The 57142-nt window shown below is 67.2% G+C and carries 58 protein-coding genes (2 of these 58 cut by a window edge); 33 read left to right on the top strand and 25 right to left on the bottom strand.

From position 1 onward, the window contains the following. A protein-coding gene (locus tag ACIRVK_RS03045) for a hypothetical protein (protein ID WP_404243368.1) crosses the window boundary here: on the bottom strand, positions 1-45 show its 5' portion. The gene continues 1299 nt to the left of window position 1, outside the view; only the first 45 of its 1344 coding nucleotides appear in the window; its start codon is at positions 43-45; the stop codon falls past the left edge of the window. After that, the gene (locus ACIRVK_RS03050; protein ID WP_404243370.1) at positions 42-359 is read right to left on the bottom strand and encodes a type VII secretion target; all 318 of its coding nucleotides are present in this window, start codon (positions 357-359) and stop codon (positions 42-44) included. Before ACIRVK_RS03050 ends, ACIRVK_RS03045 begins: the two co-directional genes overlap by 4 nt. A 627-nt stretch (positions 360-986) precedes the next feature. Here ACIRVK_RS03050 and ACIRVK_RS03055 point away from each other — a divergent pair. Both ACIRVK_RS03055 and ACIRVK_RS03060 read left to right on the top strand, forming a co-directional pair. Continuing rightward, complete coding sequence (locus ACIRVK_RS03055) at positions 987-1523, top strand: GNAT family N-acetyltransferase (RefSeq protein ID WP_404243372.1); 537 nt, start codon at positions 987-989, stop codon at positions 1521-1523. A 344-nt stretch (positions 1524-1867) separates the two neighbouring features. Then, a complete protein-coding gene (locus tag ACIRVK_RS03060; protein ID WP_404243374.1) occupies positions 1868-2500 on the top strand; it encodes a hypothetical protein in 633 nt (210 codons plus the stop codon). 256 nt (positions 2501-2756) lie between these two features. On the opposite strand, the gene ACIRVK_RS03065 is transcribed toward ACIRVK_RS03060, so the two are convergent. The 10 genes from ACIRVK_RS03065 to ACIRVK_RS03110 all read right to left on the bottom strand — a co-directional run bounded on the left by ACIRVK_RS03065 (position 2757) and on the right by ACIRVK_RS03110 (position 10313). Next, entirely contained in the window at positions 2757-3647 is an 891-nt protein-coding gene (locus ACIRVK_RS03065) for a hypothetical protein (protein WP_404243376.1), read from the bottom strand. Positions 3648-3653: 6 nt separating this feature from the next. After that, a complete protein-coding gene (locus tag ACIRVK_RS03070) occupies positions 3654-4319 on the bottom strand; it encodes a hypothetical protein (RefSeq protein WP_404243378.1) in 666 nt (221 codons plus the stop codon). A gap of 22 nt (positions 4320-4341) precedes the next feature. Continuing rightward, on the bottom strand, positions 4342-5235 hold the full coding sequence (locus tag ACIRVK_RS03075; RefSeq protein ID WP_404243380.1) for a hypothetical protein: 894 nt from the start codon (positions 5233-5235) through the stop codon (positions 4342-4344). A gap of 9 nt (positions 5236-5244) precedes the next feature. Then, complete coding sequence (locus tag ACIRVK_RS03080) at positions 5245-6462, bottom strand: enoyl-CoA hydratase/isomerase family protein (RefSeq protein ID WP_404243382.1); 1218 nt, start codon at positions 6460-6462, stop codon at positions 5245-5247. A 58-nt stretch (positions 6463-6520) separates the two neighbouring features. Next, a complete protein-coding gene (locus tag ACIRVK_RS03085; RefSeq protein WP_404243383.1) occupies positions 6521-6823 on the bottom strand; it encodes a hypothetical protein in 303 nt (100 codons plus the stop codon). Between the two features lie 40 nt (positions 6824-6863). Then, entirely contained in the window at positions 6864-7598 is a 735-nt protein-coding gene (locus tag ACIRVK_RS03090) for a hypothetical protein (protein ID WP_404243385.1), read from the bottom strand. 170 nt (positions 7599-7768) lie between these two features. Further along, positions 7769-8812 carry a hypothetical protein gene (locus ACIRVK_RS03095; protein WP_404243386.1) on the bottom strand — a complete coding sequence of 348 codons (1044 nt, stop codon included), beginning with the start codon at positions 8810-8812 and terminating at the stop codon, positions 7769-7771. After that, a complete protein-coding gene (locus tag ACIRVK_RS03100; RefSeq protein ID WP_404243388.1) occupies positions 8800-9453 on the bottom strand; it encodes a hypothetical protein in 654 nt (217 codons plus the stop codon). The genes ACIRVK_RS03095 and ACIRVK_RS03100 overlap by 13 nt, the downstream gene beginning before the upstream one ends. A 222-nt stretch (positions 9454-9675) precedes the next feature. Then, positions 9676-10017, bottom strand: a complete 342-nt coding sequence (locus tag ACIRVK_RS03105) for a hypothetical protein (protein ID WP_404243390.1) — start codon at positions 10015-10017, stop codon at positions 9676-9678. Then, positions 10014-10313: a hypothetical protein gene (locus ACIRVK_RS03110; protein WP_404243392.1), complete on the bottom strand. Its 300-nt coding sequence runs from the start codon at positions 10311-10313 to the stop codon at positions 10014-10016. The genes ACIRVK_RS03105 and ACIRVK_RS03110 overlap by 4 nt, the downstream gene beginning before the upstream one ends. A gap of 219 nt (positions 10314-10532) precedes the next feature. Between ACIRVK_RS03110 and ACIRVK_RS03115 the strand changes: the two genes are divergently transcribed. Continuing rightward, on the top strand, positions 10533-10751 hold the full coding sequence (locus tag ACIRVK_RS03115; protein WP_404243898.1) for a winged helix-turn-helix domain-containing protein: 219 nt from the start codon (positions 10533-10535) through the stop codon (positions 10749-10751). A 117-nt stretch (positions 10752-10868) separates the two neighbouring features. Then, complete coding sequence (locus tag ACIRVK_RS03120) at positions 10869-12134, top strand: MFS transporter (protein ID WP_404243394.1); 1266 nt, start codon at positions 10869-10871, stop codon at positions 12132-12134. Between the two features lie 104 nt (positions 12135-12238). On the opposite strand, the gene ACIRVK_RS03125 is transcribed toward ACIRVK_RS03120, so the two are convergent. The 5 genes from ACIRVK_RS03125 to ACIRVK_RS03145 form a co-directional block, all read right to left on the bottom strand. Next, positions 12239-12547 (bottom strand): helix-turn-helix domain-containing protein, encoded by a 309-nt coding sequence (locus tag ACIRVK_RS03125; RefSeq protein ID WP_404243396.1) that lies wholly within the window; start codon positions 12545-12547, stop codon positions 12239-12241. A 160-nt stretch (positions 12548-12707) separates the two neighbouring features. Further along, entirely contained in the window at positions 12708-13229 is a 522-nt protein-coding gene (locus ACIRVK_RS03130; protein WP_404243398.1) for an SMI1/KNR4 family protein, read from the bottom strand. Positions 13230-13278: 49 nt separating this feature from the next. Continuing rightward, positions 13279-13821 carry an SMI1/KNR4 family protein gene (locus ACIRVK_RS03135; protein ID WP_404243400.1) on the bottom strand — a complete coding sequence of 181 codons (543 nt, stop codon included), beginning with the start codon at positions 13819-13821 and terminating at the stop codon, positions 13279-13281. 59 nt (positions 13822-13880) lie between these two features. Continuing rightward, positions 13881-17795 (bottom strand): DUF6531 domain-containing protein, encoded by a 3915-nt coding sequence (locus ACIRVK_RS03140; protein WP_404243402.1) that lies wholly within the window; start codon positions 17793-17795, stop codon positions 13881-13883. A 10-nt stretch (positions 17796-17805) separates the two neighbouring features. Then, the gene (locus ACIRVK_RS03145) at positions 17806-18531 is read right to left on the bottom strand and encodes a hypothetical protein (RefSeq protein ID WP_404243404.1); all 726 of its coding nucleotides are present in this window, start codon (positions 18529-18531) and stop codon (positions 17806-17808) included. 331 nt (positions 18532-18862) lie between these two features. Between ACIRVK_RS03145 and ACIRVK_RS03150 the strand changes: the two genes are divergently transcribed. The 19 genes from ACIRVK_RS03150 to ACIRVK_RS03240 all read left to right on the top strand — a co-directional run bounded on the left by ACIRVK_RS03150 (position 18863) and on the right by ACIRVK_RS03240 (position 38086). Next, a complete protein-coding gene (locus ACIRVK_RS03150; protein ID WP_404243406.1) occupies positions 18863-19165 on the top strand; it encodes a type VII secretion target in 303 nt (100 codons plus the stop codon). Beyond that, complete coding sequence (locus ACIRVK_RS03155) at positions 19162-20565, top strand: hypothetical protein (protein ID WP_404243408.1); 1404 nt, start codon at positions 19162-19164, stop codon at positions 20563-20565. Before ACIRVK_RS03150 ends, ACIRVK_RS03155 begins: the two co-directional genes overlap by 4 nt. 47 nt (positions 20566-20612) lie before the next feature. After that, positions 20613-21404, top strand: a complete 792-nt coding sequence (locus tag ACIRVK_RS03160) for a hypothetical protein (RefSeq protein WP_404243410.1) — start codon at positions 20613-20615, stop codon at positions 21402-21404. Then, positions 21401-22204, top strand: coding sequence for a hypothetical protein (locus ACIRVK_RS03165; protein ID WP_404243412.1), 804 nt, complete (start codon positions 21401-21403; stop codon positions 22202-22204). The genes ACIRVK_RS03160 and ACIRVK_RS03165 overlap by 4 nt, the downstream gene beginning before the upstream one ends. 56 nt (positions 22205-22260) lie before the next feature. Next, positions 22261-22878 (top strand): hypothetical protein, encoded by a 618-nt coding sequence (locus ACIRVK_RS03170; protein WP_404243414.1) that lies wholly within the window; start codon positions 22261-22263, stop codon positions 22876-22878. After that, positions 22878-23468 carry a hypothetical protein gene (locus tag ACIRVK_RS03175; RefSeq protein ID WP_404243416.1) on the top strand — a complete coding sequence of 197 codons (591 nt, stop codon included), beginning with the start codon at positions 22878-22880 and terminating at the stop codon, positions 23466-23468. Before ACIRVK_RS03170 ends, ACIRVK_RS03175 begins: the two co-directional genes overlap by 1 nt. Before the next feature lie 692 nt (positions 23469-24160). Beyond that, on the top strand, positions 24161-28837 hold the full coding sequence (locus ACIRVK_RS03180; protein ID WP_404243418.1) for a DUF6531 domain-containing protein: 4677 nt from the start codon (positions 24161-24163) through the stop codon (positions 28835-28837). After that, positions 28834-29181, top strand: a complete 348-nt coding sequence (locus ACIRVK_RS03185; RefSeq protein ID WP_404243420.1) for a hypothetical protein — start codon at positions 28834-28836, stop codon at positions 29179-29181. Before ACIRVK_RS03180 ends, ACIRVK_RS03185 begins: the two co-directional genes overlap by 4 nt. 656 nt (positions 29182-29837) lie before the next feature. Continuing rightward, a complete protein-coding gene (locus ACIRVK_RS03190) occupies positions 29838-30233 on the top strand; it encodes a hypothetical protein (protein ID WP_404243422.1) in 396 nt (131 codons plus the stop codon). Between the two features lie 58 nt (positions 30234-30291). Further along, a complete protein-coding gene (locus tag ACIRVK_RS03195; RefSeq protein WP_404243424.1) occupies positions 30292-31170 on the top strand; it encodes a hypothetical protein in 879 nt (292 codons plus the stop codon). A 438-nt stretch (positions 31171-31608) separates the two neighbouring features. After that, positions 31609-32334, top strand: coding sequence for a hypothetical protein (locus ACIRVK_RS03200; RefSeq protein WP_404243426.1), 726 nt, complete (start codon positions 31609-31611; stop codon positions 32332-32334). Between the two features lie 17 nt (positions 32335-32351). Next, complete coding sequence (locus tag ACIRVK_RS03205) at positions 32352-33200, top strand: hypothetical protein (RefSeq protein WP_404243428.1); 849 nt, start codon at positions 32352-32354, stop codon at positions 33198-33200. Continuing rightward, a complete protein-coding gene (locus ACIRVK_RS03210; protein WP_404243430.1) occupies positions 33197-34504 on the top strand; it encodes a CpaF family protein in 1308 nt (435 codons plus the stop codon). Before ACIRVK_RS03205 ends, ACIRVK_RS03210 begins: the two co-directional genes overlap by 4 nt. 38 nt (positions 34505-34542) lie before the next feature. Further along, positions 34543-35472: a type II secretion system F family protein gene (locus tag ACIRVK_RS03215; protein ID WP_404243900.1), complete on the top strand. Its 930-nt coding sequence runs from the start codon at positions 34543-34545 to the stop codon at positions 35470-35472. Beyond that, on the top strand, positions 35469-36392 hold the full coding sequence (locus tag ACIRVK_RS03220; RefSeq protein WP_404243432.1) for a type II secretion system F family protein: 924 nt from the start codon (positions 35469-35471) through the stop codon (positions 36390-36392). Before ACIRVK_RS03215 ends, ACIRVK_RS03220 begins: the two co-directional genes overlap by 4 nt. Positions 36393-36453: 61 nt before the next feature. Beyond that, on the top strand, positions 36454-36705 hold the full coding sequence (locus tag ACIRVK_RS03225; protein ID WP_404243434.1) for a hypothetical protein: 252 nt from the start codon (positions 36454-36456) through the stop codon (positions 36703-36705). Between the two features lie 33 nt (positions 36706-36738). Continuing rightward, complete coding sequence (locus tag ACIRVK_RS03230) at positions 36739-37203, top strand: TadE family protein (RefSeq protein ID WP_404243436.1); 465 nt, start codon at positions 36739-36741, stop codon at positions 37201-37203. Next, positions 37203-37628, top strand: a complete 426-nt coding sequence (locus ACIRVK_RS03235) for a TadE/TadG family type IV pilus assembly protein (RefSeq protein WP_404243438.1) — start codon at positions 37203-37205, stop codon at positions 37626-37628. Before ACIRVK_RS03230 ends, ACIRVK_RS03235 begins: the two co-directional genes overlap by 1 nt. After that, a complete protein-coding gene (locus ACIRVK_RS03240; protein ID WP_404243440.1) occupies positions 37625-38086 on the top strand; it encodes a TadE/TadG family type IV pilus assembly protein in 462 nt (153 codons plus the stop codon). Before ACIRVK_RS03235 ends, ACIRVK_RS03240 begins: the two co-directional genes overlap by 4 nt. A gap of 14 nt (positions 38087-38100) precedes the next feature. Here the strand turns inward: ACIRVK_RS03240 and ACIRVK_RS03245 are convergent, their stop codons facing one another. Then, the gene (locus tag ACIRVK_RS03245) at positions 38101-39501 is read right to left on the bottom strand and encodes a sigma-70 family RNA polymerase sigma factor (protein ID WP_404243442.1); all 1401 of its coding nucleotides are present in this window, start codon (positions 39499-39501) and stop codon (positions 38101-38103) included. 224 nt (positions 39502-39725) lie between these two features. Between ACIRVK_RS03245 and ACIRVK_RS03250 the strand changes: the two genes are divergently transcribed. Beyond that, positions 39726-40139: an SsgA family sporulation/cell division regulator gene (locus tag ACIRVK_RS03250; RefSeq protein WP_404243444.1), complete on the top strand. Its 414-nt coding sequence runs from the start codon at positions 39726-39728 to the stop codon at positions 40137-40139. On the opposite strand, the gene ACIRVK_RS03255 is transcribed toward ACIRVK_RS03250, so the two are convergent. Beyond that, positions 40140-40460 carry a hypothetical protein gene (locus ACIRVK_RS03255; protein WP_404243446.1) on the bottom strand — a complete coding sequence of 107 codons (321 nt, stop codon included), beginning with the start codon at positions 40458-40460 and terminating at the stop codon, positions 40140-40142. Positions 40461-40589: 129 nt separating this feature from the next. On the opposite strand from ACIRVK_RS03255, the gene ACIRVK_RS03260 reads away from it, so the two are divergent. The 3 genes from ACIRVK_RS03260 to ACIRVK_RS03270 all read left to right on the top strand — a co-directional run bounded on the left by ACIRVK_RS03260 (position 40590) and on the right by ACIRVK_RS03270 (position 46556). Next, on the top strand, positions 40590-41237 hold the full coding sequence (locus tag ACIRVK_RS03260) for a hypothetical protein (RefSeq protein ID WP_404243449.1): 648 nt from the start codon (positions 40590-40592) through the stop codon (positions 41235-41237). 137 nt (positions 41238-41374) lie between these two features. Next, positions 41375-45922, top strand: coding sequence for a DUF6531 domain-containing protein (locus tag ACIRVK_RS03265; protein ID WP_404243451.1), 4548 nt, complete (start codon positions 41375-41377; stop codon positions 45920-45922). Positions 45923-45959: 37 nt separating this feature from the next. Further along, entirely contained in the window at positions 45960-46556 is a 597-nt protein-coding gene (locus ACIRVK_RS03270; protein WP_404243453.1) for a hypothetical protein, read from the top strand. Here the strand turns inward: ACIRVK_RS03270 and ACIRVK_RS03275 are convergent. Then, the gene (locus ACIRVK_RS03275) at positions 46532-47053 is read right to left on the bottom strand and encodes an NUDIX hydrolase (RefSeq protein ID WP_404243455.1); all 522 of its coding nucleotides are present in this window, start codon (positions 47051-47053) and stop codon (positions 46532-46534) included. The genes ACIRVK_RS03270 and ACIRVK_RS03275 overlap by 25 nt on opposite strands. 189 nt (positions 47054-47242) lie before the next feature. Between ACIRVK_RS03275 and ACIRVK_RS03280 the strand changes: the two genes are divergently transcribed. After that, positions 47243-47920, top strand: a complete 678-nt coding sequence (locus tag ACIRVK_RS03280; protein ID WP_404243457.1) for an alpha/beta fold hydrolase — start codon at positions 47243-47245, stop codon at positions 47918-47920. Between the two features lie 56 nt (positions 47921-47976). On the opposite strand, the gene ACIRVK_RS03285 is transcribed toward ACIRVK_RS03280, so the two are convergent. Continuing rightward, positions 47977-48555: a hypothetical protein gene (locus ACIRVK_RS03285; RefSeq protein WP_404243459.1), complete on the bottom strand. Its 579-nt coding sequence runs from the start codon at positions 48553-48555 to the stop codon at positions 47977-47979. Positions 48556-48840: 285 nt separating this feature from the next. Next, positions 48841-50265: a polysaccharide deacetylase family protein gene (locus ACIRVK_RS03290; RefSeq protein WP_404243461.1), complete on the bottom strand. Its 1425-nt coding sequence runs from the start codon at positions 50263-50265 to the stop codon at positions 48841-48843. 770 nt (positions 50266-51035) lie between these two features. Between ACIRVK_RS03290 and ACIRVK_RS03295 the strand changes: the two genes are divergently transcribed. The 3 genes from ACIRVK_RS03295 (at position 51036) to ACIRVK_RS03305 (ending at position 53936) form a co-directional block, all read left to right on the top strand. Then, complete coding sequence (locus tag ACIRVK_RS03295; protein ID WP_404243901.1) at positions 51036-52295, top strand: nucleotide sugar dehydrogenase; 1260 nt, start codon at positions 51036-51038, stop codon at positions 52293-52295. Between the two features lie 151 nt (positions 52296-52446). Further along, positions 52447-52620, top strand: a complete 174-nt coding sequence (locus ACIRVK_RS03300; RefSeq protein ID WP_404243463.1) for a hypothetical protein — start codon at positions 52447-52449, stop codon at positions 52618-52620. 29 nt (positions 52621-52649) lie between these two features. Further along, positions 52650-53936 (top strand): glycosyltransferase, encoded by a 1287-nt coding sequence (locus tag ACIRVK_RS03305; RefSeq protein ID WP_404243465.1) that lies wholly within the window; start codon positions 52650-52652, stop codon positions 53934-53936. A 151-nt stretch (positions 53937-54087) separates the two neighbouring features. Here the strand turns inward: ACIRVK_RS03305 and ACIRVK_RS03310 are convergent, their stop codons facing one another. Together ACIRVK_RS03310 and ACIRVK_RS03315 are read right to left on the bottom strand one after the other, a co-directional pair. Continuing rightward, a complete protein-coding gene (locus tag ACIRVK_RS03310) occupies positions 54088-54321 on the bottom strand; it encodes a DUF397 domain-containing protein (protein ID WP_404243467.1) in 234 nt (77 codons plus the stop codon). A gap of 10 nt (positions 54322-54331) precedes the next feature. Further along, positions 54332-55183, bottom strand: coding sequence for a helix-turn-helix domain-containing protein (locus ACIRVK_RS03315; RefSeq protein ID WP_404243469.1), 852 nt, complete (start codon positions 55181-55183; stop codon positions 54332-54334). Positions 55184-55421: 238 nt separating this feature from the next. On the opposite strand from ACIRVK_RS03315, the gene ACIRVK_RS03320 reads away from it, so the two are divergent. Then, the gene (locus tag ACIRVK_RS03320; RefSeq protein ID WP_404243471.1) at positions 55422-55829 is read left to right on the top strand and encodes an ATP-binding protein; all 408 of its coding nucleotides are present in this window, start codon (positions 55422-55424) and stop codon (positions 55827-55829) included. Positions 55830-55862: 33 nt separating this feature from the next. Beyond that, on the top strand, positions 55863-56171 hold the full coding sequence (locus tag ACIRVK_RS03325) for a hypothetical protein (protein ID WP_404243473.1): 309 nt from the start codon (positions 55863-55865) through the stop codon (positions 56169-56171). A gap of 34 nt (positions 56172-56205) precedes the next feature. Here ACIRVK_RS03325 and ACIRVK_RS03330 read toward each other — a convergent pair whose 3' ends face one another. Beyond that, positions 56206-57142: the 3' portion of a hypothetical protein gene (locus tag ACIRVK_RS03330; protein ID WP_404243475.1), read on the bottom strand. Its footprint extends 125 nt past the window's final position; only the last 937 of its 1062 coding nucleotides appear in the window; its start codon lies beyond the right edge, outside the window — the gene reads right to left on this strand; its stop codon occupies positions 56206-56208.

A 57142-nucleotide genomic window follows, 5' to 3' on the forward strand; every position in this document is an offset into this window, starting at 1 on the left:
GGAGTTGGCGTACGGAGGCTGCTCGAGCCCGGGTGTGTACGTCACTTCTTGACCTTCGCGCCGCCGTGCTTCGACTTCATCAGGGCTTCTTCCAATGCCTGGTCGACCTCTTCATAACTGGCCTTGCTCTGACCAATGATCTTGGCGAGATCCTCGGTCTGCTTACCGATCTCCTCGGCTCCGTACTTCCAGTCGTCCTGGAAGTCCTCGCACGCCGAGTCCAGGTCGTCCGTACCCAGGCCGGTGACCGTCGCATCGTTCAGCGCCTTGCGTAGACCTTTCAAGGAGGCGCTCGATTTGTCCAAAAGCTTCATGAAGTGCGCGAGTTCGCCGCCGTCCACGGCGAGTCGGTCAGCCATGTGCCGGTGCCCTCTCCCCCGCTCAGAGTTCGTTCATCGGGCGATGTTCTACCCCGCTCAACCTTCACCGCCGCGTGTTGTCGGGCTTGACAGTACGCACGCTCACGGGCGTCTTGGTCGCGTCGGCTCCGACACGACTGTGCTGTCGGCCTAGGGAGCGGGACAAGATCATGCAAAGTATGCTCCATGATGAAACCCAAGGAAGGCCAAGTTTTGGCCAGGTATGCAGACCGTACCCTTGGCCTTCTCCGTTTCGTCAGCGCGAACTTACTGGTAAACAGGGGCAATTCGGATTATCCGGACGGGTGTGTGAAGACGATGGTCGGGTGCGAACGGCGGGTCCGATGGCCAGGCCGACGACTCTGCAGCAAGGGGGCGCCTACTGGCGCCCATGACGTTGGTGGGGTTCGTCGGTCGCTGCTGCCGCCCTCAAATTCACACCACGGAGTGAATCCCAATGGTGAAGGCGCTGCGGGCACTCCATCGGCGGGTTGCCATGGCGCTGCCGCTGTGCAGCGGTGCCCCTGCGACCGCTCACACTCCTCGGACGCGCCTGACTGCCACCTGCATGGATCAGGAGGGGGAAATCGGGTTGATCGGCTACTGCCCCTCCTATAGCAATGCCCTGTGATACGCGGCGAAAAGACCGGGCTGCGAGCCCGGCACGAGAGCGACGTCCCCGTTCTCCATTCCGAGCTGTACGACGATGTGGCCACCCGGTCTGGCGCTGACTCTCGTCCCTGGCAGCCCATCCCCCCAGGTTCGGATCACTCACCCTTCACCGTGACCGGACCGTCGGACGAGGCGGCGTGCTTCTCCGTTGTCGAGCTGGAGTCGCAGGAGCTGGCCGGCGAGGCTCTGCTGTGGGGCATCGACACACACAACCGGACGGCGCACATCGGGATTGCCCTGCGCCCCGCATTCCGCGGCCGCGGGCTCAGCGCCGACGTCCTGCACACGCTCTGCGAGTACGGGTTCGCCGTACGCGGACTACAGCGCCTGCAGATCGATACCCTTACGGAGAACGCCCCGATGCTCGCGGCGGCGGCCAGGGTCGGGTTCATACGCGAGGGCACACTGCGGCGCTCCGCCTGGGTGTACGGCGCATACAAAGACGAGGCCATCCTCGGCCTCCTCGCGATCGAATGGACGCCCCGGAGGTGAACAACAGGAGCCCACTATCACCTCACTCTCCTCCACAGGAGGAGGACAGTTGCTGGTGGGCCTTTGAGTGAAAGGGAACCAGCGACCCCTTCGCTACCGCGTGTGTGAGGGAGCCGGATAACCGGCACGTGAGCTCAGTGAAGAACACGAGCAGTGCGACCTGCAGTGGCGCGCGACCGCACCAGCATCCTCTCTTCCACTCTCCGACAACCACACGCTGAGGACAAGACTGCAATTTTTTCGGTCCACCCCAGACACTTATGGGGCGCGGTGACCTGCGCCGCTCTCCAAGGGGGAGGACCTTCATGCCAGAGATCTGTGACCCGCACGGCAGCCTGCACCGCATGCTGTGGATCGGCGGCGCACAGTGGGCCGGGAAGACCACCGTCTCCGAAGTCATTGCTGAGCAACATGGACTGACCGTTTATCACTACGACTACCACGACGCGCGCGGCCACCAGGATCGCCGGATCGCGCGTCGGATCGCGCTGTGCGAGCCGGTGACGGACCCGACCCCGGATCAGGTCTGGTTGGACCGGAGCCCGGAGGAAATGGCCGCCGAGACGCTGGCGGGCTTCCCGATCCGCTTCGAGTGGGCGTTGGACGACCTGCGCGCATTGTTCACCAGTCGGCCGGCGATCGCCGAGGGTTGGGGGCTGCGACCGGAGCTGGTCGCACCGATGGTCGACTCACCGCGGCGGATGGTCGTCCTCGTCCCCACCGAGGAATTCCGGCAACACCAACTGCGCACCCTCCCGCGCGCGGGTGCTCTCCGCGTACCTGTCAGCAACCCGGCCCGCGCCCAGGCCAATCGCATCGCCCGTGACCGTCTGGTCGCTGAGGACGCGGCGCAGAACGCCCGCCGTCTCGGCATCCGTGTCATTGAGGTCGACGGCACGCTCGACGCGGCTGCGGTGGCGGAGGCAGTCACCGAGCAGTTCGCTCCTTACCTGGGCACGTCGACGGGAGCTGCGTAGCCGGTCGACGCCATCGGCACTGCACGCGAGGGGAAAAGCGGCGGGTTGACGAGACTCGGGCACCGCGCCGCGGGGAGTGACACCGGGACCAGAGGCCCCAGCCGCACAATTCCGCTCGACTGCCGTGCCGTTGAGTGTCACCGACCGAGAGCAGTCCAGCCATCCGAGACGCCAATCCGGTGGCGAAAACGACATTGGTTCCCGCACGCAGGCCTTGCAACCTGAAGAGCCTCAGGCATTCCGCTCATCCACGCCGTTACAGGTCTCCCGGCTGTGGTTTGGCCGCTTCTCCAGAGGGTCCCATCAGGATCGAGTGGGTCTCGTGGACGTCCCTCGCCGCCTTCGAGGGAACGCGGACCTCGACCATGACGATGCCGCTCGTGAGACGGGTGAGGAGTGGAGGTTGGGCGTTGGTCGGGAGGTCGGCGAGGAAGCGGGTCAGACGGTCGCGTTGGCCGCTGGAGAGTTCGCTTTCGGGGACGGTACGGACCGTCCCGGCGAGCAGTTGACTCAGACGCTGGGCGCTGTCGGGGTTGCCGGTGAACAGGCGGACCCAGGACTGGTCGGCAAAGGTCAGCCGCACGTCCGCTTCGACCTCGCTGTACGTCATCTGCCGGGCACCGGCGATGGTGTCGCGGGGGTATTCGGCCAGCACGTCGGCCTTGTCCAACGTGCCGGATCGGGTGCCGAGGAAGAGCAGGCGCCGGCTGGTGAGGACGAGGTCGGTGGCGTAGCCCGCGGGGCGGCGGGCGGGGTCGAGTTGCCAGGGGACGGTACGTGCGAGCGTGCCGGGGGCGGCCCACATGACGGGGAAGTCCTGGACCTCGTTCTCCGGCTCCTCCGGCTTGCCGCGCAAGGGTGCGTCGCCGAACGGCGAGCCGGCGGCTCCGCCGATGTTCGCGATGATGTTCGCGATCACCGGTATGCCGACCAGGAAGGCACGGCCGGTACGGCGAGCGACGCGGTCTCCGGTCGTGCGCAGGGAGTAGACCGGCCCCTCGGGCCAGCCGGGCAGTTCGTCTTGGATGTCATTGCGAGCGGGATCTCTGAACCACCGGCACCCTGCGACGGCCGGAGCGAAACCCGTGGAGAACTTGGCGGCGTTGCGGAGGAGTAGATCCTCCTCGTGATCGGGATACCAGTCCACGTGCCGTCAGTCTTCTTCGGCCGAGCCACCCGAGAAGGTGTCGATCACAGGGTCGGCGAATGACAGCGTCCGGAGAATCGACACGATCATGTCGCAGAATTCGTTCCAGTACTCGGTGGATGCGGTGTGGAGAGTAAATATAGCTGTGTAAGGGCCGTTCGGGAACGGAACATGCACCTGAATCTGTCCCGTGAGGAGCTGTTTCTCCTCCTGGTCCGCAGTGAGCTCTGGCGAGATCGTCACCTCGCGCATGGTCACGCAGGAAACCGCCGGGCCGCAGGGCAGGTCCATCCAGCGTGCGTCATGCTGCGGATCGCGGCTCAGAACGGCGAGGATGCCTTGGGCTGCGACGTCCGGCTCGGTCTGGTCGGTCTGCACGGCCGCCGCGGTGAAGGCGCACTGAACCACACCGCCGTCGTCGGTCGAGAAGAGACCCAGAGCCGAATACGAAAGGCCGCTGAGCGCGAGCTGCTCTGCCAAGGCTGCGTAGAACGGCGCCGCCGGGGTCCACAGGGATTCGTCTCCGCGGGAGTAGAGCTCTCTCACGAATGCGTCGGACAGTTCGGCTCGTTCCTGGGACGCGGCTGCCAAGGGCAGAGTGAAGAATCCCTCGGGGACGGTGAACGAGAGCGGAGGTATGTCCTCGTCGACAGTGATGAGAGGCGTGGGCACGGGTATTCGGGTTCCAATCTGGTCAGACGTCGCCTTGCTCGTATGCGACGGGTTCGCCATCGGCGCCCATCAGACAGACGTCGCTCCCGATTCCGTAGTCGGGATCGATCGAGCTGGTCCGCAAGTATTCGGCACGGAGATGGCCGCTCGGCCGACAGGTGATCAAGAGGTCGCCCGGACTGTCCTGGCGCTTGAGGAATTTCGCGACTGTCTGGTGCTGTCCTGGTGTCAGCGCCTCGTCGGTCACCAGTGCCGGAGTGTCGGCTAGGAATCGCGTGACGTCGTCACGGCAGTTCGTGTTCCACCCCGCGAGACGGCTCCAGGATCCGTCGGTGAACACGATCTTGAAATCCACGGCGCTTTGGCTGAACTTCATCCGCTGTGCCGTAGCGATGTTGACCCGAGGGATCTCCCACAGCACCTCGTCGTGAGGTAGGTCCTTGGCGTCGAGAAGGCCAAGGACCAATGCTCGCCGATCAGTTACCACAAGGTGCGTCCGATCGAGGTCCGAACGGCGTCCGGGATCGAGCTGCCAGGGGAGGGTGCGCGCCAGCGTTCCGGGTGCGGCCCATAGGACGGGGAAGTCCTCGACCTCGTTCTCCGGCTCCTCCGGTTGTCCGAGACTGGCCACCGTACCCGTACTGCCCGAACCGGCCAGTGATTCCAGCACGCCGAGGGTCGCCACGAGCAGGAAACGTGCACCGAATTTTCTTCCTTCGCGTAGGCGGCCTTCCGTTTTGGTACGCGGGGTGTATCGGGGGCCCTCGGGCCAGCCAGGTAGCTCGTCCTGGATGTCACGTCGATCGGTGTCACGGAACCAGCGCATGCCGGCTACGGGAGTGGCGACACCTGTGGCGAAGCTCACTCCGCAGCGAGCAAGCAGGGTCTCGTCAGGGTCAGGCTGCCATGTCGTCATGTTCGCGCCTCAATGTGCGGTTGCGGACTGATGAAGACTGTCCCCCGGATTGGTCGAGTCGCCGCTGTGCAGGCCGATGCTGATTCCCTTGGGAAGGACCTTGCCCGCGACGTCGATGCCTCTGCCCAGTTTGCTCAACGGATCGACGGTGAACTTTTCACCCAGAAGGGCGGCTCCCTTGGTGCCCAGCCACTGGCCCTGGTGATATCCGGCCTCGGCGAGTCCGGCGAGCCGGTTCATCGCTCCGCTCTCGTGGCTCAGGAGGCCGAGGTTCTTGCCGGTGCCGCCCAGGACGATCTTTCTGCCCAGGAGGCCGATACCGCCCTCGACGGATTTCGCCATGTCGCCGGTGGCGATCACATTGAAGGCCTTCCCGATACGGGATACCTCGAAGCCCTTGCCGAATTCTGCGATTCGGGCGCCCGCGGCTGCCTCGCTGGCCACCTTCGCACCCTTTCCGAAGAGGCCGATGCCGGGCAGGAGCCCGAGGGCATCCGTTCCCATTGTCATCCAGCTGACGTCCGCGCCACCCGCCATCGCAACGCTGTGCGCGACGAGGGCCAGACCGCTCGTGAGTACTGCCGCGGCACCGAATATGGCTCCGAGCGGCTCGAAGGGCAGAGTAATGATGGCCAGTACGCCGAGAACCGTGGTGATGTCGCTGAGGATGTCGCCGATCTCTTTGATCAAGTCGGCGTGGTCCTCGATCCAGGTACCGGTGGCATCCCAGGCGCTCGCAATCCCGTGACCGAGCTTGTCCCAGAATCCGGGTTCGGCGGGCGCGATGTCGCCGGCCTTGTCCAGTTCCTTGCTTATCTGCCGGGCGGCATGGCGGTACTCGTCCTCGAGTTCGTGGACTTTCTGGATGACGCCGTCGACGGCGCTGGAGGCCTTGGCCAGGTCGTCGCTGCCTTTGCCGTCGGCTTTGGCTTGGGCCTTGGACTTGGCGTCGAGTTTTTCGCCGGCGGTCTTCTCGAGCCTGTCGGCCCGGTCCTGGAAGTCCTGGAGTTCGTTGGCCCAGCGGTGCAGTGCGCGGGAGGCCTTGTCGAAGGAGTCGTGGCTCTTGCGTATGAGAGGGGTGACGTCCTTGCCTATGTACTCGGAGAACGCGAGGGCAGTCTTGCCCTTCCAGGCACCGCACTCGATGCGCTCCAACTCACCCAGCGCTGTGCCGAGTTCTCCTGCCAGCTTGCCGATCTGTTTGGCAAGGTCCCGGGTGTCCTCCACGTTTCCCGGTGTGGGGTCCCAGCCTATGTGGGGGAATGCAGGCCGCTGCCCTGCCACGTCACTTGCCCTTCTTCTGTGGGGCCTTGAGGGATTCGGCCAGGTCCAGGTCGAGTTTGCCGAAGCTCTCCCCGATCTTGTTGATCATCTTGACGGCGCCCTGGGTGTGCTTGCCGAGTTGCTTGATGCCGTAGGCCCAGTCGTCGGCGAAGCCGTGGACGTCGTCCACGAGGTTGCTCTCGCCGACGGCCGAGGCGTCCGTGTTCTTGAGCGTGCGGCGGGTGGCTTCCATGCGGTCGCTTATGGAGGAGAACGTCTTCTTCAGATCCTCGAAGACGGTGTCTTCGAGACGCAGGTCACTCATATCCCACTCGATTTCTTCCAGCGCACGACCAAGTGCTTTCCTACGTACGGCATTTGGTGGCCCCCCTCGCGGAGATGATCTGGGACGTTTGCCATACCCCGTCCGAGTTTTTGTCCAGGCTAGTTTCGTAGAGGACGTAGCTGTTCTTGGTGACCGGCGTCCTCGCGATCTTGTTTGTTTTCTTGTCTTTGCTGAAACCCTTGCTCTCGTCGGCGCAGAACGAGAGGGTGGCCGCTGTCTTGCTCGTCAAGGTCACGGTGCGGTCGTAATAGCGAGCCACGCCCGTGAGCGTGGCTCCCGCCTGCTCGAACCCGGCGACCCAGGACTGTGCGGCCTCAAGTGCCTTGCCTGTGTTGTAGAAGGCGATGCCCCGGCCTTGGGGATCCGTACCCGTGATAGCGGCATCCACAGCCCGCATACGCTCCGCGTTGTCAGCCAACACGGCGTCCTTCGTGGAATTCCCCGTCCTCGTATCCACGAAGACCAGGGTCAGGTCGGAAGGCAATACAATCTTTGGCCTGCCGGCCTTGCCGGACGCTGAAACGCTGGGTGAGGCCGCCGTCGGCCTCGTTGTGTCCGCTCCCACGATCCTGCCGTCGCTTCCGGAGCTGTCCTTTCCGCCTCCGCAGGCTGTCAGCAGCAGCGTTGCAGTCGCGGTGAGTACGGCGGCAGAGGGCGCAGCGCGGCGCTTCACAGTTGGCTCCCCGTAGGTCTGAAGTTCCTTCAAGAGCACAAACGCTATCGGTGAGGCTCTGGCTTTCGCCAGAGCGAACATCAATGCAAATGTGCCCAATTGGGATTTTCTGGTCTCGTGTGAGTGTTTGATGTTTCCGGATGGTGCTCAGGCGAGTGGAGGCCGGGGACCTCGCCGCATGGGGAACCCGGGCCGTTGTTCTTTCTCCGACTGGCGAACAGCCCAGAGCTTCGGGGGGCGCCCATGGTTCATCAGCGGTTGACTGCTTGGATCTCCTGCACGATGACGGCCTGGGTGGCGCCGAAAGTGCCGTCGGGGAGGTCGTCGCCGGTGCCGCCGGAGCCGGTCCAGTGGATCTTCCAGGTGATGGTGGCCTTGAGCGGATAGGAGCCGTTCCCGGAAGAACGGAGGTATTTCACGCCGCATGGCGGGGTCTCGTCCGCCTTGCCCTTGGCGTACGGCTCCCCGATCTGGCCCTTCTTGATGGTGCAGACGCCGGAGGCTGGGTACGTTTCGGCGTCTGATGTGCCCGGGTCGATCTTGAGAGATACCGGCTCAGCGGTCGTTGTCGCGGAGATCCCCAGGACCGGCACGGAGGCGGTGACGGAGACCGGCTTGAAGTCGGCAGCGTCAAGCCAGGCCCAAGTGGGGAGGTTGACCTTGGTCGTGCCGGCCGGCGCTAGGGTCACTTTGGTGCTGGGGACGCGGACCTCGTTGTAGGCGAGTTCGGCGAGGACCTTCGGGGTGACCGCTTGGGGGACGTCGGCCGGAGGACTGGTGTCGGCGTCCACCCAGAAGATGGGCTTGGTGCAGTCGAGGGCGGCCGGGTCTCCTTCGCGGCCCGGCGTGACGTAGAAGTCCCACCAGTAGCCCTTACCAGTTTTGTCCTTGTTGAAGTCCTTGTACGGGTGGCCGTTGACGTAGCGGTCACGCTGCTGGGCGTCCCACTCGTAACCGGTGGAATCAACTGCCCAGATCGGCTCCAGATATGCCTTGAGCTGCGCTGGGGTGTACTTCGGCGCGTAGTAGCACGCCGGTGGTGTCCAGGTCGTCGTGGAGGTGACCGGGCCGACAGACTGGCCGGAGCCGTTGTTGGAGCGGTCGTAGACGACGACTCCCGCAGTTGCGGAGATGTTGCCCCTGCCGTCCGAGTTGCCAGATGTATCGGGGGGCTGCTGGGCGCCCTGTCCCTGACCTGGCCCATATGCTGAGGCCGTCCCTGGCAGCCCCAGTCCACACAAGGTCACGAACACGCTGAGTGTCAGGATGCGCCTCCGACCGGTCACCCGGCGCATGACTTGTCTCCTCGCTTCGAAATCAGAGCGCTGGTCTGCCACACACCCTGCTTGCTCTTCTGGAGGCGGGTGTTGTACAGCACGTACGGGCTCTCACCCGAAGGGGTCTTGTCGACCTTGTTGGTCTTGCGGTTCTTGTTGAAACCCCTGCTCTCGTCGGAGCAGTAGGCGACGGAGGCCGTGCTACTGCCGCTGAGCGTCACCTTCGGCGCGTAGTAACGGGTCGTGCCGGTGAAGGAGAGATTGGCCTTCACATATGCCTGCACCCAGGCCACCGCATCGGTCAATGCCTTGTCCCGGTAGTAGAACGGGAGGCCGGGCGCCCCCGCGTCGCCGCGCAGGATGGCGTCGTTCGTCGCGTCGATGCGTCGGGCAGTGTCGGCCAGAACCGTGTCCTCGGTCGTATCGCCGGTCTTCCAGTCCTCGTACTTGTCCCTTACGTCCGAGGGCAGCTTGATCTGCGGACGGCCTGGCACGGTGGAGGCTGGCCCACTCGGCGAAGCCGCCGTCGGGCTCCCGGTGTCAGCCCCCGCGATCTTGTCGTTGGCCTTGGAGTTACTGCCCCCGCCCCCGCAGGCCGTCAGCAGCAGGGCTGCGGCTGCGGTGAGCGCGGCGGCAGCGGGCAAAGTGCGGCGCTTCACTGTGGTGGACTCCCCGTGAGACTGAAGTACGTCAAGGGCACAAACGGTATCGGTGGGGTTCCTGGTTTCGCCAGAGCGAACTTCCCTGCGAACTTGGGTAATTGGGGGCGTAACGGTCGGGCTGGGGTGTCTGCCGTGTCCTGATCGTGCTCCAACGGGCGGCGGCTCCGGACCTGTGGAAGTGAGGTCTCCGGAGCCGCCGTTGGTGGGAGTTCCGTTTCGCTATCGCGGCCCGCCGCACCTCGCGCAGGCGCAGGGCGGGTACGCCGACGTGCGCGGCACTGGTTCGGCGCGGCCGCCGGCGACGACCTCCAGCTTGCCGCTGTCGGCCGTCACGGTGCCGCATGCGTCGATTTTGTAGACGCGGATGGTGAGGCGGGAGCGGCGGTGGGCGGATTCCAGGAGTTCGAGCGCGTCGCGTGGGGGCGGGTAGTGGGTGGCGCACTCCGGGCACGCGTACACGTTGAAGCCGGGGCCCGTGGCGGCGTGGACCTCGTGGACCAGGACCGGCTCGTCCGTGATGCGCTCGCAGCGGGTGCACATCCGCGTCGCGGGGCGGGTCACCGGGTGGCCGCCGGAACGCGGACACCGTGGATGCGCTTCGGGCCTACGTCGATGCCGAGCGTCGCGAGACCGGCGGCCCGACGGCGTTCGCGTTGGCGGCGATGTTCGGCCTGGTCCAGGACGTACGGGCGGACGAGACGAGACGCGTTGCCGTCCAGGAATTCGGTGAAGCGGGGAGGCGGTGCGAGTGGGGCGAGTCGTAGCGGTGGGAGAGCGCCGAGGCGGTGACGGCCGCGTGGGCGTGGGGTGCAGAGAGTCAGCATCCAGGCGAGGGTGCGGACGATAAGGTCCAGCATGTCGACGCTCCTTCGTAGCGTGGGCCATGCCCCGGGACGGCTTGCCTCCGTCGCCGGGGTCTTTCGGTAACAAGCACGCTACAGGGTGCAGCTGGGAGGTGTATAGCGGTTAGCCGCACTCCACTGAGACGGGGCGCTCAGTGCTGTCGTACGTTGTTCGATATGACGGCGGAATCAGGGCAGTCGCCAATCGACCCACGCAAGATCGCGTACGTCTACATGCAGGTGGCCGATCACATCGCTGGACGCATTGCCAAGGGTGAGCTTCGGCCTGGGGCCCGCCTCCCAGGGGAACGCGATCTCGCGGCGGAGTACGGGGTCGCGCATCTGACGGCGCGTCGTGCCACGCGTGAGCTCCGCGAGCGCGGCCTGGTCGTAACTCTTCCCGCGAAGGGGACCTTTGTCGCCTATCCCACGGCGGACGACAGCCAGGACTAGCGTCACCGCGTCAGCGGTCTGTGAACGCGATCATGGAGTCGCAGCCTTCGACGTTCCCTCGGCTTCTGTCCAATAGTCGACGCCTGGGTGACGGCCTCGGCGCATATCGTGGCGCGGGTGAGCGATGCCAGCGGAGCCGGGGTCGAGATAGCCGCCGATGTGCCACGACAGGTTCCGCTCCGGCGCAACACGGGCTTCCGGATGCTGTGGATCGGCCAGTTGTTGTCCGATACCGGCACACAGATCAGCGGGATCGCCTACCCGCTGCTCATCCTGGTCCTGACCCACTCCGTGGTGCTCGCCGGTGTGGTGGGTACGGTGCGGGCCATCGCGGTGCTCTGCCTGCAACTGCCCGCCGGGGCGCTGTCGGACCGGTTCGACCGGCGGCTGACGATGGTCATCTGTGACGTCGTGCGCGCTGTCATGTTGGCGCTGCTCGGCACCCTGATCATGCTGGATCTCGCGTCCTGGCCGGTGGTGTTGGCCGTGAGCCTGGTCGAGGGGGCTGCCGGGGCCGTCTTCGACCCGTCCGCCGCCGCCGCGCTGCCGGGAATCGTGGCGGACGGGCAGCTCGAGCAGGCGTGGGCGGCCACCGAAGCCCGGACGTACGGGGCGAGCCTGGCCGGGCCGGCGCTCGGTGGTGTGCTGTTCGGGGTGGGTCGGGCCGTCCCGTTCCTGGCCGACGCCGTCTCCTACGTGGTTTCGTTCTGCACGGTGAGCCGGATCCGGGGGCGGTTCCGACCGGAGAACGCGGGTGAGCGCAAGGCGTTGTGGCGCGAGGTGACCGATGGGCTGCGGGTCGTCTGGCGGGTGCCGATTCTGCGCGCGGCGGTGATCCAGACACCTCTGCTGAACTTCGCCTTCACCGGCGTGATCTTCAGCGTCACCGTCGCGATGCGACAGCACGGGACCTCCACCGCGGTGATCGGCCTGGTGCAGGCAGCCATCGCGGGCGGCGGGCTGCTCGGCGCCGTGGTCGCACCCCGCCTGCAACGGCGCATGCGCCTCGCAACCCTGGTCACCACGATCGCCCTCGCAGGGGCCCTGCTCTTCGGGGTTGCGGCCCTGCTCATCCCGTCACCCCTGCTGGCGGCGCCGGTCGCCCTGGCGCTGCTGCTCGCGCCGGCCGCGAACGCCGCGCTGATTGCCGTGGTGCTTCGCAGCGCGCCGGAGGACATGCGTGGCCGGGTCATCAGCACCGTGGTGATGGCGGCCACCGCTCTCGCCACGCTGGCACCACTGATCGCCGGCCTGATCATCCAGCACGCGTCCGGCGCCTGGGCGGTAGGCGCCTTCGCCGCCACGACCGCCGTCGCGGCCGTGCTGTCCCTGACCCTGCCGGGCTTTCGGCACGCGGAGTCCCCGGCGGCCCCAGCGGGCTGAGTGGCTGAACGAACAGGACGCGCGGGGCGGTGCCGAGCTTTCGGGCAAACGCGCTGGAAAGAAGCAGAGGCTGGTCGCTCGCCTGAGTCGGCGTCCCCGCCGACTCAGGCGGCGTGACCCTCGAAACGGAACTCAGGGCTGGTGCGCGGGTCGATGTGGGCGCCGGCTTCCAAGGCGGTGGCCAGGTGCTCGATCAGTTCCAACGTCGGGTCCACGCCGCTCTCCTCGATGGCCTCGATGTCCTCTTCGGACAGGCCGGCGCGGCGGGCCAGTTCCGCGATGCTCCAGCCGAGGGCAGACCGGCGGTCGTGGACTGCCTGGGCGAAGTCCATGCGGCGGCCCGCAGCACGGTACGCAGGGTCCTCGCGGTGCTTGGCCGGGACCTTCCAGCTGGTGTGGTATCCGCTGCTCATCGGGCCTCCTCCTCCCTACCGTAGACGTCGTGCTCACCGGCTGGCGGGTGCTCGGCCTCGCACAGCTTCCTTGCTCGGTGCGCTCTCAGGATTTCGTCGGTCTCGCGCATCTTCGACTTCCCCCGCAGTCCTGGACCAGGGCCTCCACGTCTGCCCTCCGTCACAGGTCGAGAGACCTGAACTCAGGTACCGAATTGTCGGGCAACCGGACCACGTTCGATTCGAGGTGCCCCGTCAGAATTCCGTACATGAAGTCGATGCAGGACATCTGGTGGTGTTCCCAGCGGAGTGCGTCCGAAGTGATCGCCATGACGGGCCAGGTTTCGGGATCCTGGTCCGGCCGCACGAGCCAGGTCAGATGATCACCGTCGTCGGTGTCGGCCCAGATGACGAGTTCGTTCTCGGACCCCTCGAAGATTTCCTCGGGAGCATCCGGCTCGCCGTCCCACAGGTCCTCCATGGCGCCTGTGAATTCCTCGTTGTTGGTGACGATGCCGAAGTCCTCGACGCCTCGTCGAGGGGTGAACAGGCGGATGTGGTTGCCGAACCTTCCGCAGCCGTAGCGCTCCACGAGCAGTTTGTACGTCGAGGGGAGCGGCGAGCCCAGAGCCTGTTCGGTCCGGGGCCAGTCCGGATGTTCGACGGCGGCCGGGGGAGGGGCGATTTCCATCAAGTCGGCCAAGGGGTACCTTTCCCACACGCGACGCGACTGAAGGGTGAGCCGGGCCCCCTCAGCCCCCATCCGCCGGGTAGCTCGTGAAGCTCGGTTCGTCGATGTCCGGGGTGATGATGTCGGACTCGATGTCTCCCGTGAGGAGCCCCAGGAGGACCGCCGTGGCCGGCGCGTCGTGGTGTTCCCAGGCCTCGGCGATGTCGCGCGAGACGAGCAGGGTGCGCCAGGCGGTGGGGGGCTGGTCGGGGTGGGCCAGCCAGTTGAGGGTGTCGCCGTCGATCGTCTTTGCCCAGGCGATCAGTTCATAGCCGAGGTCGGCGCTGAACTCCTCCGGCTGTTCGTCTTCCTCCTCCCAGATCTCCGCCGCGAAATCGCTGCGTCCGTCGTTGAACGAGACGATGTCGTAGGCCTTGCGTACGTCGGCCGGCACGAGCAGTTCGATGTAGCCGCAGAAGGACCCGGATCCGTAGGCGCCGACGAGAGCCTTGTAGTCGGCCGGGAGTTCGCGGTGCAGGGCGGCCTCGACCGGTGCCCAGTCGGCGGATGGCGGTTGGGGCGGGGGTGGCGCAAGTCGGATGAGACGTTCAAGCGTCGCGTTCATTCTTCTCCGCTGTCCGATACTTCCAGTACTTCGAGTACTTCGAGGGTTCCGAGTCTTTGCTATATGCAGCTGTCGGCTGCGTTGGGAATGACGATGCGGTTGGTGTGTTTGTCCGGGTCCTTTCGCAGCGCCCGTCTGGTCTTCGCGTCCGCATGGTAGGGCGTGAACTTGAACCCCTTCTCGCTGGTCGCCTCGATGGCGATGCTGTGCGGTCTGGTGTCGGTCGGCTTGTGGTAGAGCGGCGTCACCTTGTACGTGACGACGTGGCCGTCCTGGACCGCCTTGGCCACCTGGCGTTCGTAGAAGTACATGACGGGCGCGTTCGCGCGGGCATGTACGGCCATGAAGTTCTCGACGTCCTTGTTGGAGCCGCCGAGTGACGCGGCGAGCAGGTGGGTGCGTTCCAGTCCGATCCCGTCCTGCCAGCCCGGAATCCTGCTGCCGGCGAGTTGCGGTCCCGTGATCTGCCCGAGCATGTCCTGGTGGATCTCCGCGACGACGCCTTCGGGCCGCCCCTTGTGGCCCGTGGTGTGGGTGACGCGCCCGCCCCACGTGGGGTCGACGGGGTTGCCGTCGTCGGTCCACCCCGGAAGCTTGCGGTACTGGGTCCCGAGCCCGAGCGGATCTGCCTGGGCCGTCGGATTCGGTACATAAGCGCTCGGGTTCGGCGCCGGTTCCAGACCCAGGGGGTCCGGGGTCGTGTAGCGCGCCGTCGACGGGTCGTAGTGGCGGAAGAAGTTGTAGTGCCAGCCCGTCTCCGGGTCCGCGTACTGGCCCGGGAAGCGGAGCGGGCAGTCGGCCGTGGCGGTGGGGCCGCCGGGTAGGGGCTCGCCCCAGAGGGTCGTACGGTGCTGCCAGGCGATGGCGCCGTCGGGGGAGACCAGTTCCGTCGCAGTGCCCACCGGGTCGGTGAGGACCGCGTGGAAGTCGGTGCCGGCGGTGAGCTGGGCCAGGGGCACGCAGGTCTCGGGCAGGTACTCGAAGGTGACCGAGCGGCCGGTCCCGTCCGTCTGTTCCGCGAGCGTCGTGTTGAACCAGGTGAAGGTGAGCCGCTGCACCACCTCGCCCGACGCGTCGAGCCGGTGCTTGGCGACACGGCGGCCCGCCGGGTCGTAGGTGTAGCGCCAGACCGTTCCGTCCGGGGTGATCGTCTCCGTGAGTTGGTCCTGGGCGTTCCAGCGGTAGTGGTGGACGCGGCGGCCGCCGGAGAGCAGGCGGGTGGTCGCGCGGATCACCCGGCCGTGGGCGTCGTAGCGGTAGCGGGTGCGGCCGGAGCGGGTGAGGACCGTGCCGGTGAAGGTGCGGGCAGCGTCGTCCGGGGTCTCGGTGAGCGGGGTCTCGGCGTGCGTGAGGTTGCCGAGGGCGTCGTAGGCGTACCGCTCGCTCCAGTCGCGGGCCGTGACGGCGGCTACGCGCCCCGAGGCGGTGAGGTTCAGACGGCGTGCGCCCGCGGTCAGGTCGTCGATCTCCGTGAGGAAGTCGTCGGCCCGGTAGGTGTAGCCGCGGAACTGCAGGGGCTGTTCGGTTCCCTCCCGGGTCAGGTGCTGTGCGGTGAGGCGGTTCGTGCCGTCCCAGGTCTGGTGCAGGCGCAGGCCCCGGCCCAGTTCTCTGCTCGTCTCCCGGCCCAGGGCGTCGAAGCCGAACGCGATGCGGTGGCCGGCCATGTCGAAGGCGGTGGGCAGGCCCGTCTCGTCGTAGGAGAAGGCCGAGACCGTGCCGGCGGGCGTGGTACGGCGCACCGGGTGCCCCATCGCGTCGTACTCCACCCGCACCGTGCGCCCGTCCACCGTCTCCGACAGCAGGCGGCCCACCGGGTCGTACGCGCGCCGCAGCTCGGACGTGTCGTTGCGGGCGCGGACCAGGTTTCCCGCGATGTCGTACTCGTACGTCGTGACCTCGTCGTCCGCGGTCGACGAGGTGAGGCGGCCCAGGGCGTCCCGGGTGAAGGTCAGGGTGTCGCCGGCCGTGTTGACGCGGGAGACGATCCGGCCCGCCGCGTCGTACGTGTAGCGGATCGTGCGGCCGTCGAAGTCCGTCTCCTCCAGGAGCCGGCCCGCCGGGTCGTAGGTGTACGTCCATGCGTCGCCCGCCGGGTTCACCACCCGCACCAGGCGGCGTTCCGTGTCGTGCTCGAAGGCGTACGACGCGCCCTCCGCGTCCGTTGTGCCGGTCAGCAGGTCGAACTGACCCGGGGACTGCGCGACCCTGCGGCCGCCCGGATCCGTGTGGGCGACCGGGTGGCACTCGGCGTCGAACTCCCAGGACTCGCGCCGCCCGTCGGAGCGCTCCAGCCACGACACCAGGCCCTCCACCGTCCAGCCGACGTGGATGGTGTTGCCCAGGGCGTCCGTGGCCTCGGCGATGCGGCCGAAGGCGTCGCGTACGGCGGTCGTGGTGGCCCCGCGGGCATCGGTCACCGACACCAGCAGACCGGCCGCGTCCGTCGCGCAGTGCTGGACCGCGCCGAGCGGGGTGGTCACCGTCTCGAGGTCGCCGTGCGCGTCGTAGGTGTACGACGTCCGGGCGCCCAGCGGGTCCACGGTCGCGAGGAGGTTGCCGCGCTCGTCGTACTCGCTGCGCCAGACGGCGCCCGAGGCCTCGGTCAACTCGACCGGCAGACCGAGGGAGTTGTACGTGACGCCGGTGACCGCGCCGGTCGGGTCCTCGACGGACGCGACGCTGCCGTGGGCGTCGTAGGTGTAGCGGGTGGTGTGGCCGAGGGGGTCGGTGACGGCGACGAGGTGCTGGTTGGCGGCGTCCCACTCCTGGTACGTGGTGTTGCCGAGCGGGTCCGTCTCCTGGACCAGGCGGTAGGCCTCGTTGTGGACGCAGGTCGTGGTGTGGCCGAGGGAGTCGGTGTAGAGGGTGGTGCGGCCGTCCTCCGAGTAGGCGAAGGTCGAGGACATCAGGCCGTTGTCGGCGCCGGTGCGGATCACGCGGCCGGCCGCGTCGTACTCGTAGGCGAAGCGGTTGCCGTTGCGGTCCGTCCAGGACGTCATGCGGTGTTCGGCGTCGTAGGTGTGCCGGAGCGGGACGCCGGAGGAGTTGACCACCTCGGTGAGGTCGCCGTGGTCGTCGTAGCCGTAACGGGCGAGGAGGGTCTTGGTGCCGGGGCCCTCGGTGTCGAGGAGGCGGTAGCCGGTGATGCGAGGGAGGGTGGGGTGGTGGTCGACGGCTATGCGGTAGCCGCCGTGGTGGGTGATGAGGGAGGGGAGGGCGCGTTCGTCGTCGTACTCGACGGTGATCGCGCGGCTGTTGCGGTCCTCGATGCGGACCAGGCGCAGCACGATCGCCCCGGCACGCTCGGGGTGCGGGCGGGCCTGGTCGAAGGTGAGGATCGTGCCGGAATTGCCGATGAGCATCGGGGTGTTGGGCTCGCCGCTCCAGGTGAGGGGGAGGCGGGGGCCGGTCACGGGGTAGGTGGGGCCCTCGGCGGTGGGCGCCGGATAGGCGAGCAGCATGCCGTCCGAGGAGACGAACTCCACGCCGTCCGCGTCGAGTTCGAGGCGCTGGTCGAGGAGCGAGGCCCAGGAGGGGCCGAAGAGGACGCCGCGCCGGTAGCTGGACAGGTGGGTGCGGGTCAGCGTGAGGGGGAGGGCGCCGGGGAGGGACACGTCGGTGACCGGCAGGACCATCTCGCCGGTGGCCACGTCCACGGGGTCGTTCTTGCAGTGACGGGAGCCGAAGGTGCGGGACCAGAGGGAGCGGAACCGGTCGAGGGGCTTGCCGGCGGCGGCCGCCGCGGCCGCGTCCGTCCCCGGGTGGCCGTGACCGGCGTGCGATCCGTGCCCCTTGGGGAGGTGACCGGCCTCCTGCGCGAGGCGCTCGTCGGTCTTGCGGGCCTCCTTCACGACGGTGTGGAGGTGGTCGGCGACACGGTGGTGGCCCTTGGCGAGCGCCTTGGGGATGTGTTCGCCGATGTGATCGATGATCTCGACCACCGGTTTGACGAGCTTGTTGACTATCTCGCTCACGCCTGCAGCGTCATCCCGTCTTGAAGGTGAGGTGTCCGGTGTTGTGCCGGAGGGTGCGGCCGCCGTCGAGGTTCGCCTTCGACTCGCCCTTGATCGTGTTCGCGTGGCCGAGGATGGCGTCGTAGTCGAGCTTCATCCGGGCCGCCGGCGGGGCGCCGAGCGCCTCCTGGGCGATCTCGGCGAACAGCAGCTTCTCGACGGAGTGGTCGATCTTCTCCTTGATCGGCCCGGTGATCTTGCCGACGAGGAGGGAGACGACCTCGCGTTCGAAGTTCTGCATGATGCCGTTCATCAGGCGCTGTTGGACCTCGACCTCGGCGGCGGCCGCCAGGTCGGACAGGCCGAGCGTGACGGCGCTGGCGGCGACGTCAAGCCCCAACTCTCCCGCCGCGATCCCGAGTTGGACGATGCACTTGTCCTTCATGGCCTCGACGCCGATGGCCGCGTCGTCCAGCGCCGTGGCCAGCATGCGGCAGGCCTCGATGAGTTCCTTCATGTGCTTGCTGGACTGGCCGGCCCAGGCCTGGGCGAGAGCGGTGTAGGACTGGGCCGCGTAGACCTCCTGGAGGTCGCCCGTCACGATCTTGTGACTGCGGTCGTGGGAGCTCTCGGCGTCGTGCGCGTACTTGCGCAGGTGGCGGGCGGCCTCGCGGAGCTGGTCCTCGTCGATCTCGGGCCAGTCGAAGCCGAGGACGTTGATCACCTCGGCCAGCCAGTGCGGTAGGTTGATCGCCAACGTTTCCCATCCCCCGTTGCGCTCGTCCGGCCGCGGGTGACCCCCGGCAGCGGTGACGTGCCCATGGCAACCCGAACGAGCTTAGGGCCGAAGGGGAAAAGGCGGGTCAAACGCCGCCTAAGTCCGATCCAAAGATCAAGTCGGCGGGCCTCTCGTGCCTTCGCCGCCCTCCGCTGCCCTTCGCTTCGGCAAAGCCGTTCTCGACGCTCCCTTTGCAGTCCGTTGGTTGCTGGCCGAAAAGTGATCGAAGGACAGTTACCGTGCCCGGCCCCTGCCTGGGGGACGTCTGAGGGCGAGTATGCGGATATGACGTACATGTACGGGGGTCGGAGTGGCGGATCACGTCAAGGTGTCCACGGCGGAGTTGAAGGAGATCAGCAGGTCGGTGGCGAAGCTGAAGTCGAGCTTCGAGAACGCCAAGGACCTCGTCGACTCCTACGGCGCCGAGATCGGGTCCGGTGAAGTCACCTCCGCCCTCGACGACTTCGCCGACGACTGGAAGAAGAAGCGCAAGCAGCTCTGCGACGGGCTGGAGTTCCTCGGCAAGACGGCGGGCGCGGCGGCGAAGGCGTACGACGGGGTCGACCAGCACCTCGCCGACGCGCTGCTGAAGGCCCAGTCGGGGGCCAAGTGAGCGGCGACGACTTCGCCGGAATCGACTGGCAGACGGCCCGCTACGACGACAAGGCGTTCACGCCGGGGGACCCGTACGAGGTGGCCCTGCTCGGCAAGCGCATCGCCGACACCGCCAAGCTCATCGAGGAGCAGGCAGGCAAGCTGAGCAACCTCGTCGACGGCAACGGGTGGGACTCGGATGCCGGGCGGGCGTTCCAGGAGAAGACCCACGACACCGTCGGGCTGCTGACGAAGACGCACCAGCGGTACGCGGCCGCCGCCGGTGCCCTCGGCTCCGCCGTCGCCTACGAGCCCATCGCCGACCAGGCCCGCGAGAACTGGGCCACCGCCCTCAACCACGCGCAGAATCTGGTGCGTACGGCGCTCCAGAAGGCGCAGGCCGCGGACGCGGACGGCAGCCGGTACCAGCAGCAGCTCGACCAGCATCCCGGGCCCGACGAGCACCCCGACAAGCAGAAGCTGAAGCGGCAGAAGGACGCCGCGGACACGGAGTTGGAGGCCGCGAAGAGGGATCTGCGGCGGGCGTTGGAGTACCGGGACACGCAGGCCGGGTATGCGGCGAAGGCCATCCGGGACGCCGTCGCCAACGACGGGCTGAAGGATCCCAAGTCCCACTGGTGGGACCACTGGAAGGACTGGGTCGCGGAGGTCGGGCACTGGGCGGGGGTGGCCGCGGCCGTCCTCGGCGTGCTGGCCCTCGCCCTCAGCTGGGTGCCCATCCTGGGTGAGGTGCTCGGCGCGCTGGCGCTCGTCGCCTCGGTCGTCGCGCTGGTCTGCGACACGATCTCGGCGCTGGACGGCAAGGGCACCTGGCTGGACGTCGCCATCGACGTGATCGGTGTGCTGTCCTTCGGCGCGGGGCGGATCCTGGGGACGACGGCCAAGGAGGCGGCCATGGCGGCCCGCGCCTCCTCCGCCGTAAAGGACTTCCAACTGGCCCGGGAGATCGGGCTGAACCCGACCATGGCCCGCGACCTCGCCGAGACGCTCAACGGCGTCAAGCCCGGCGAGATCGGCAAGGCGCTGTCCGAAGGGCCCGCCAAGCTCCTGCCGCGGATGCGCTCGGTGGTCAAGGAGACGTTCAACGTCAAGGGATACATCAACGACATCCGCGACGCCCGGGAAGTGCACGCGGCGGCCAGGGCCTTCGCCGAGTCGGCACCGAAGATGTCGGAGATCGCGGACTCCTCGTTCAAGACCATGGCGGGTCAGGCCAAGGCCCTCTACTACGGCAGTCAGGCGGCACCCCTCCTGGCCGGCTGGGCGAACCTGTCCCATACGCACTCTGGCGAGCCCTTCCTCACCGGGCCGAACTGGTTCCAGGGAGCGAAGGAGCTTCCGGTGATCGGCGCCGGCGGAACACCGTTCTACAACTGGCACTGGAGCACCAGCGGCTGACGGAAGTCGGCCGCCCGGTACCCCGGAGCGGAGAGAGCAAGGATCACGTGGCTGGCAAGGATGAGCGGTCCGTCGACGAACTGTTCGCGGAACTGCCGGAGAAATGGCAGCGGGCGCTGGAAGAGGTCGGCATGGGCCTTCCGGAGCTGCGGCGTATCGCCGCCGGGCCGGACGGCATGCAGCGGGTGCGGCGCATCCTCTCCGAGTTCTCCACCGACCCCCGGCCCGCGCGGATGAGTGACGGCAGGGGGTCGTTGGTGTGGCCATGGGCCCGGCTGGTCCTGGTGGCCGTCGCCTCGATCGTCGTCTGCCTGCTCCTCGGCCTGTTCATCGGCAAAACGGCGGGGTTCGTGGGTGTGGTGCTCGGTGTGCTGGTGATCTGGCTGGCCTTCAAGACCCCGGACACCCGTGGAGTCCCCGCCGCGCGTTTCGTCACGGTGGCGGCCTACTTCGTCATCGTCCTGATCGGGACGTCCTTCGCCAATGCCTGGTACCTGCAACTCCGCGGCGAGCAACAGACGGTCACCCTCGCCTCCCCGACCCACCAGTGGACCCACGGCACCCGCCAGACGTACTGCAGGGTCCGCCTGGACGACGGTTCCGTCCACGAGGTGATCTCCAACAAGGGCAACTGCGCCGACCGAGTGGGCCAGAAGACCACGGCTGTCGTCGACCCGTCGGGCCACTACGACCCCTCCCTCGGCACGAAGTCGGACATCGGCGGCACCGTCGAGGGATACGTCTGCCTGGGTGCCGCGGTGGTTCTCCTCCTGACCCCGGTGACCGCCGTCGCCGTGGGCCGACGCGACCGCGAACGCGCGCTCAGGGCGGTGGCGTGACCGACCCGCACACCGCGGACGACTTGTTCGCACAGCTGCCGAGCAGCACGCGGCGCACGCTCGAGCAGAGCGGCCTCGGCCTGCCGGAGCTGCGCCGGATCGCCGCCGAGCCGAACGGGATGCGACGGGTGCGGCACATCATCTCCGAGTTCACCCCTTCCATCGACAGGCGGGAGCCGGACCGCGATGGTCCCGTGTGGCGGTGGACGCGGCTGCTTCTCATCGCCGTGGCGAGTGTGGCCCTCTGCCTCTCGTCCACCTACCTGATCGGCGGATTCGCGCTGTTCGTGGGCGTGGCATGCGTACCGGCCGTGGCGTGGGCCGGGCGCAGAGCGTGCTCGTCGCGCGCGGAGATCGTCGCGTACGTCCTCGTCGGAGTCTCGTACGTCGCCCTGATCTGGGTCGGTTCCGGGCAGGTGGACCAGTGGTACCTGCACCTGCGCGGGCAGGAGGCCAGGGTCACGTACGCGAAGCCCGAGCGCTCGGAGTCGCACGGGGAGTCCACTCTCTACTGCCGGGTCAGACTGCCCGACGGCTCGGTCCGGCAGACCATCGGAAACGACAAGTCGTGCACGCAGGAGTCCATGGTCGGCACGACGACCCGAGCGGTGATCGATCCGGAGGGGCACTACCGACCCTTCCTCGGAGACAGGTCGGCCCTCGGCTTCGGCTTCTGGGACTACTTCTGTCTGGGCGCTGCCGTAGTGCTGGTCCTGGTCCCGGTGACCGCCGCGACCCTGGGCGGGGTCAAGGAGGCGCGGAGCGCCAGACGCGGCCGAGTGATCGGTGCGGCGGCATGACCGGGGAGCGGAACAACCCGAACCACACGCACGATTCGAGCGAAACGAGTCCGTCCATGGCCACGGCGACCACCGCCACCGACCCCGCGTCCCCACCGCCACCCCCCTCCGACTACCGCCTGGCCGTCCCCGAAGGCTGGGAACGCATCGTCCTCGACCCCGACCGCTGGACGCACCGCATCGACAAGCTCGTCAACCGCAGCCTGCGGCGCACGAAGGCGACCCCGCAGCTCAAGGCGGCGCTGGCCGAGCGGATGCGGGCGCAGGCGGAGGCGGCGCATGCCAACGGCGCGGTGGAGATGTACGTCGTCAACCAACTCCTCGGCCAGATACCGGTGTCCGCGGGGCTCGTCGTCACGCTGCTCAAGCCCCCGCCGGGTACGGCCGCCGGTGAGCTGTCCGACATCGGGCTCTCCCTCGGCGCCCGCGGCGAGGACGTCACCATGACCGACCTCCCCGCCGGTCCCGCCGTACGCCACCTCTACCGCCGCCGCCCGGCGCCCGACGACCCCGACGGCAACAAGCTCACCGTCACGCACCTGGACGTCTACCTCGCCGTCCCGCAGGCCGAGCAGCGCCTGTTGCTCTCCTTCTCCACGCCCATGGAGCCGCTCGCCGACGCCCTGGTCGGTCTCTTCGACTCCATCGCCCGCACCCTGCAATGGATGGCCTGATGCCCGCGTTCACCACGTCGACCGTGCACCTGAAGGCGCCGGAGGACGCCATCACCCTGCCGGTACGGGAGCCGGTCGACCTCGCCTCCTGGGCCGCGCGGGAGGCCCGACGGCGCGCGGGCGACGACCCCGACGAGCGGCTCGTGGCCGCGCTGGCCGAGGAACTGCACGAGGCCGCCGCCGACGCCCGCACCCGTGGCCCGGTCACCGCGCTGTCGTACGTCCCGGAGCCCCAGCTGGGCGAGTTGGCCCGCGTCGAACTGTCGGCGCTGGTCGCGGACGACACGTACCCGACGATGACGGCCGAGCTGCTCGCCCGCTACCTCACCACCGTCACGGTGGACTCCTACCGGCCGCCCGAGGCCGAGTTCCACGACCTCCCGGCCGGCCCCTCGGTCCGCGTCCGCCACGCGTACATCCAGGACACCGACCGCGACGGCACGGGGACGGTCCTGGAGACCTGCGCGTACGGGATCGTGCCGGACGAGGGCTGGGGACTGGTGCTGCTCACCTCGTGGCGGGCGGTGGCCCGGACCGACGAACTGTGCGCGCTGACGGACGCGTTGGCGCGGACGGTCGCCGTCATATGAGGGACGTTTGAGGTTCTTTAATAGCTGCGCCCGACGTACGACGCGATCGACGATCACGGGAGCAGTGATGGGGCGGAGTTGAGGGTGTAACCGTAACTGTGCCCTGTTTGCGGTAGGGGCAGGAAGCTGCTGATGCAGCTTCCTGGTTCGCGGCATGGCTTGATGAGTTCTTGATGATCTCCTTACTTTTCCTCTTGCGATCTTGACCAGGTCGCACCGAGTGGGGATCGCCGCGTGCTTCTTTCGCGGTGCGGAGGGGGACGCTTTGCTGAGTTCGGTGTCTGCGCGTGCGCGCGTTTTGATTGTGGCGTTGGTGCTGTCGGTGGTCGCCGGCGGTGGCTGGCTGGCCAGGGGCGCGACCGCCGACTCTGGCATCAGCGCGGCCGGGTACGCCTATCGGGGACCGCAGCCGACAGCACGCCAAAAGGCGGCAACGCCTGAGCAGCGCCGCGAGCAGACCAGGGACCGGGCGAAGCCAAACGAAGCCCCACGCCCTGCCCCCGACGAAGAGCAAGCCAGCCACGGCTGCGCAGATCAAGCTGTTGGAGGAGAATCGGCGGAAGTTGGGTGCCGATGGCCCCAAGTCGCCTGACAGGCCAGCCCCTTTGCACAGCTCGGTCAATCAGGCTTCCTTCACGAATCGTGCTGCTGCGGCTGCTGCGTCGTCGTATTCAAGCGGTGCCCTGTACCAGGTGTCGACGGATCCGTTCGGCAATGCGGCGGCTCAGCAGGGCGGTTGGCTGCAGGCCCTGGGTAATCACATCGGTGCTGCGGTACCGGGGGAGCCGTTGCAGGTGTCGGCGGCGATCTGGCAGTCCGGGGGCGCGGACTCCGAGGTGCATCCGGTCAAGGTGCGCTGGGAGGTGGACTACTACGGATGTCGGCTGAACAACGCCGACGTCCAGTACTTCGACTTCGGGCAGACGGTCCAGGCGCCGACGCTCAACACCGACAAGACGTTCCCGGTGGTCAACGCGTCCTTCACGGTGCCGACGACGGAGTGCACGCAGCAGGTTCCGTCTTTCACTATCTGGGCCTGCACGACGGTGACGGACGATCCCGGGGCCACCGAGTCGTGCGGCTCGTACAACATGTTCTACATCGTTCCGGCGTTGCCGGACGGTGCCGCGTGCAGCGCCGTGTGCGGGGACGCGAGTGGTGCGGCGGGTACGACAGTGATGCGCGCCGACCCCGTGAACACGGCTACTGGCGCGTTCACGGAGGCGTTTTCCGATGCCCAGGTTCCTGCGCCGGGGATATCGCTGACGGTCGGGCGGGTGTACTCATCGGACAACACCCTCACCGGTGCCTTGGGCAAGGGCTGGCAGTTGCCGTGGGAGACGAGGCTGCAGGTCGCGTCCAACGGTGACGCCGTCCTGATCGGGGAGGGAGGCTCGCGACACACCTTCACCAAGGCGTCGGACGGAACGTTCTCGACACCGGGGGAGGCTCGTTCGATCCTGGCCGCGGACGGAACCGGCTACAAGTTGACCACCGCGAACCATTCCACGTACGCCTTCAATGCCTCCGGTCAGCTGACCACGGTGAAGGACCGTACCGGGCGCGGCTTGACCCTGTCCTACACGGGTAGCCAGCCCACGACGATAACGGATGCGGCCGGTCACGCGGCGACGCTCGCCTACACGGGTGGCCGACTGGACAAGGTGACGCTGGCGGACGGCAGGCTCGTCGACTACGCCTACACCGGCGACCAGTTGACCGGTGTGACGGCCCTGGACGGCCAGACGGAGAACTACGGCTACGACGCATCTGGTCGGCTCAACACAGTCACGAACGCGCGCGGCAAACGGGTCACGTTCAACGTCTACGACACGCAAGGCCGGGTGACGTCCCAGAAGGACGCCCTCAGCAACGAGACCAAGTTCGCGTACTCCAAGAACGGTGTGTTCGATCAGGTCGACGTCACGGCGCCGGACGGCGGTGTGTGGACGGACGTCTACTACAAGAACGTCCTGTTCACCCAGATCGACCCGCTCAGCAACAAGAGCTACTACCGCTACGACAAGTTCTTCAACCGCACCAGTGCCATCGACGCGGAGATCCGCGAGACCCAGTACGACTACGACAGTTCAGGCAGGCTGAAACGCCGTTCCAACTCCGCGTCCAACGAGAGCTGGTCGTACGACGACAACGGCAACGTGTCCTCGTACACGGACGGTGAGTACAACCAGTACACGTACGGGTATACCGGCGACCAGCTCACCTCCGTCACGGACCCGCTGAACAAGAAGACCTCCTACGGCTACAACCCGACCACCGGGCTGCTGGAAACGGTCACCACCCCGCGGGGCAAGACCACCAGGTACGGCTATGACGCGGACGGCAATCTGGCGTCGGTCACCACGCCCAAGGGCTACAAGACCACCTATACCTATGATGCCTCGGAGCGGGTGAAGACCGTTGTCGACCCGCGCGGCAACGTCACTGGAGCAGACCCGGCGAAGTACACGACGGCGTACACGTACGACAACGCCGACCGGGTCAAAACCGTCACCGACGCGCGCGGCAACACGACCTCTTACGGCTACGACGAGGTCGGCAACCTGAACACGGTCACCGACGCACTTCAGCGCACGACGACCTACGGCTACGACGACGCGAACCGTCTGAGCGCGGTCACGGATCCCGCGAAGCAGCAGACCAACCTCGGTTACGACGCGGCGGGCCGGCTGAACAAGGAGACCAACCGCCGGGGTGCGATCGTCACCTACCAGTACGACAAGGCGGGCAACCAGACCCAGGTGATCACCGCGCGTGGTAACGCCACCGGCGCCGACCCGAAGCCGTTCACCTGGGCGATCGGCTACGACAAGGTCGGCAACCGTAAGTCCGTCACCGACCCGCTGGGCAAGACCACGGCCTTCACCTGGGACACCGACAACCGCCCGTTGTCGGTCACCGACCCGCTGGGCCACACGCGCAAGGTCACCTACGACCGCAACGGCACCATCACCAGCACCGTCGACGGTCTCGGTCACGGCATGACGCTGTCCTACGACGACGACAACCGTCTCGCCTCGTCCAAGACCTGGGCCGGATACGTCACCACTTACGAGTACGACGACGACAGCCACTTGTCGGCCGAAGTCTCCCCGGTGCCCGAGCGCACCACCTACACCTACGACGACGATGGGCACCTCGCCACCTCCGTCGACCCACGCGGCAACGTCAGCGGTGCCGACCCGGCGAAGTACACGTGGACGTACGGCTACGACGAGGCGGGCAACCCCACCTCCGTCACCGACCCACTGGGCCACAAACAGTCCACCGGCTATGACGCCGTCGGCAACGTCAGCACGGTCACCGACGCCCGCAGCAAGCAGACCGCCTATGAGTACGACGAGCTCAACCGGCTGAAGAAGGTCACCGCCCCGGACACCGGCACAACGTCCTTCACCTACAACCCGGCCGGCTTCCTGGACACCAGCACCGACGCCAACACCCACACCACCACCTACGGCCACAACGCCGAGGGCCAGCTGACGTCGGTCAAGAACCCGCTGAACAAGACGGTCTCGTACGAGTACGACCTCGACGGCAACCGCACCAAGTACACCAACGCCCGAGCGCAGACGGTCACCACCACGGTCGACGCCCGCAACCTGACCACGAAGGTCGTCTATTCCGACGGCACGCCGACCCAGTCCTACAGCTACGACGACGCCAGCCGCCTGACCGGCGTCACCGACGCCACCGGGTCCCGCACCCTGACCTACGACGACGACGACAAGATCCATTCGATCACGGCACCGGGCCAGACTAAGCCGTTCACCTACGCCTGGAACACCGACGGCACCCTTCAGTCGCGCACGTACCCCGACGGCCGAAGCACCAGCTACACATACGATCAGGTCGGCCGGACCAAGTCCCAGACGGCCAACGGCAAGGCCGTCTCCTACGGCTACGACGTGGCGGGCAACCTCACCTCGGTCACCCTGCCCACCACCACGGCCCGCGCCGAGAGCCGTACGTACGACGCGGCCGGACGTCTGTCGACGCTGACCACTCCGACGCAGAACAGCACCTACACCTACGACGAGAACAACCGGCTGGTCGCCGACAAGCCGGGCAGTGGCTACCCGACCCGCTACGCATACGATGACACCGGCCGTGTGACCCACACCTGCACGGACACCTCGGCCACGTCATGCCTGACCGGAACGACCGGCGCCATCTACACCTACGACAAGGTGGGCAACCTCAAGACCGCGGTCGGCTCCAGCTCCACCACCACGTACGGGTATGACGCTGGCGATCAACTCCTGTCGACGACGAGCGGCACGACCACCACTAACTACACCTACGACGCCGACGGCAACCAGACCAAGGACGACGACGGCACCTACACCTACGACCCAGCAGGTCGCGTCAAGTCCGCCACCATCGGCAGCAACACCTTCGCGTTCACCAACGATGCGGACGGCAACCGCGTCACCACCAAGAAGAACAACGCGCTCGCGGGCACCTCACTCTGGGACCTCAACAACGACCTGCCCCAGATCGCCACCGACACGAACGCCTCCGGCGCTCTCGCGGCCGACTACCACTACGACCCCGATGGCACGGCCCGCTCCATGGACCGCACCGCCGGCACCTACTACTTCACCCAGGACCGCCAGAACTCCGTCAGCGCCGTCTACAGCGCCGCCGGCGCCGACAACTACCACTACACCTACAGCGCCTGGGGCACCCCGACCGGCACCGCCACCATCACCAACGGCCAGACCAGCCCCTACGGTTTCACAGGCCAGTACAAGGACCAGTACCTCCCCGACCGTCTCCAGCTGCGTGCCCGTTCCTACGACACGGCCCAACGCCGCTTCACCACCCAGGACCCGGTCGCAGCCTCGGCGGACAACCCCAACCAATCCGCCTACAACTACGCCGACAACGACCCGGCCAACCTTTCCGACCCGTCCGGCAACTGCCCGATGTGTATCGGCGCGGCCATCGGAGCCGTCGTCAGCGGGGGCGTCTACGCCTTCACCCACCAGGACGACTTCGATTGGGGCGACTTCGCGGCCGCCACCGCCGAGGGCGCCGTCGTCGGAGCCGTCGGCGGCTTTCTGGCTCCGGCGGGCACCAGCCTCGCCGCCGGCCTCGGCCTCCAGGGCGGCCGCGCCCTCGCCGTGGCGACCGTCACCGACGCCGCCATCGGCGCAGGGCTCACCTGGCCATCAACACCGCGCAGTGCCAACCCACCACCCCTGGCGACCTCCTCGTCGGAGCCATCACCGGAGGAATCGGCAACCTGGTCGGACCTGTATGGCAGGGGCTGCGCGGGACCACATTTGAAGCTGCCATCGTCGAAGCCAAGAGCGGAGGACTCGGTCGCTGGCGTGATGTGAGTAGCCTGACTGGAAAGACAGCACAGTCACGAAATCGAGCCCTAGCTGCCCTGATCAAGGAAGATTTCACTGATCTCAAGTTCACCCATACGCCGCAGTACAGTGATTTTGGCGGCCATGGAATATCCAAGTACCAAGCGGGAACTCACGTCGGCGCATCATCCTTCGTGAGTCGGCCGGAGTTGCGCAACACGCTGATCCATGAGGAACTTCATCACCGCTGGTGGGGGCGCGGTATTTTCGAACGGCATCACCCTAGGGATGGGTCCGGACTTTCCGATAAGTTCTACTATACAATTAAGCGATATGAGCAGCTTCGAGGGTGGCAGGGGGTGGATGACTGATGGACCCGTACGACGAGGTGAGCTTCCAGATTGCGTGTGAAGAGTGCGGCTCCCCAATGCTGTGTACTGCTGGGCAGGCACTTGAGCGTGGCAGTTTGCGATGGGGAATTGAGTGCTCCTGCCCGAACTGTAAGAACTCTTTCTATGAGCATGGTGAAGGGCCTCTACCCGATTGGCTTCGGTCCGCAATCGTTGCCCAGACTGGCTTGTGGGTTGTTAGGGTGCTGCAGGGCTCTCCGAAGGTGGCACTCCTCAAGGTTGTGCGTCATTGGTTTGGTGTTTCTCTAAGTGAAGCGAAGGTAATCGCTGACCTTATGATCTCGACTGGATGGAGTGGTACACAGGCAGAAACCGCCCATCTGCGAAGTATTCTCGAGGTTTCCGGTATTCACTCGGAATTGGCGCCTTCTGGATAGTAATTCCGATACGGGAGAAGTTGTAAATTTGCGTCCTGCGAGTCAATGGAAATCGCACGCGAATTGCTTTCCCCGGTTCTGCAGGGCCAGTGGGGAAATCCCCGATGGGGCTGACACGTCATGTCGACAGCAGAATTTTTCGGATGATGCGAGTTAATAGACCGAAGAGGCTAGATTCGGCCTATCAGACTCCACGAATACGCCGGTTATGAAATATGCGAAAGAAAAAGGAGAAAAGTGATGTCAAAGTTCAGCGGCGTCATCGCAGGTCTGGCAGCGTTGGGGATCACGGTGGTCCTGGCCACTCCTGGGGAAGCCGCGCCACTGTCTTCAGGTGTTTCCGCAGATACTTATCTTTCGGGCTTCACTCTGTACGAAAACTCGAATTTCGGAGGATGCGCCACCCAGGACACTCTGCAGGGTGGGAGTTTGGTTTACCAAAAATGGGGCTATTTCGGCTGTCTGACGTACATCGACAACGAAGCCAGTTCGATGCGGAACAACTACGCCCAGAGCATCTTCCTCTACGACAAGAGTAACTGCACGGGGGCAATGTACATAGCCAAGCCGAAGAGCGAAGACAAGACCTTCGACAATAACAACTTTAACGACAAGGCAAGCTGCATAAGTTATTAGGTGCTGCCTGGCTCGGAGAATTGCCCTGACTGGGATTGCCGGTCAGGGCAATTTTGCTGTGGAGGATTTCGTGTTGCCAAAAACTCGCATCCCGATACTGTTCGGGGCTTTCGTGGCTCTCTTGATTTCGTGCAACCGTGCGGGTGCATCGAAACAGGACGGTACTTATCCGGCACTGCCGACAGTGAGTAGGGAAGTAGCGGGGCTTCGTTACCCTGTTGAAGAGGCCAATCTGTCGGTCAACCAACAATATGCCGTTTATTATGCGGAAGACATATTGATGGAGCGCTGCATGAAGAAAGGTGGGGAAGAATGGGTGCCAATCAGGCCGCCAGTGCAATTTGTCTCTGCCGATCGGCGGCGTTACGGAGTCATGGAACTGGATGTGGTTCGTCGTTTTGGCTACCATATGCCTCCACCGCCGCCAGAGGCAACAGCAAGAATAGTCCGCTTGAATCACCTCACCCCTAAAGCAGACGAGATCGCCTTCGGCGCCGACGGGCAGGGAGGGTGCTACGCAGTGGCACGTGAACGCATCCTGGGTGGTGCTCACGATGTCGACTACAAACTATTCAATGACCTAAATCGAAAGTCTCTTTCCCTTGCGCAGAAGACGCAACCGGTGAAGAGGGCAATCGGTAGATGGAGCGCCTGTATGAAAGCTTCAGGGTATAGGTACGAGGATCCTTTCGAGGCGGTTGGGGCCTCTTCGTGGGGGCGTGAAAAAAGGCCGAGTAGCAAGGAGATCGAAGTCGCGACAACGGACGTCGAGTGCAAGAGTAAGAGCCATCTCGTGGCGGTATGGGCGCGAGAAGAAGTTAGGCTGCAAACTACGTACATCCAGGAGAACGGACCGTATTTCAGAAAACTTCTTGCAGCCAAAGATTCTCAGATGCGCACCGTTAGAAAAATCACGGGAATTTCCGTGATGAGGTAGGGGATTAGGGGTACTGCATGGGCGACATTCTAGTAGTGGGTGGTCCGTGGAGGTTTGGTGCCCTTCTGGTGTCAGCCGGATCGGTCCTGGCGGTTTGGAGGTGCGGAGTACCCCGCGGCTACTCGTTCAGTCAGGCGGTGGATTCGCTTCCGCATAGCAGCTCCTGTGATCTCAAGGCTGTTGCCTGAAGGGTGCACGGATGTCTTAGTTGCAGATGCGTAACAGCGTGGGCGTTGAGCTTCGGGGGGCCTGGCTCACCTTGAGGGCCTTATGTGTGACTGATACCGTGCGATGGCTTGACACTCCCGTCAGTGCTGGCTACCGGCCCAAGGCAGGGCAATGTGCCCAAGTCTAGCTGGATCAGCCCCTGTTGAGTGAGATGTCCGGATTTGATGGAATTGCCAGTGAGTTTTTCTTGGGTGTACGGGGAGCGGTTGCGTGAAGATCCAAGAGCGTACGGGGGCGGGCGCGGGACGTTCCGCGGTTCCGGCTCAGCCGTCGGTCGGTGACCGGCTTCCCACCCCGCCTCGCGAGCGCAAACCGGCGTTGGCCGCGTTGGCGGTGCTGTTGATCCTGGTCGGAGCACTCGGTGCAACGATGCTCGTGCTACAGGCCGGGGACAGGATTGAAGTCGTCAAGGTGACGCAGAAGATCCCTGCAGGCGGGTCGGTCACCAACAGCAACGTGACCTCCGTGATGGTCGCCCAGGACAGCAGCATCCACTACGTTCCGTGGTCCCAACTGGACAGCCTGAAGAGGCTGAAGGCGGTGAGCACCATCCCTGCCGGGGTCGTCGCTGTCGGTGAGATGTTCGGCGACCAGGCCGGTGTTGCTCAAGGCAAGGCGACCGTCGGGCTTTCCCTCAAGGCGGGCCAGTACCCGACAGGGTTGCAGGCTGGAGACATCGTCGCTGCCTACCGTGTCAGCAGCGACAGCGGTTCCAGTTCCAGCTCGAACACTAGTGGTTCCTCCCCGGCTTCCGCCGGCACCGCTCCCATCGTGGACCAGGCGCGTGTGAGCTATGTCCAGGAAAAGAAGAGCGACGACCTCATCAGCAGCACGAACCTGCCGGTCACGCTGACCGTCGACAGCTCCAAAGCCGCCGCCCTCGCCCAGGCCGCCTCCAACGGCCAGGTGGCTCTCGTGCTCGTCTCCAGCAAGTAGAAGGCGGCACAAGAGACATGGCTCTCATCGCTCTCGCCGCCGACAAGGGTTCCCCCGGCGTCACCACCGCCGCCGTCGCCCTCGCCGCGGTCTGGCCGCGTCGGGTGCTGCTCGCCGAGACCGACCCGGCGGGCGGCGACCTGGTCTACCGCAGTGCCGCCGCGCACGGCGGGCCGCTCAACCCCAACACCGGCATGCTGTCGATAGCCGCGACCGCGCGCCGGGGCCTCGTACCCGACCAACTCTGGGACCACGTACAGCCGTTGAGCGGCGGTCTCGAAGTGCTCGTCGGGCTCGGCATCGCCGAGCAGGCGGCCGGGCTTGCGGGGCTGTGGCCCACCCTCGGGCACGCCTTCGCCAGTCTCGCCGACTCCCCGAACGCGCCCGCCGACGTCATCGCCGACTGCGGACGCATCAGTGGGGACACCCCGGCCGTCGACCTGTTCCCGCACGCCGCGCTCGTGCTGCTCATCAGCCGTACTGAGCCCGAGGCGATCGCCCGGGTCCGTGACCGTGCCCTCGCGCTCGCCAACAAGTTGCACGGCGGGCCGCGTGGCGCCGCGAGCCTCGCCAACCCGCTGATCGGCGTGGTCCTGATCGCCGACACCAACAGCGCCGGCAAGATCGCGGGCCAGGTCAACGACATGCTGGTGCACGCCCAGACCGGCGCCCGCGTGGTCGGCACCATCGCCGACGACCCGGCCGGCGCCGACCAGTTGGCCGGGCGCAAGCGCGGGCGCCTGGACAAGTCCCTGCTCATCCGCTCGGCCCGCAAGGTCACCGCGGACCTCTACCAGCAGTACGGCGCCGCCTGGTCCATGCCGTCCCATGGCCAGGTCAGCGGCCATGCGGGGGCCGGCGCATGACCGCTGTCGACCACCAGTTGGTCAAGCGGTTCCGGCAGGACGCCGGTGACCGCATCGCCGAGCAGCGCCGGCTCGACCAGGCGAACAACGTCACGCCGATGTCCACCGAGGACGAACGGCAGTACGCGCGCGCGGTCATAGCCCAGATCCTGGAGGAGTACGCCCGCACCGAGATCAACGCCGGGCGCACCCCCCTCGACGCCGAGACCGAGGAGCAGTACGCGGCCGCCGTGCACGCGGCGCTGTTCGGTGTCGGCCGGCTCCAGCCGCTCCTCGACAACCCCGATGTCGAGAACATCGACATCAACGGCGCCGACCAGGTCTTCGTCGGGTACGCCGACGGCCGTGAGGTCGTCGGCGATCCGGTCGCCGAGACCGACGAGGAGCTCATCGAGCTGATCCAGATCCTCGGCGCCTACTCGGGTCTGTCCTCCCGGCCGTTCGACTCCGCCAACCCGCAGCTCGACCTCCGGCTCCCGGACGGTTCGCGTCTGTCGGCCGTCATGGACGTGACGCGGCGCCCCGCCCTCTCCATCCGCCGTGCCCGCATGGGCAAGGTCTTCATCTCCGACCTCGTCGGCAACGGGACGCTGGCCCCCGAGGTCGCGCACTTCCTCGCCTGCGCGGTCCGGGCCCGCAAGAACATCATGATCGCCGGTGCCACGAACGCCGGCAAGACGACGCTGCTGCGCGCCCTCGCGAACGAGATCCCGCCGCACGAGCGGCTCATCACCGTCGAGCGCGCGCTGGAGCTCGGGCTCGACACCTTCCCCGAACTCCACCCCAACGTCGTGGCGTTCGAGGAGCGGCTGCCCAACTCCGAGGGACAGGGCGCCATCAGCATGGCGGAACTCGTCCGCCGGTCGCTGCGTATGAACCCCTCCCGCGTCATCGTCGGTGAGGTTCTCGGCGACGAGATCGTGACCATGCTGAACGCGATGTCGCAGGGCAACGACGGTTCGCTGTCCACGATCCACGCGAACAGCTCCAGCGAGGTCTTCAACCGTATCTCCACCTACGCGCTCCAGGCGTCCGAGCGGCTGCCCATCGAAGCCAGCCAGATGCTGATCGCGGGCGCGGTGAACTTCGTCGTGTTCATCCAGCGGCGCAACAACTACCAGACGGGCGGCCGCCTCCAGCGCATGGTCACCTCGGTCCGCGAGGTCAACGGCGTGGACGGCCGGGTGCTGTCCAGCGAGGTGTTCGCCGAGGCGTCGGACGGCCGGATCGTGCCGCACGCGCCCATCGCGTGCCTGGAGGACCTGATGCAGCACGGCTACCGGCCCACCGGGACGTGGGGGTGAACATGACGAACTCGCTGGCACTCGGTTCGCTCGGTTCCATGGGCGGCCTCTTCTCCGCCACCGTCCTGTACTCGATCGGGTCCGGTGTCGCCGTCGGCGGCGGACTCGCGCTGTTCGTCGTCGCGCTGCGCGGGCTGCCGGCGAAGCCCGCGCACGAGAAGCAGAAGGCGGCCGAGCGGGCGAGCGAGCTGATCCGGTTCGCCGGGCAGCGCGGTTCGCTCGCGGCCATCGTCGGACTGGCCGTCCTGCTGCTGACCCGCTGGGCGGTGGCCGGCATCGCGGCCGGCGTCCTCGTCTTCTTCTGGGACCGCCTCTTCGGCGGCGCGGGCGAGGAACGGGCCGCCATGCGACGCGTGGAGGCCCTCGCCTCCTGGACGGAGTCGCTGCGCGACACCATCGCCGGCGCGGTCGGCCTGGAGCAGGCGATCCCGGCGTCGGCGCGGGCCTCGGCCCCCGTCCTGCGTCCGCACCTCGACGCGCTCGTCGACCGGCTCCGCTCCCGCACCCCGCTGCCCGACGCGCTCCAGCAGCTCGCGGACGAGATCAACGACGCCTCGGCCGACATCATCGTCGCCGCCCTCATCCTCAACGCCCGCCTGCGCGGCCCCGGTCTGCGGCAGGTTCTGGGCGCGCTCGCCAAGTCGGCGCGCGAGGAAGTGGACATGCGCCAGCGCGTGATGGCCCAACGGGCCTCCACCCGCCGCTCGGTGCAGATCGTCGTCGCCGTCTCGATCGCCTTCGTGCTCGGCCTGTCCATCTTCAACCGCGACTTCGTCGCGCCGTACGGCACGGCGGTCGGCCAGCTCGTCCTCGCCTGCGTCTGCGGCCTGTTCGCGCTCGGGTTCTGGTGGCTGCGCAAGCTGTCGACCATCGAGACACCCGAACGCTTCCTGGTCCGGGACGACTCGGGTGTCCAGTTCGTGCGCCCGCGGATGCCCGCCCAGTCCGAAGAGGGGGTACGACGGTGAACCTCACCATGCCGATCGTCGTCGGCGCGGTCCTGGGCCTGGGCGTCTACGCCCTCGTACGCGCCCTCATGCCGTCCCGGCGCAGCGCGGTCTCCCAGGTCGCCCGCATCGACGCGATGCGGGCCCGGGGGACGGCGTACGAGTCCGCACGGACCGCCACCGACAAGGGCCGCGTCGGCTCGCTGCGGGCCGAGGTCGGCGAGCGGGTCGCCGAGTTCTACCTGCAGCAGGGCTGGGAACTGCGCTCGCTGCGGGCCGACCTCGCGGTGCTGGACCGCAGCTGGGAGAAGTTCCTCGCGACGAAGGTGCTGCTGGCGGTGGCCGGCCTGTTCTTCGGGCCGTTCCTGTTCGCGGTGATCTACACGCTGGGCTTCGGCCGCAGCCCGATCATCCCGGTCTGGCTGGCGCTGATGTTCGCGGCGGTGTTCTTCCTGCTCCCCGACCTGGAGGTACGGCGGGACGCCGCCGACAAGCGGCGCGACCTGCGGCGCGTGATCGGGGCGTACCTGGACCTGGTGTCGATGAGCCTCGCGGGTGGACGGGGTCTGCCCGAGGCGCTCATGGCGGCGGCCGAGGTCTCCGACGGCTGGGCGACCCAGCGCATCCGCAACGCCCTCGCCGACGCCCGGATCACCGGCGTCAGCCAGTGGCAGGCGCTGGGGCAGCTCGGTGAGGAGCTCGGCGTCGAGGAGCTCAAGGACCTCTCCGCCTCCCTCGCCCTGGTCGCCGACGACGGCGCCAAGGTCCGCGAGTCCCTCGCCTCCCGCGCCGAGACCATGCGGCACCGCGAACTCTCCGAGATCGAGGGCAGCGCGGGCGAGAAGTCCCAGTCGATGCTCGTGGCCCAGCTGCTGCTGTGTGCCGGCTTCCTGGTGTTCCTGATCTTCCCGGCGGCCATGCGGGTGTTCCAGGTGCAATGACGCGAGCCCGGACCACCGGCGCCATCCAGCCAGCGAACCGCTTCTGAGAGGACAACTCCCGATGAACGCACGGAACTTCACCACCGGCATCCCGGCCGTGGACTTCCTGGTCACCTTCCTGCAGGGCCGCGTCCAGCGCGCCCGCTCCGGCGAACTGGACCGCGGTGCCTCCGCGGTCGAGTGGGTCATCATCTCCGCGGTGGTCGTCGCCATCGTCGGCGTCGTGGCCGCCATCATCAACACCGCCCTGAGCGACGGCGCCAAGAAGGTCGGCAACTGCATCCAGGGCGCCAAGGCCAGCGGCACCTGCTGACAACGGGCCGTATTCACAACGGGGTTGAAGAGGATGCGGGCACACGTGGGCAGATGGGCGCGCCGCAGGGCGGGGGCCGTACGAGAGGCGGCGGCCACCCGCGGCGACTCCGGCATGACCGCGATCGAGTTCGTGCTGCTCACGCCGGTCCTCTTCTTCATGATCTTCGCGACGGTGCAGTTCGCGCTGTACTTCTTCGCCGACCACGTGGCCCAGGCGGCGGCCCAGGCGGGCGCCCGCAAGGCCCGCGCGACGGCGCACGACCAGCCGGGCGGCTGGCGCGGCGAGGCGCAGGGTGTCGTGGACAGCTACATCCAGCAACTCGGCCCGCAGCTGGTGCTGTCGCCGAACGTGACGATGCTCCAGCCCGAGCCGAACACGGTGGGCGTGGAGATCACGGCACGGATCCCGACGGTCTTCCCGGGGCTGGACCTGACGGTGCACGCCCAGTCGGAGGGACCGGTGGAGCGGTTCGTGCAGGACAACGGGGGGAACTGATGGAGGGCCCGGAGAGCCTGGAGGGCCTCAGAGGTGACGACAGGGGACTGTCCACCATCGAGGTGGTGATCCTCGCCCCGGTGATGATCCTGTTCATCCTGGTGCTGGTGGCCTTCGGTCAACTCGTCGACGGGCGTGGGGCGTTGGACGGGGCGGCCCGGGACGCGGCCCGCGCGGGCTCGATCCAGAAGGACCACGGGACGGCGATGGCGGAGGCGCAGAAGGCGGCCGAGGCGGACCTCACGGACGTCTGCTCGGGCCCGGTGTCGGTCGTCCAGACGAGCCAGGGCTTCGCGCCCGACACCATCTTCTCGGTCGAGGTCAGCTGCCAGGTCCGGGGCCTGGCGATGCTCGGCCTCGACATCCCGACGACCCTCAAGTCCAGCTTCAGCTCGCCCCTGGACCCGTTCCGGAGGACGGCGTGAGGAACAGCGTCCGTACGTGGTGGTCCGCTCGCCGTGCCCACCTCGACGACCGTGGCTCGGGCGCCGGCGCGGTCATCATCTTCGCGATCGTCTTCCTGGCCCTGTCCGCCTTCGTGATCGACGGCGGCCTGTCCATCTCCAAGCGCGAACGCGCCGCCGACATAGCGGAGCAGGCGGCCCGTTTCGCCGCCCAGGACATCGACCGCGAGGCGCTCTACGGCGACACGGCCGGCCCCGCGCCGATCAACTACCAGGACTGCGACGCCCGGGTGAAGACCTTCGCCCGCCAGATGGACATGTCCGTCGCGGACATCGCCGGGACGCACTGCGTGTCCGCGGACGCCCAACAGGTCCAGGTCGAGGTCCAGTTGACGTACACGCCGGTCTTCACCGGGATGTTCTACGGCGGCGACGTGGTCGTCCACGGGCAGGCGGTGGCACAGAACGAGGTGGGCTGAGGCGGACGCCGCCTTCAGTGGCGGGGGTGCCCGTGCCCCTCTCCGCCCGGACGGTCATCAACGGGTGGGCCGCTGCAGTCGTCGCTGGGGGCGGGGTCGGTCTCGGCGGGGGGCGTGACCGGGGGAGTGACGGTGGGCGTGTCTCCGTCGTCCGGCGGGGCAGTGGTCTCATCGCCGGTGGGTGGGGTGCTCGGGGATGCCGTAGGGGTCGGTTCGCTGCCCGTGGGGTCGGCCGTCGTCGGCGGCGCGGTCGGTGTGGTCGTCGGGGTGGGCTCACTCGATGCCGACGGTTCGCCGCTGGTCGTGGGCATGCCCGCACCGACATCCCCCGGCGCCGACACGGCCGTACCCTTCGGAGTTCCGGCAAGGTCGGCCCGTACCGAAGTCCCCGTACCGGCAACGGACTTGTCGGTCGCCGTCCTCTCAGGCCGCCCCACCGGCGTGTCCGCCACCGGAGTCCGGACCGTCGGCGTCTGCCCGTCCGCGACCGGGACCCGCCCCGACGGCACGGTGGGGGACCCACCCGGGCCGAGCACGAGGAGCAGCACAGCCGCACCCACCACGACCACCCCGCTCGCGGCCGCCACCGGCTTCGACGCACCGGCCAGCGCGTGACGCACGCCGTGCAGGGTGCCCCCGCCGTGAACTCCCGACGCGCCGGCGGAGCCCGTCGTGGCCAGGGCGAGCAGGAACTTCCCCGTGCCGCCCATGGCCAGCACCAGCAGCGCGGGCCCGACCAGCGCGGGCAGGCGGTCGTTGGCGGTCATCAGGGCCGCGAGCCGGGCCCGGCAGTCGTCGCAGCCGTCCACGTGCCCGAGCAGCCGCTCCGACTGCCGTGCAGAGGCCGCCCCGCGCACGTATGCCGGCATCCGCGCCCAGTGCACCTGGCACGCGGGATCGTCCGGCGCCCCGGTCTGGGCCCGCAGAAACGCCTGCCGCATCCCTTCGCGCGCCCGGTGCAGCAGTACGGCGGTCGCCCCCTCCTTCGTGCCGAGCTGGGGCCCGATCGCCGCCAACGGCTGCCCCTCGGCCTCGGCGAGCCACAGCGCCTTCACCCACCGCTCGGGCAGCTGCTCCAGCACCCGTACGACGAGGTCGACGGAGGACACCCGCTCGGCCGGGTCGCCGCCCTGCGCGGGCACCTGCGCCTGCTCGTCGCCGTGCGGATCCCGCGGGGTCTCCCGTGCGGCGGTGCCGGCGGCGGCCGCGAGATGCCGGACCGTCGTCATCAGGTACGCCGGCACGTTCTCGATCTCGTGCCCCTGCGAAAGCCGCCGCCAGACCCTGAAGTGCGCCTCGGCCACCAGGTCCTCGGCGGCGTGGGCGTTGCGCGTGAGCGAGCGGGCGTACGCGACGAGGCGGGGTTGCTGCTCCTCGTAGACGCGGGCGTACGCGGCCGTGGAACCGTCGGGCATGGCGGAACGCTCCAGTTGCTGCCTGCAGGGGGCGGGACGGGGCAGAAGGTTTGTAAGCCTAGATGGCAAAACTTTCAATCAAAGTTTCAAGAGCACCAGAAAGTGACGCAGGTCACGTCAGAATCTTGAGAAGTGGCGTAACGCAACTGCCCCTTGCGTGCTCCAAGAAGTGCAACGTCTGACCGGAACCGCCGCCCCGCCGCCCGACCCCACGGAGACCGCTCGTGTACATAGCCCTCGAACAGCCCGTCGGCGCCCAGCTGCTGACGCCGAACCACGAGGAGTTGGCGGTCCCCGTGACCCTCCGCTACACCTCCGACGACGCCCTGGCCGTCCACTTCGTCTTCCCGGCCTGGATCTCGCTCGACGAGGAGGAGGTCACCTGGACCTTCGCCCGCGCTCTGCTGGAGGAAGGTCTGGACGCCCCCGCCGGCCTCGGCGCGGTCCACCTCCGCCCGCACGGCCCGACCGCCACGCTGCTGGAGTTCCGCACCCCCGAGGGTGTGGCGGCGATCCGCTTCCCGACCGCGTCCCTCCGCCACTTCCTGCGGCGCTCCTACGCGGTCACGGAGCCGGGCGGCGAGCCCCTGCAACCGGACCTGGACCGGAACCTGGCCACCCTGTTCGGCGCCGCCTGATCAGCCCGCGCCGCCCTCCTTCTTGACCGCGTCCTCGGCCTTCTTCGCCAGGTCGCCGTCGAGCTTCCTGAACTCCCGTACGACGGTGTCGGACATGTCGGCCAGGGCGTCCAGCTGCTTGCCGATGTCCTCGCGCCCGTCCTCCCAGTTGGACTCGAAGTCACCGAGGGCGTCGTTGACGCTGCCGTCGCCGATGTCGTCCCGGTAGGACTCGAAGAGCTTCTTGGTGTGGTTCAGGCGGCTCTTGAGGGATCGCAACCGCCCCCCGTACTGCTCGAGTTCACTGAGCGGCAGTGCGAGGTCGCTCTTGCCCTTGCCCATGCGTCCGTCCCCCGTCTCCCCGTGATCTCGTAGTCTGGGCGGCACCGTACAACGGAACGATGTTGGCACGAGCGATCGACAGTCCGCCGCGAGAACGGCACCGAGTGAACGGGGAGAACCGGATCCGTCATGGCCCGCTACCTGGAGGCGCTGACCGTCGAGCGCGGAGGATTCCGGATCAAGGTGCCCGAGTCGTGGTGGGAGTTCGACGTGCGTCCCGAGTCACGCGACGACTCGATCCGCCGCATGGTGAACGAACGGGTGCGCCACCACCCGGAGTTGGCGCCGCACCGGGACACGTACGTCACCTTCCTCCAGAAGGCGGCGGCGGACGCCTGGAAGTCGGGAGCGCTGTACTGCGGTTGCATGGCGGAGAGCTTCGGCGGCGAGACGCCGATCACGGGCTCGGTGACGGTGTCCCTGGTCGGCGGCCGTACCCGCGACGGCGCACCCCTGTCCACGGACCCGGCGGCGATCGCGGCCGGCCTCGCGCCCAAGGAGGCCAAGAAGGAGGGCGACTCCTGGCGGAAGGTGACGACGGTCGACGTCCCGGGAGTCGGGGCGGCGGCCCGCACGTACGGCATCGAGGACATCGCCGTACCGGACGACAGCCTGAACCGCACCGTCCGGGCCGTGTTGATGCAGACCTTCATCCCCGTCCCGGGCCAGGAGGGCAAGGTGGCCCTGGTGGCGGGCAGCAGCCAGGTCCTCGACCTGGCCGACTCGTTCTTCGACATCTTCGACGCGATCACGTCGACGTTCCGCTTCACGGGTTGAGCCGCATCACGGTTGAGCCGCATCGCGGGTTGATCGACATCACGCCGGTATCTCCTTCACCTCGAACGTAAGTGCACGCTAAGTTCGCGTGTGCATACGGATGTTGGTGTTGACGTGCGCGTGACGGGGGTTGCGGGATGGCGGGGCAGCGGCCGCGGGACTGGTACGTCCTGGACCTGGACAGGGACCCGACGCCGGGCGACCCGGACCGCGTACGGACCCTCGCCAGGACGTTGCACGAGTTCGCGGACGACGTCTCCGAGGCGCTGAAGGTCGTCAAGGGGATGGCGGACGACGACGCGACCCTGCAGTGGGCCGGCAAGTCGGCGGACGTCTTCAAGCAGGAGTTCTCCGGCGTCCCGAAGAACCTCAAGAAGCTGAAGAAGTCGTACGAGATGTGCGGCGACGCGCTCGCGGCGTACTGGCCGAAGCTGGAGCGGGCGCAGGCCCTCGCCGACCGGGCGCTGGCGAAGGGCCGGGAGGCGCAGCACGACCTGACCTCCGCCAAGTCCCGTCTGGCATCGGCCGATTCGTGGGTGACCCGGGCCACGAAGGAGGCCGACAAGTACAAGGACGACCCCACCGGCAGCAAGTCGGCCGCCGACAAGCCCGACGAGTCCAAGGTCCGCGCCGCCACCCGCGACGCCCAGGCCGCCAAGTCCGCCCACACCAAGGCCCAGTCCGACGTCACCGGCGCCCAGGACGCCCTCTCCGCCGCCAAGAAGATGGCCGAGGACGCCCGCAGGATGCGCGAGGACGCGGCCCGCGAGGCCAAGCAGAAGATCGACGAGGCCTCGGACGCGGGCATCCACAACCGCGCGTGGTGGCAGGACGTCGGCGACTGGTTCGAGGACAACTGGGACACGATCGTCACCGTCTGCAAGGTGGTCGTGACGGTCGTCGGCATCGTCGCGATGATCATCGGCGGCCCGATCCTGGGCGCGATCGTGCTGGTGGCGGCCCTCGTGGTCCTCGCCGACACCCTCTACAAGTACTCCAAGGGCCAGGCGTCCCTGTGGGACGTGGGCTTCGCGGCACTGGACTGCATACCGGGAGGCAAGGGGATCACTTCGCTGGGGAAGCTGGCGAAGGGGATGCGGGCCCTCGGCAAGACCGGGCTGAAGGGCATGTCCCTCGGAGTCCGGGGCTTCGGCCCGGCCGCCCGCGTCCTGGGCCGACAGATGAAGAAGCTCATCACCCGCGGCGACCCGGTCGACCTGGCCACCGGCGAACTGGTCATGTCGGCGACCGACGTGACGCTCGACGGCGTTCTTCCGCTCGTGCTGGAGCGCCACCACCGCACGAGCGTCCGCAGTGGCCGCTTCCTGGGGCCGTCCTGGACGTGCACACTCGATCAGCGTCTGTCGCTGGAGGACGCGGGCGTGCGGTTCGCCGTCGACGACGGCATGGTCCTGCACTACCCGGTCCCGGACCAGGACGTCCCCGTACTGCCGGTGGAGGGCCCTGCCTGGCCACTGAGCTGGGACGAGACCGCCGCAGGCCAACTCGCGGTGCACCAACCGGAGACGGGCCGCACCTTGCGTTTCCGGCCGCTGCCCGACCGCTCGCCGACCGAGCTTGCGCTGTCGACGATCAGCGACCGGAACGGCAACACCGCGACCGTGACCTACCGGCCGGACGGCACTCCAGCGGACATCACCCACCACGGCGGCTACCGCATCGGCGTGACCTGCGAGGACGGCCGAATATCCGAACTGGCGCTGCACAGCCACCCGGACCGGCCGACCCTTGTCCGCTACGGCTACGACCACCACGGCAACCTGTCGGCCGTCCACAACTCCTCTGGCCTGCCCCTGAGATTCACCTACGACGACGACCGGCGTCTGACGTGCTGGGAGGACCGCAACCGCGTCTGGTACGCCTTCACGTACGACGACGCGGGCCGCTGCGTGGCCGGCCACGGCATGGACGGCTTCCTCTCCTACACCTTCGCCTACGACGACGAGGCCCGCCGCACCGTCGCGGTCGACTCGCTGGGCCACGCCACGCACTACCGGTTCAACGAGGCCTACCAACTCGTCGAGGAGACGGACGCCTTCGGCCACTCGGTCACACAGGAGTGGGACCACCGGGACCGTCTGTTGCGCCGCACCGACCAGCTGGGCCGTTCACTGACCATGGAGTGGGACGCCGGGGGCCGTCTCACCGCCGTCGAGCTGCCCGACGGCTCCCGCTCCACGACCCGCTACGACGACCACGGCAGACCCGTGGAGATCACCGAGTACGACGGTGGCGTCCTGCGGCAGGAGTGGGACGAACGCGGCAATTGCACGTCCCTGACGACCGCCGACGGGGCGACCACCCACTTCACCCGCGACCCGACGGGCGCGCTGACCACGCTGACCGACGCCACGGGAGCCGCCCACCGCTTCACCAACAACCCCGCCGGGCAGCCGACTTCGGCGACGGACCCCCTTGGAGCGACCTCCACCTACGCCTACGACCCGTTCGGCCGATGCACCGCCGTCGTGGACCCGCTGGGAGGCCGGACCCTGCGGACCTGGTCACCCGAGGGCCTGCTGACCTCGCGGACGGGCACCGACGGCAGCGTGGAGAGCTGGACGTACGACGGCGAGGGCAACCAGCTGACCCACACCGACGCACAGGGCCGCACCTCCACCTTCACCTACGGGGCCTTCGACCTGCTCACCTCACGCACGACACCGGACGGCGTACGCCACACTTTCACCCACGACACGGAGCTGCGGCTGACCCGGGTGACCGGCCCGCGCGGGCTGACCTGGGACTACCGCTACGACGCGGTGGGCAACCTGGTGTCTGAGACCGACTTCGACGGCCGCACCCTGTCCTACGCCTACGACCCCGCAGGCCAGTTGCTCAGCCGCACGAACGCCGTCGGCCAGACGGCCGAGTTCGCCTACGACGAGGTGGGCAACCAGGTCCGGGCGACACTGGACGGCAGGACGACCACCTACTCCCACGACCGCGCCGGCCGGCTCGTGCGGGCCGTGGGCCCGGACGCCACCCTCACGTACGACTACGACCGCGGCGGCCGCATCACCGCCGAGGCCGTCGACGGCAGGGCTCTCGCCACGGACTACGACCTCCTGGGCCGCCCGGTCCGCCGGACCACCCCGAGCGGCGCCATCACCACCTACGCCTTCGACACGGCCGGACACCGCACGGCGCTGAGCACCGCCGACCGGACCTTCGCCTTCGCCTACGACCACCTCGGCCGCGAGACGACAAGGTGGACCGACAGCGGCCTCGCGCTCACCTTCGCCTGGGACGCCGGAGACCGCCTGACCTCACAGCAGCTCACGACCCCCACCGGCCCGCACCCCCTGACGCACCGCACCTTCACCTACCGGCCGGACGGCCACATGACCGCGCTCGACGACCGGACGACTGGGCGCCGCACGTTCGACCTCGACCCGGCGGGACGCGTCCTGTCCGTGCGTGCGGACGGCTGGACGGAGTCGTACGCCTACGACGAGCAGGGAAACCAGACGCGAGCCACCTGGCCGGACCGTTACTCCACCCAGGAGGGACGCGGCGAGCGCGTCCACCAGGGAAACCGCGTCCTGCGCGCGGGAGACGTCCACTACGAGTACGACGCCGCCGGCCGCGTGGTGCTGCGCCGCCGCACCCGCCTGTCCCGCAAGCCCGATATCTGGCGCTACACCTGGGACGCCGACGACCGCCTCACCTCGGCCGTCACCCCCGACGGCACGGTCTGGCGCTACCGGTACGACCCGGTGGGCCGCCGAGTCGCCAAGCAGCGCCTGAGCACCGACGGGCAGAGCGTGCTGGAGGAGACCCGTTTCACCTGGGACGGCCCGCATCTGGTGGAACAGACCACGGTGCGCGCCGACTCCGCCGAGGTGTCCACCCTGACCTGGGAACGCGACGGATCGCGACCTTTGACCCAGACGCAGCGCACCATGATCGCCGACGCACCCCAGGACGTCGTCGACGAACGGTTCTTCGCCATCGTCACCGACCTCGTGGGCACGCCGACCGAACTCGTCTCGGGGGACGGTGCCATCGCCTGGCGCTCCGACGCCACGCTGTGGGGCCTGCCGGCACTGGACGGGGCGTACGACACGACCACCCCACTGCGCTTCCCCGGCCAGTCCTTCGATCCCGAGACGCAGCTCCACTACAACTTCTTCCGGTACTACGACCCGGTCACCGCGGCCTACCTCAGCGCCGACCCGCTCGGCCTGGACGCGGGCCCGAACCCCCGCGCATACGTACCGAACCCCCTGTCGTGGCTCGACTACCTGGGCCTGCTGACCTGCGCCGAGAACGCCGACCTGCTGGCCAAGAACCTGGCCCGGGAGGGCCGCGCCAAGAGCGCCGGCGAGGCCGCCGCCCACCTCGTGCCGTCCGGCATGAAACGCAACGGCGCGGCACAGGCGAGGGCGCTGCTGGAGAAGTACGGCGTCGACATCAACGATGCGGCCAACGGGGTTCCGCTGGGGCATCCTCGACCGCACAACTTCACGCATCGCAAGAACTTCCTCGAGCGTTTGAACAAGCACCTCCAGGAAGTGACGACCGATATGGAGGGTGCCGGTTACGGAGCGCGTGCCATCCGTGGTGCACTGCGCCGGGAACTGCGCTCCGTCGGGCAACAGGTAGAGAGAGAACTGGCGAACGGACAGCCCTCAGCGAACGCAGTATGGACTGCACCTTGATGGATACCCGCGCGACGAAAGACATGGATGGTGACGCATGGTTGATGAGTCCGACGAGAGTCTGTCGGTCTACCGCCTTCTTCCGAGCCTGAGCGACTACAGGCCACTGCGTCTTGACGATGCTGGGCTGTCCAGGATCAAGCGCTGGCAGCGTAGCGGTGCGGAATCGGACCGACCTGTCCGGCTGAGTGCTGAATGGGGTGGGGACCGCCACTGGCCGAAGTCCGAATTTCCGTCGGGATACCGGGGCGCTCCCATCCTCGGTCGACGTGTCATCGATCAACTTGGTGACCGACTGCCGGCGGCCGGAAGCCTGGTGCCCGTCGACATTGCCGACGGAAAAGACGACGAGTACTTCCTGCTCCTGGTCGAGCAGGTGGTCGACTGTCTGGATCTGCGGAGGTCGTCCAAGCCGAAGAGGATGAATGGTGAGGTCAAAAAGGCGGTGTTCCGCCCCGAAGCACTTCCTGTGGACCTCCCGGCCTTTCGGTTGCCGCAATTCGCCAGCGCCGTACAGTGGAACGGCTGGGCGGCCGACCGGCTGATCGACCTCACCGGGGACCAGATCGAGCGGCGTCTGATCTGGTCACGGGATCCGGCTGCGAAGCCTCATCCTGATCCGTGGGGCTTCTGAACCACGGCCCAATTGAGGTCACGGTATCGATCGAACGCCTCGCGGGCGTCCGGGACGAACCCCTGATGCCGTACGAGGGATTCGAGCTCCGGCTCGGTGAGCCAGTCGTGCCAGGCGACTTCCTCGGCACTCGGCCGGACGGGCCCGGTGATGACGACCTCGTGCAGTCCGAGCCAGTAGGGACTGATTGCCCCCGCGCACAGAAACTTGAGCACGAAGCGCGGGGCTGCCTGAACATCCAGTTCCTCCGCCAATTCCCTGGCTGCCGCCTGCTCGTACGATTCGCCGACGTCAGCGGCCCCGCCGAGCATCCAGTTGTACTGACCCGGAAAACGGGACGAATCATCCGGACGGCGATGAACCAGGAACCGCCCTCCTTCGTCGCGGCACACGATCGTGGCGATGCGATGCAGCCAGCCCTGCCGAATCGCTTCCGCTCGGTCGACCACTCCCAGCACCCGGTCCTGCTCGTCGACACGCTCAACCAGTTCACCCATGAGCCCCACGGTGCCAGGGACTGCTCACGCCGGCCCACCAAAATGGATCGATATTGAACGATGCCGTGCGTAAGCTCCTGGACGATCCAGTCCCCGGTGGCGTCGAGGTCCGTCAGGACGAGCAGAACTCGCCCGAAGCACCCATCCCCGTAAGGGAATCAGCGACATGTGGGCGTCGTTCATGCCTGCATGACGACCTTCGTTCTGGTTCCCGGCGGCTGGCGCGGCGGCTGGTACTTCTCCGGCCTGGCCGACCGACTGTGCACCGCCGGACACCGGGCGCTGACCGTCACCCCCACCGGTGTCGGCGACCGCGCCCACCTGAACTCTGCCAACGTCAATCTCGACACCCACATCGACGACGTGCTCGCCGTACTCGCCACCGAGGAGGTCAATGACGCCGTTCTCGTCGGGCACAGCTATGGCGGCATGGTGATCACCGGTGCCGCCGACCGCGCCCCTTCCGGGGTGGTGCGCCGCCTGGTCTACGCCGACGCCTACGTACCCGAGGACGGCCAGTCCTGTTGGGACCTGACCAGCGATGTCTACCGCAGCCTGTTCTTGGACGGCGCGGCGGCGGACGGTTACACGGTCCGGCCGCCGTCCGGCAGCGACCCGCGCGTGACCGCACATCCGCTGGCGTCCTTCCTCCAGCGGATCCGGCTGGACGCGGCCGGCCTGCGCGACGTCAAGGCCCGGGACTACGTGTATCTGTCCGGATGGGACGGCACGCCCTTCACCGCCGTCCGCGACCGGTTGGCCAACGACCCGACCTGGCGCGTCCACACCCTGGACAGCGGTCATGACGTCTGTAGGGACGCCCCGCAGGAGTTCTTGGAGATCCTTCTGCTGGGCGAAGAGCCATGACGCGGTGCGGGTGTGGCCGACCAATGGTCGTTGGCGGGCACAGCTGGAGCTGCTGCTCACCTCTGTGATGCCTGGTAAGCCTCGCGGATCGACGCAGGAATGCGTCCACGATCATTTACGAGATACCTGTTGGCGTGTGCCCACAGAGGTATCGGCTCGTCTTTCGGACGGAGATCGGGCCTACGGGCTCTGGCAGACCGGCCGGGGCCTCTCCAGTCCCCCGTGGACACCCCTTCCAGCCGGTCCGCTGTCTCTTGGAAGAAGGCGAACAAGGAGGCGTACGCGCCCTCCACAGGACCGTTTGCCTCGTTCCAGGTTCCGATGGTTCCGCTGAGCGTGTCGAGATACGTCCCATAGAGACCGTCGCTCTCGGCGGCAATGGGCACCCACTCACGACGCCAGAACGGATGGCCGGGGTCTGCGGACGGCGCGCTCTCCTCCAGGCCCATGCGGCTCAGGTAGACGCGCTGAATATCTGTCAGCCCGAGGAGGAGATGGCCGCCGGGGATGTCTAATTCGCACCCCAGCGCGACCAGACGGGACTGATCGTCTGGCTGCCTGCCGGCGTCGATGTCGTTCGCCAACAGCCACTGCCGCATGTCCTCCGGCAGATTCAGACCGAAGTTCGGCTTCACTGATGGCCCCATGGGCCCCCGGGCCGCCGAGCGCTGCGAGCGTGTCAGGGGCGTTGCGTTCAAGCCATGAGGTCACACGGCCCCATGCCTCTCGCACGTCTCCTGTCGCGCACATCCAATTTCCTCTCATGTTTGATCCTCAAGAGTTGTCCTCAGCTCTGGCTGTGCAGCAGTCTCCGCAGCTTTGACCAAACAGCACGCCGATCACCAAGCGACAGTGCGTGGCCCTCCAAGGCGGAGTACGCGGCGCCCTGCTCCTCCCCGGCGTGAGCGGGGGGGGGGGACTTACGTGTAGTGGTCCATCGCCTTGGCGACGGTCGCGACGGGGATCCCCCGGTCGGAGATCGCCTTCAGCAGCGTCATCAGGCCCGCCTGGCTGATCTCCGTACTGCTGGTGGGCGCCCCCTCGACGACCCGGTGCAGGCAGAGGATCAGCCAGTCTGCACTGTTGGCGCAGCGGTCGAGTCGGCCACCCGGAGCCGTCAGCTTCGACAGTGCCGTGCCTTTGATCCCGCTGGCGTCGTTGATGCCGGTCAGCGCTTTGAGGCGGAATGGCATCGCCGGGGCGAAGGACTCGGTGGTTTCGGAAATGATCGACCGGGCCGTGGTGAAGTGCCGGCCCGCGATCTGGTCCACCGCGACTCCGTCGGTCGTCTTCCCGAACGCACCGTGCGGGTAAGCGAAGTGCTCGCTGGTGAAGCCGTGGGTTGCCAGCCATTCCCGCAGACGGCGGAAGTCGTTGTCCGCCTGCTGGGCCGTCAGCTTCGCGTAGCTCGCGGTATGAGCGCTCGTCGCGTACGCGTGCCCGGCCATCTCCCAGCCCGAGTGGTCCTGCAGCGACCGCATCTGGTTGATCGTCAGGGAACTGCCGCTATCGATGGCGTCCGCGATGTTGTAGCTCGTCCCGGGGAAGCCGTACCTGTCCATCGCCGGCCGCGCCAGGTTGTGGATCGAGCTGTGCGAGTCGTCGAACGTGATGGAGACGACGCCTTTGGGAAAGACGGACGAGGTGTCAGGCACCAGTTCCACCGCCTGCAGCCAGTAAGTCACCGGACCACCGGCGTCGTCGTACAGGGCGAACGAGAAGTCGGTGAAGCCGGTTTTGGTGGAGGGCACGCCCGCCGACGACAGCGAGTACCTGCCTGCTGCGGCAGTCACGTCGGCCCACTGCAAGTGGACGGTCACCCATTCCCCGGACTGGACGTAGTTGGTGGCCGTCGCAGAGTGCGTGTGGAACTGCCAGACGTAGGAATTCGCGAACGAGCCGGTTCCCAGGTAGAAGGCCAGCCTGGAGAGGCTGTTGGTGTTGTCGACGCGGAAGAGCAGGCGAATCATCCTGCCGGTCAAGTTCATCGCGGTCATGCCGGTCCTGCGTACGTACGACTGCCTTCCGGTGCCGTTGGTGACAGCGCGCACCGACTGACTGCCCCGGGCGAACACCGAGGTGTCATTGGGGTCGGCGGACGCGGTGCCCGCGCCGCCGACCGTCCAGCCGTGCCCGGATTGGAACTGCTCGGACCAGGTCGCTCGGGGAGGATGGAGACGGCGCCCTGAGGGGATGTCAGTCCGTGGCGTAGTGGGCTCGCCCGGCGCTCTTTTTTTGGGAGGCGCAGCAGGGGCGCAGCTCACAAGTGTCTGCCCAGCAGCGACAAGAGCCGATGCCCCGGCCAGACGAAGCGCTGATCGACGGCTGAACAGGCTTGCGCCCATGGAGTGCCTCTCTGAGATCACCGCAACTCCCAACGCTGCCAAAGTAGTTTATTTCCCCTTTGCTGGACTGCAGGACTGCAGCATTGATGTCCCCGACGGGCAGGGCGTCGGAGAGGCGGGATCTTCGCCGGAGCGGTGGTACAGGGGGCGCACACAACGGAGCGCGTCACCGCAGAGTGCTTCGACTACCAGGTCGCGATGTGGGAACAAGCCTTCCGCTTGGCGGGTGCATCCTTAGCCTTGACCAAGCACGAACAGGGGGAAGTTGTGAAGATCAGTTCGTGAATCTAACGGCGTGTCGGCTTGGCCGGGCCGAGGGTGGATTGCATCGGCCAAGAAGTCACCGTCTTGCGGTCAAGACTGCCCTCGTGAGCTGAACTTAGGCATCATGCAGCTGTTTTGACGGTCAGTCGGGCGCTGAGAGGGCCCTAGAGGCACCTCATAGGTTTCGAATCAGTAAAGAGGCTTCCGTTACCGCGGATAACCGTTGAACGTTTTAGGTCCACAAAGAGGGGGGATTTGTGAAGATCTCTAAGTGGGTCAGGGACAGACTCACGAGAGACGTCGAGCCGGCGGTTGAGCCGCCAGTGACTCGACAGCAGCGGTTGTCGTAACCCGACGGGGGTTCAGCGCCGCCGCTCCCGCACCGCCATCCACTGCAGTACCCGACGCCGCGGCTGCCTGCTTCAGGAACAGTCAGCCGCACTTCAGGGGCGCCGTTTTCCGGTCCGCGCATGCTCGCGGGCCGGCTCAAGGTGAGGAAATCCACCATGCACATTTGCGTGCTTGGGCAGGGCTATGTTGGCCTGCCCCTGGCCCTGAGGGCCGCCGAGGCCGGACACGTCGTGACCGGCTACGAACCAGACCAGAGACGCTGCGAGAGCCTTGCTGCCGGTTCGTCCTACATAGAGGACATCGACTCGGACCGGCTGCAACAGGTGCTGCACTCAGGCCACTACACGCCCAGCTCGGATCCGCAGGATCTGAAGGGATTCGATGTCGCTGTCATCACTGTGCCGACGCCACTGACCGAGCGCGCGCCAGATCTCACCTGCGTACGTGAGGCCGGACGGGTACTGGCGGACTGGCTGGAGCCAGGAGCCACCGTGGTGCTTGAGTCGACGACGCATCCGGGCACCACCCGCGAGGTGCTCATACCCCTGCTGGAAGAGGGCTCGGGCCTCGTCGCCGGGGAGGACTTCCACGTCGGGTTCAGCCCCGAGCGCATCGATCCCGGCAACGCGGACTGGCGACTGGAGAACACACCCAAGATCGTCGCCGGGCTCACCGATGCCTGTCTGCGGCGTGTCAAGGACTTCTACGACTCGGTCACCGATGTCACCGTGCCGGCCTCCGGGCTGGAAGAGGCCGAGCTTGCCAAGGTGTTCGAGAACACCTATCGGCACGTCAACATCGCGCTGGTCAACGAGCTTTCCCGGATGGCGCACACCCTGGGCGTAGACGTCTGGCACACCCTGGAGCTGGCGGCGACCAAGCCTTTCGGGTTCACCAAGTTCCTGCCCGGGCCGGGCGTCGGTGGGCACTGCTTGCCCATCGACCCCGTCTACCTCAGCCACCACGTCAAAGCCCGACACGGACAGACCTTCCGGCTCATCGAGCTGGCTCAGGACATCAACGAAAGCCAGCCGGACTACGTGGTGCGCCGCCTACAGGACGCCCTCAGCCGTCGCTTTTGCCGCAGCGTGCACGGGGCCCGCATCCTCGCCCTTGGCGCCGCTTACAAACCGGGCACCTCCGACGCCCGCCAGTCGCCCGCTGTCCAGGTCATCGACCGGCTCCGGGCCATGGGAGCCGACGTCACCGTCGTCGATCCCTACCTGCCCGACGGCGGCTGCAAGGACATTCCCTTTGCCGCCACGCACGGCGGTACGAGCGTGGCCGACTTCGACGCAGTCGTTCTGCTCACCCCGCACGGTGAGTTCGACCTCACCCAACTCGCCGCCGAGGCCGCCTACGTACTCGACACCCGTGGCGTCATGGCGGCCGCCCCACACATTGAGCGGCTCTGAAACACGGAACACCCCCGAAGGCCAGGCGGGCTGACTTGCCGGCGCGACACATGAGAACCGCCCCGCGCTGAATGTCCTGGCACTCACGGAAGCCATCGGGCAGCCGTCGACACGTTGGTGACGCCTCACGGCGCACTCAGAAAGAGGGAACATGTACGGACACAATGGCGTTGGTGCCGCAATAGGTACAGCCACCGGGGGAGCCGCTCTGGCCGCCACCGGCGGCACGGATCTCGGATGGATCGTGCTGGGGGCCATGCTTCTCGTCCTCAGCGGCGTGACGGTCTTCCGGCTGGCGACCCGCGGCAAGCGGGTGACCGCTTGAGCACTTCATCACGGGCGAGATTCACTGTGGTGACTGCCGTGGTGGTGGCGGCCCTGGCCGCTGCCACCGTGGTGGTCCACCTTCAGTCCAAGAGCCCGATCCTGACGTTCTACTGGTGGCTGGGCATGACCGTGATCGTGCTCTGCCTGGTCTCCTTCCTCAAAGGCCGGACCTTCACCCACCTGCCGGTGGCTCCCGGCCGGACAGTGGCCATCATCCCGGCCTTCGAAGAGCCCACGGAGAACCTGCACCGTACGGTGCGCTCGTTACTGGCCCAGACGCATCCCGTCGATGAGATCCACGTGATCGACGACGGCTCCCAGCAGCACCCCGTGCAGCCCTTCGACCACCCCCGGGTCTTTTGGCACCGGCAGGAGAACAAGGGCAAACGCGGGGCCCAGGTCACGGTGCTGCGTCACCTTCAGGCACAGGGCAAGCACTTCGACTTCGTCCTCACCATCGACTCGGACGGCGAGCCCTTCCCGGATGCCCTGGAACAGCAACTGCGGGCCATGAGCAACCCGAAGATCCAGGCCACCACCGGCATGATCTACATCCGCAACTTCCAGGAGACCTGGGTCGCGCGGGCCGCCGACATCGACATCGGCACCTCATGCGTGATGATGCGCTCCTCGCGCTCCATGCTCGGAGCCCTGGAGACCACCTCGGGCGCACTGGCCCTCTACCGGGCCGAACTGCTCTACGACCACCTGGACGCCTACGAGGTGGAGTGCGGCACGGGCGACGACCGCTGGCTCGCGCTGAGAGCCCTGATGCGCGGCGAGGTCGTGGCCGTCAACGAAGCGGGCGTGGTCACCGACATGCCGACCACACTGAAGAAGACCTACCGTCAGCGCCTGCGCTGGGCCAGGTCCTGGTGGTGGATGCTTCCCTTCGTCTACTCACGGCTGTCCGTGAAGCAGCTCATCTCGCCGACGTTCGGCCTGCTCCAGCTCGTCATCACCCCCGTGATGCTGACTTGGACCATCGTGATGACCGTGATGACCCTGGGCGGCCGGTACCACAACCCCGGGCCGGCCTTGGTGTACCTCACGGTGTACCTCGTGGTCCGCTACGGCCAGTCCGGGCTGTACGTACTCATGCGACCGGACATGACCACGCGCCAGCGATGGCACTCGTGGCTTGCCGGAACCCCGGCGGCAGTGTTCATGAACATCGTGCTGCTCTGCCCCACCCGCTACTGGGCCCTGTTCAAACTCCGTGACAACGCCTGGCAGTCGCGAGGGCTCACGGCCAAGACAGCTCTGCCGAACAGACACCACCGTGCTGAGTCCCAGAACGTCGTCAGTGCTTGACCGCCGGGGCGACGCCGAGCCGCGCAGACCGCAGAGCGCCCCATCGAGCCGAGCAGGTCCGGCAGGCCGGCGTCGTCCTCGGTGATGTCGGGGAGTGCGATCGATCTCGGGGTGGGCTGGAATGGGCCGGTGAACAGCTTCAGGGGCAGATCTACGAGATGGACGGAGAGTACGGCGCCGCCGGGTGGTAGAGCGGCGTCTGATCTGTGGCGAGCGAGTCGATGAACGCGGAGAAGACATGGGCCGGGAGGGAGAGGGTGCCTTGGGCCGGATCCTTCGAGTCGCGTATCGCGATGTCGTTGGAGAGGTTCGCTATCTCTACGCAGTCGTTGCCCTCCCCGCCGCCGGAGTAGGACGACTTTCGCCACTGAACCGGGGTGCTCATGGCTGCTTCCTCACAGTTCCTTGGTCAACTGGTGGATGAGGTCACGCGACCTGACGGGGGTCAGTGACGCTTCCCTCACCCTACGGAAGAGCTTTCGAAAGTGCTCCAGTTGGGCTTCGGAGTCGATGAAGGCCGTGCCGTGTGGGGCGTCGCGGACCACGGTGTCCAAGGGCCGGACGGCCCCTCCCAGGTGCACCATGGCGCTCCCGGCGCCGGCGAAGTCGTCGAGGGCGAAGGGGATGACGCGCACGGTCACGTGGTCCGCCTCGGACATTTCGAGGACGCGGGCCAGCTGCGTTCGGAAGGCGGCTCGGCCTGCCACTCTGATGCGCAGAGCCGCCTCATGGATAAGGGTCTCGTACGGGATGGGGTCGGGACCATCGATGATGACTTTCCGCTTCATCCGATGGCTCACTCGGTGCTCCACCTCGCTCTCGGGGAACTCAGGGTTCATGTAGGAGAAGAGGGCGTGCGCGTAAGCCTCGGTCTGGAAGAGCCCGGGCAGGTGGTTGACCGCCACGTCGTGACGGAACCTGGCGTGGTGATCCAACTCAGCCAGGTCGAGGTGGGCGGCGGGCAAGACACCCTTGTACTCCTCCCACCAGCCCCGGGTGCGGTCGGTGGCCATGGCGACCAAGGCGTCGATCAGTTCGGCATTCGTGCAGGCGTAGTTGGCTGCCAGCCGGCGAACACGCTCCTCGCTGACACCGGCGACACCGGACTCGATCTGGCTCATCTGAGTTGAGTTCACCCCGAGCAGCGCCGCCGCCTCGGCGCCTTTCAGCCCTGCGGCCTCGCGAAGTTTGCGCAGTTCGGCGCCCAGACGCATCTGCCGTGCCGTGGGGTGTCGCCGCGTGGCCATCCGCTGCTCCCTGGGTCGTAAACCGCCTGCCATGGCGCCTCGTTCGGGTGTGAGGCTACGTGAGTGGCTTGCCGGGTCGCAATCTTATGACCTACCGTCAGTGACGCGACGCACACGCTGCGAGACGCCGGGATCCCGGAAGCGCACCACTCCGTCCTGCCATGACGGCTGCGGCACTGCCACCGCCCGCGACCGCCGCGCGACCTGCCAACTCCCCCTCCTCGACTGGAGTTCAGCCATGCCCGAAAACGACCCGTGGGAGTACTCCCTCTACATCCCGAACGACCCCCGAGCCGTCACCGTCTGCCGTCGCACCCTCCGGCTGATCCTCACCCTGCACGGCCTGATCCGCCTGGCCGACACCGCCGAACTGCTCGCGACGGAGCTGGTCACCAACGCCGTACGGCACACCAAGGGACCGGCGGCGCTACGGGTGCGCTGGTCGGCCGGTGTGCTGCGGATCGGGGCCTGGGACGCGAGTCCCGAACCGCCGGAGCCGCCTGGGCGGTTGGAGCAGCTCGTCGACGCGGAGGAGGGGCGGGGACTCGCACTGGTGCGGGCGTGCTCCGACCTGGGGGGATGGCAGCAGCTGACCAGAAACGGCAATCGAGGCAAGTACGTGTGGTGTGATCTCGTTGCGGCGTAGCTCGTTGATCACCTCGTATGAAGGAGAGGCTGGGTGACTGAGCCATTCCCGGGGGGCGAGGGGCACACGGAATGCGACGACGAGTCGTGCCCGCTCTTGCTTCTGTTCCGGAACCCCGTCTTCCTTCGGGCCAATGTCGACATGACTGCCGAGGCTGGCTGGTCGTCGGAAAGGCTCAGAGAGCTTGTCCTGGCTCTGGGGGAGGCCGGACCGCTCCCGGTGACTTCCGAGGTCCGTGTTCGGGTGGACGCCTGTTCCGATCCGGCACTGCTCAGGGCCTGGGCGATCCGGACCCTGCGTGCGACAAGCCTGGCCGACCTGTTCGCCGAGAACGTGGTCTGAACCCGGTGTGTCCCCGGCGATGTTGAGGCGAACGTCAGCGGTTGACCGCCTGGATCTCCTGGACGTTCATGTTCTGGGTCGTGTCGAAGGTGCCGTTGGGCAGGTTGCCCTTGGCGCCGCCGGTTCCCTCCCAGGTGATCTGCCATGTGATGCTGGCCTTGAGCTGGTACGGCGTTCCGTTCGTCGCCTTGAGGTACGTGATGCCGCACGGCGGGGTGGTGTTGGCGTCGCCCGGCTTGTACGGGGTGCCGATCGAGCCGTCGTTGTTGATGGTGCAGTCGCCGGAGGCGGGGAACGTCGTCGCGTCGGACGTGCCGGGATCCAGGTGGAGGGCGACCGGCTTGGCGGTCGTCTCGGCCCAGAGGTTGGTGCGGGGGAGTTCCGCGCGGACCTTGACGTCCTGGAACTTGCCCTTGTCGAGCCAGACCCAGGTCGGCAGGTTCACCGTGGACTTGGCGGTGGGCTTCACCTCGATCTCGGTGGCGGGGACCTTGATCTGGTTGTAGGCGTAGTCGGCGAGCATCTCCGGCGTGGGGGCGTGCGGGACGTTGGGAACGACGTTGGCGTCCTGCCAGAACATGATGCGGCCGCAGTCCCAGGAGGCGGGGTCGGTCGCGTCCGGTGCGACGCTGCGCCAGAAGTAGCCGTTCTTGCCGATGTTGTAGTTCTTGTAGCCGTCCGCGACGCTGTTGCTGTCGTCGAAGTTGTGCTCCGGCTTGCCGTCCTGGTAGTGGTCGGTCCACAGGCCCTTGCCGTACCAGGACTCGTGGATGCCGACGTCTCCGTTGCCGTTCGTGCTGTCGACGAAGTCCTTCAATTCCTGCCCGCTGAACACCGGCTCGTACCAGCAGGCCGGCGGCTTCCAGTTGACGTCCACGGAGGAGACGGAGCCGCGCTTGCCGCCGGTGGGGCCGCTGATCTGGCGGACCTTGATGGTGGAGTAGGTGGCGGAGGCGTAGATGTTGTTTCCG

The sequence above is a fragment of the Streptomyces sp. NPDC101152 genome, from assembly GCF_044768275.1.
Lineage (GTDB): Bacteria > Actinomycetota > Actinomycetes > Streptomycetales > Streptomycetaceae > Streptomyces.

Bases quoted from the DNA above. Each gene is read 5' to 3' on its own strand.
- ACIRVK_RS03315 (WP_404243469.1), bottom strand. From the start codon at position 55,183: ATGGCCACGCGGCGACACCCCACGGCACGGCAGATGCGTCTGGGCGCC.
- ACIRVK_RS03260 (WP_404243449.1), top strand. From the start codon at position 40,590: ATGGCCCGCTACCTGGAGGCGCTGACCGTCGAGCGCGGAGGATTCCGG.
- ACIRVK_RS03075 (WP_404243380.1), bottom strand. From the start codon at position 5,235: ATGACGACATGGCAGCCTGACCCTGACGAGACCCTGCTTGCTCGCTGC.
- ACIRVK_RS03110 (WP_404243392.1), bottom strand. From the start codon at position 10,313: ATGCTGGACCTTATCGTCCGCACCCTCGCCTGGATGCTGACTCTCTGC.
- ACIRVK_RS03225 (WP_404243434.1), top strand. From the start codon at position 36,454: ATGAACGCACGGAACTTCACCACCGGCATCCCGGCCGTGGACTTCCTG.
- ACIRVK_RS03275 (WP_404243455.1), bottom strand. From the start codon at position 47,053: ATGGGTGAACTGGTTGAGCGTGTCGACGAGCAGGACCGGGTGCTGGGA.
- ACIRVK_RS03210 (WP_404243430.1), top strand. From the start codon at position 33,197: ATGACCGCTGTCGACCACCAGTTGGTCAAGCGGTTCCGGCAGGACGCC.
- ACIRVK_RS03230 (WP_404243436.1), top strand. From the start codon at position 36,739: ATGCGGGCACACGTGGGCAGATGGGCGCGCCGCAGGGCGGGGGCCGTA.
- ACIRVK_RS03170 (WP_404243414.1), top strand. From the start codon at position 22,261: ATGGCCACGGCGACCACCGCCACCGACCCCGCGTCCCCACCGCCACCC.
- ACIRVK_RS03090 (WP_404243385.1), bottom strand. From the start codon at position 7,598: ATGTTCGCTCTGGCGAAAGCCAGAGCCTCACCGATAGCGTTTGTGCTC.
- ACIRVK_RS03175 (WP_404243416.1), top strand. From the start codon at position 22,878: ATGCCCGCGTTCACCACGTCGACCGTGCACCTGAAGGCGCCGGAGGAC.
- ACIRVK_RS03300 (WP_404243463.1), top strand. From the start codon at position 52,447: ATGTACGGACACAATGGCGTTGGTGCCGCAATAGGTACAGCCACCGGG.
- ACIRVK_RS03270 (WP_404243453.1), top strand. From the start codon at position 45,960: ATGGTTGATGAGTCCGACGAGAGTCTGTCGGTCTACCGCCTTCTTCCG.
- ACIRVK_RS03320 (WP_404243471.1), top strand. From the start codon at position 55,422: ATGCCCGAAAACGACCCGTGGGAGTACTCCCTCTACATCCCGAACGAC.
- ACIRVK_RS03215 (WP_404243900.1), top strand. From the start codon at position 34,543: ATGGGCGGCCTCTTCTCCGCCACCGTCCTGTACTCGATCGGGTCCGGT.
- ACIRVK_RS03310 (WP_404243467.1), bottom strand. From the start codon at position 54,321: ATGAGCACCCCGGTTCAGTGGCGAAAGTCGTCCTACTCCGGCGGCGGG.
- ACIRVK_RS03205 (WP_404243428.1), top strand. From the start codon at position 32,352: ATGGCTCTCATCGCTCTCGCCGCCGACAAGGGTTCCCCCGGCGTCACC.
- ACIRVK_RS03295 (WP_404243901.1), top strand. From the start codon at position 51,036: ATGCACATTTGCGTGCTTGGGCAGGGCTATGTTGGCCTGCCCCTGGCC.
- ACIRVK_RS03190 (WP_404243422.1), top strand. From the start codon at position 29,838: ATGTCAAAGTTCAGCGGCGTCATCGCAGGTCTGGCAGCGTTGGGGATC.
- ACIRVK_RS03115 (WP_404243898.1), top strand. From the start codon at position 10,533: ATGCAGGTGGCCGATCACATCGCTGGACGCATTGCCAAGGGTGAGCTT.
- ACIRVK_RS03265 (WP_404243451.1), top strand. From the start codon at position 41,375: ATGGCGGGGCAGCGGCCGCGGGACTGGTACGTCCTGGACCTGGACAGG.
- ACIRVK_RS03280 (WP_404243457.1), top strand. From the start codon at position 47,243: ATGACGACCTTCGTTCTGGTTCCCGGCGGCTGGCGCGGCGGCTGGTAC.
- ACIRVK_RS03245 (WP_404243442.1), bottom strand. From the start codon at position 39,501: ATGCCCGACGGTTCCACGGCCGCGTACGCCCGCGTCTACGAGGAGCAG.
- ACIRVK_RS03255 (WP_404243446.1), bottom strand. From the start codon at position 40,460: ATGGGCAAGGGCAAGAGCGACCTCGCACTGCCGCTCAGTGAACTCGAG.
- ACIRVK_RS03085 (WP_404243383.1), bottom strand. From the start codon at position 6,823: ATGAGTGACCTGCGTCTCGAAGACACCGTCTTCGAGGATCTGAAGAAG.
- ACIRVK_RS03290 (WP_404243461.1), bottom strand. From the start codon at position 50,265: ATGGGCGCAAGCCTGTTCAGCCGTCGATCAGCGCTTCGTCTGGCCGGG.
- ACIRVK_RS03050 (WP_404243370.1), bottom strand. From the start codon at position 359: ATGGCTGACCGACTCGCCGTGGACGGCGGCGAACTCGCGCACTTCATG.
- ACIRVK_RS03095 (WP_404243386.1), bottom strand. From the start codon at position 8,812: ATGCGCCGGGTGACCGGTCGGAGGCGCATCCTGACACTCAGCGTGTTC.
- ACIRVK_RS03060 (WP_404243374.1), top strand. From the start codon at position 1,868: ATGCTGTGGATCGGCGGCGCACAGTGGGCCGGGAAGACCACCGTCTCC.
- ACIRVK_RS03125 (WP_404243396.1), bottom strand. From the start codon at position 12,547: ATGAGCAGCGGATACCACACCAGCTGGAAGGTCCCGGCCAAGCACCGC.
- ACIRVK_RS03235 (WP_404243438.1), top strand. From the start codon at position 37,203: ATGGAGGGCCCGGAGAGCCTGGAGGGCCTCAGAGGTGACGACAGGGGA.
- ACIRVK_RS03135 (WP_404243400.1), bottom strand. From the start codon at position 13,821: ATGAACGCGACGCTTGAACGTCTCATCCGACTTGCGCCACCCCCGCCC.